Genomic DNA, 54,362 nt, shown 5'->3' on the forward strand with positions numbered 1-54,362 from the left:
GCGCTCACGCCGCCGACGCTCGCCTGGTAGCGGGACAGGTCCTCGCGGACGTGCGTCCACTGCGCCAGCTGGAGGTGGTGGCCCGGGACGCCCTCGTGGTACCAGGTCGACACCAGGTCGTAGACCGGGAAGCGCGTCTGCCCCATGGTCGGCAGCCAGGTGCAGCCGGGGCGCGAGAAGTCCTCCGACGGGGGTGTGTAGTAGGGAGCCGCGGCGCTTCCCGGCGGGGCGATACGGGACTCGACCCTCCGCACCCGCTCGGCGAGGTCGAAGTGCGTGCCGTCCAGCGTCTCGATCGCCTCGTCCATGAGGCCCTGGAGCCACCGCTGCACCTCGTCGACGCCCTCGATGTGCGTGCCGTGCTCGTCGAGATGGGCCAGCGCCACCCAGGGCGTGGCCGCGCCGGGCAGGATCTTCTCGGCCTCGGCCTTCATCTCGCCGAGGAGCCGGTGGTACTCGGACCAGCCGTACGCGTACGCCTCGTCGAGGTCGAGGTCCGTGCCGTTGTAGTAGCGGGACCAGCGGGCGTACCGCTCCCGGCCCACCGTGTTCTGCGCGCCCTCGATCGTCGGCGCGTACACGTCGCGCATCCAGTCGCGCAGGGCGGCGACGGCCGCGGTGGCCTTGCCGGCGGCCTCGTCCAGCTCCGCGCGAAGAGCCTCGGGCCCTGCGGAGGCGAAGTCCTCGAACCAGCCGCGACCGGAGCCGGTGTCCGCCCATTCGGACAGCTGCTCGACGAAGGTCGCGGTGGGGCGCGGACCCGCGTACAACTTCCGTTCCAGACCGAGGGAGAGCGACTCGCGGTAGCCCTCCAGGGCGGCCGGTACGGCACGCAGCCGCTCGGCGATAGCGGCCCAGTCCTCCTCCGTCTGCGCGGGCGTCACGGTGAACACCGTGCGTACCGAATGCGCGGGCGAGGAAAGGTTGCTGACGGCACGCAGCCCCTCGTCGGCATCGTGCACGGCCAGCTCGGCGGTGAGCCGCTCGCGCAGCAGCTTCCCGCAGCGGCGCTCGATGCCGCTGTCGGCACCGGGCCGGCGCTCCGCCTCGTCGAGCCGGGCGAGGGTGCGCCGGGCGAGCTCCGCGAGCGCCTCCTGGCCCGCGGGGGAGTAGTCGGGCAGCTTGCTGGAACTCTCCTTCACACCGAGATACGTACCGGTCACCGGGTCGAGGGCGATGAGCTCGTCGACGTACGCGTCGGCGACCTCACGGGGCAGCGGGCTCTGGCTCTGGCTCGTGGTCTGTGACATACGGCCATCCTCGTACGGGGCACCGGGGCACGTCATGGGGATTCGGGCCGCGTCATGGGGAATCGGGCGGCACGGCGGTTCGGGGTCACGCGGGTTGCGGAGGCAGCTGGGAGGGCACGCGACGTACTGGGCGGAGTCGTGGCCTGCGACGAGGAGTTCGCACGCCGCCTGCGACAGGTTCGGTTCGCCACCGTCGGCGTACTGCATCCGATGGCCGGCTGTCTGCTGCTGAGGGGGCTCGCGACCCTGCCAGTACGCGTGCGTGCGGCATCGGCGACGGCGGCGGAACTGGCGCGCAGGCTGGCCGCCGACCCACGCGTCGCCCGGGTCCGCTACCCGCGCCTCGGCAGTTCCAAACCCCTGCTGTCAGCCTCGGCTGCGTCGACACGCTCATCCAGCACCCGGCGTCCATCAGCCATGGATCGTGGCCGCCGACGACCGCCGGACGTGCGGCGCTGGCGACCGGCTGCTGCGCCCTTCGGTGGGCCTTGAGGACGTCGACGACCTGTGGCGCGATCTGGATCGTGCGCTGGGCACGGGCCGAGGTGCGTGAACGGCTGGGCGGGGCGGCCTGGTTCTGGCCGCCCCGCCCAGCCGTTCCAGTGGTGGGTCGTAGTGTCAGCGCCTCGCGAGCGCCGGTCGCGTCAGTAACGCCGGTCCCGTGCGAACTGGGGGTCCAGGCCGATGCCGTTCGCGTGGTCGTACGGCAGCCGCGAACGCACCGGTGTCGCGTCGAGGCGGGCCGTGATCACCAGCGTGCCCTCCTCGATCTGGTAGTCGAGGGGCAGGCCGAGGCCGCGCATGGCGGCGACCATCCCCGTGTTGGAGGCCTGCGTGACCGCGTAGACGCTCTCGGCGCCCGCCTCGACGGCCATGGTGACCAGGCGGCCGAGGAGTTCACTGCCGATGCCGCGGTGCTGCCACTCGTCCTCGACGAGCAGCGCGACCTCCGTCTCGTCGCCGTCCCACAGCAGATGGCCGAGGGCGACGATGCGGCCGGTGTCCGTCTGCACGGCGAGGGTGCGGCCGAAGCGGGGGCTGAGCAGGTGGCTGAGATAGCGGTCGGCGTCGCCCACAGGGCCGTGGTACCGCATGTTCAGGGTGCGCCTGGAGCACCGCTCGTGCATGGCCTTCGCGGCGTCCAGGTCCGCGGTGTCGGCCCTGCGTACCGTTATGGCGCTGCCCTGCGTCAGCCTCAGCACATCCTTGCTGCGCGGCACGCGCGGGCCGAGCCGGGTGTCCAGTTCGACGAGGGCACGGGCGCGCGCGAACTCGGTCGGGGTGAAGGGCAGATACGGCCGCTCGACGGTGATCACGCCGCCTTCGGGTGCGCGCAGCCGCATCACCGTGTCCTCGAGCGCGCCCTCGACGGGAGCGGCGCTCTCGCCCGTGCCGTCGTCGGCCGAGGCGGCGGGCAGTGAGCGGATCGTGCACCTGCCGAGCAACTGGCGCAGCGCGAGTGGCAGTTCTGCGCCGTCCAGAGCGGTACGCGTGGCCAGGCTGAGGACGCGCGTCGGGGCGTCCACCAGGTCGTGGGCGTCGGCCCGTTCGATCCAGATGTCGGTGCCGCCCGCCTGGGAGATCGCGCGGGTGACCTCGCCGGCGGCCAGTTCGGAGGGGGCACGCAGCAGGAACTCGTCGACGGTGCCCTGCGCCAGCGGGTGCGTCTGCAGGCTCAGGATGTCGACCCGGTGGTGTGCGAGCGCGGTGCACAGGGCGGCCAGCGAACCGGGCTCGTCCCGGACGGTGGTCCGCATCCGCCACAGCGTCGTCGTGTCGGCGGACGGTGCCGCGGGAGCGGCCGGTCCGGTCGCGTCAGCCGCTCCGGCTGCTGAAGGCCCGGCCTGCTCGGCGGAGAGCGGCCGGGCGCCGGTATCGCCTGTCGGGGGAGCGTGGCCGTGGCGGCGTGACCACCATGTGTGGAACGCCGCCGTGGCGATCAGCGCCGCGGCCGAGACCACCAGCAGGGCGGGGCCGTCAGGTCCGTGCCCGATCAGGTTCGCCACGCCGTCGGCCACCGCGACGGCGGTGAACAGCGCCGCCAGTTCGACTATGTCCCGCCGCCAGTGGTGGACGGGACGGCCGTGCTTGGCACGGGTTACGTCAGACATCTCTCGCTTCATGCATCCACTGTGAAGGAGAGGTGTTGCGTGATCACGAACGGATTGTGACCGAGGGGTAAAGCGCGAACTGTCCCTTTTGCAGTGTTTTCACAGTCGATGGCGTTTGCGATAAAGCCGCAGGCCAGGACAGTGCGGGGCAGCTCGGGCATGGCATGGCGCAGTCAGCGGGGACGCGGGACCTGTCAGCCGGATGGAGCAGTGGCGGCGGGCGCCCTGAGCGGACGTCCCGCCGCACATGCCGGTTCAGACGATCGCGAACCTCGTCGCCGCCGACCGGCTACTGGCCCACCCGCCCCGGCTGCAGCACCTGCGTGAACAGCACGGTGCCGTCCTGTTCGCGGAGCCGCACCGTCAGCTCGCCACTGTCGCCGTCGATGTCGACCTCGCCGAAGAACTGGTAGCCGCCGGCGGGCGAGACGTTGGACGCGGTCGGCGCCTTCACGAACACCCGCTCGGGACCGAAGGTGTTGTCGAGGGCGCTCGCGGGGAAGGCCCCGGCGTTCAGCGGGCCCGAGACGAACTCCCAGAACGGCTCGAAGTCGGTGAACGCGGCCCGCGAGGGCTGGTAGTGCTGGGCCGAGGTGTGGTGCACGTCGGCCGTCAGCCACAGCGTGCCCGTGATCCTGCTGTGCTTGATGAACCGCAGCAGCTCCGCGATCTGCAGCTCCCGCCCGAGCGGCGCGCCGGGGTCGCCCTGCGCCACGGCCTCGAAGTTGGGCTTGCTCTCCATCGGGTCCGGTACGACCAGGCCGAGCGGCATGTCCGCGGCGATCACCTTCCACACCGCGCGCGACCGTGACAGGTCCCGCTTCAGCCACTCCAGCTGCTCGGCGCCCAGGATGCCCTGCGGATCGACGGTCTGGTTGTCGGGCGAGTTGGCGTTGCGGTACGTGCGCATGTCGAGGACGAACACGTCCAGCAGGGGACCGTGCCGCATGACCCGGTACACCCGGCCGTCTGTGTCGCCCGGCTGCAGCGTCGAGATCGGGAAGTACTCGCTGAAGGCGCGGCGGGCCCGGGCGGCGAGCACGTCGATGCTCTTCTCGGTGTAGCGGGTGTCGGTGGAGGCGATCACCTCGCCCGGGTACCAGTTGTTGCGCACCTCGTGGTCGTCCCACTGGATGATCGACGGCACCTGGGCGTTGAACCGCTTGAGGTTCTCGTCCAGCAGGTTGTAGCGGAAGTTGCCGCGGTACTCGGCGAGGGTCTCGGCGACCTTGGACTTCTCCTCGGTGGTGATGTTCCGCCAGGTGCTGCCGTCGGGCAGGGCCTGGGTCGCCGAGATCGGCCCGTCGGCGTAGATGTTGTCGCCGCTGCAGAGGAAGAAGTCCGGGTCGAGCTTCGCCATCGCATCGTAGATCGTGTAGCCGCCGAAGTCGGGGTTGATGCCCCAGCCCTGACCCGCCAGGTCGCCGGACCACAGGAACTTCACCCCGCGTCGGCGCCCGGCGGGAACCGTGCGGAAGGTGCCGGTGACCGGCTCGCTGGTGCGGCGGTAGTCCTCGGGGTCCGCCAGCGTCACGCGGTAGTGGATCTGCTCGCCGGGCGGCAGGCCGCGCAGCGGAGTCGTACCCGTGAAGTCCGTGTCCGGGCCGAGGAGCGGGCCCTGCCATCTGCGCGGGTTGCGGAAGGACTCGGTGGCGGCGGTCTCCACGATCATCCGGGCCGGCTGATCGGAGCGCACCCACACCAGACCCGAGGAGCTGGTCACATCGCCCGCCTGAACTCCCCAGGCGGCACTCGGCCGGCCCGACAGCGCCTGGGCGGGGGCCGCGGCCGCCAGTGCGCCCGCGCCGGGCAGGGCCAGCGCGGCGGACGCGGCGAGGGAGCCGCGCAGCACGGAGCGCCGGCCGGGGTACGGGTTGTGGGACATGGATGGCCTCCAGTGACGGTTCTGACCAAGGTGCGATGCCACAACTACTCGTGCGCCGCAGCGCACACGCAAACCCCAAGTGAACAACCGGCCGTGGACACGGCGGAACACGGCGCGCGGCGATCGGCGCGCGCCACTGCGTAAACGCCGGACGGGCTGGGAAACCCAGCCCGTCCGGGGACACTCCCCGGGTCGGCTGGGGGAGTTCGACGCCGAACCCGAAGGGTTCAGCTGCTGGTGTCGAGGACGACCCGGGCGACGAGCGCCGGGTCGTCGTTCATCGGGACGTGTCCGCACCCGGGCAGCCGCACCAGCCGCGCACCGGGGATGACGCGCTTGGCGCGGACCCCCTGGCGGTGCAGCAGCAGGCGGTCGCGCGTGCCCCAGGCGACAGTGACCGGGAGCCCCGGAACGTCGTCCTTGAAGATCACCTGCCGGCCCGCGGTGAGCGTCTGGGCGAACCCGGTCGCATTGCGCAGCGCCAGTGTCTCGGCGACCACGGCCTCGGCCGAACGGCGGCCCGGGTGCGCGTAGATGGTGCTGGTCAGCGCGGCACGCCCGGCCGCCGTGCGTGAGAGCCGCTCGATCAGCGGCACCGGCAGCAGCCGCGCCCCCTGCCGCATCGCGTGCAGCGTGCTGAAGGCGTACCGGCGCTCGGCCTCGGTCCAGAACCCGGCGGGGGCCAGGGCCGTGACGGACCGTACGAGCTTCTCGCGGCCCAGTTCGAGGGCGAGGAGCCCGCCCAGCGAGTTCCCCGCGACATGCGGGCGCTCGATCTCCAGCGCCGCACAGAGCGAGCCGAGTGCGGGAACGACGGTGGCGAGGTCGTAGGTCAGGCCGTCGGGCAGCGCGGGGGACTCGCCGAAGCCGGGCAGGTCGACCGCGATGACGTCGCGCTCGGTCGCCAGGATGTCGATCACCGGGTCCCACGCCTGGCGGTGGTGGCCGATGCCGTGCAGGAGGAGGAGCGGTTCGCCCGCACCCACCCGCGTGTAGGCGAGGGACACCGTCCGGGGGCCGTGCGGGGATTCGACCGGGAAGGAGACCGTTTCGGCCATGCTGCTGACTCCTCGTCTGGTGACGCACCCGGATCGCGTGAGCCCAGGCTCAGTTGGCCCGTCGGCACCACTCGAAGGATCGGGTGTGTAGACAGCTTGTCAGCAAAGGCTACTGGCGGGTAGTCCTCAGTGCGAGGATTCGTGGCCGGGGTCACAGAACAGAAGGCGTTCCCGGCCCGTCGTCCGTCCGTCCGGTCGCGGAGCCCGATTTCCCCTGGACAAGGACCGAACCGCTCCGCTGGGATGGGGGTGTGGCCACCGACACCGCGACAGATGCCTTCGAAGAACACCGGCCCGTGCTGATGGGAGTCGCCTACCGCATGCTCGGCCGCGTGGCCGACGCGGAGGACGTCGTCCAGGAGGCATGGCTGCGCTGGTCGTCCGGCGACCGGGCGGACGTGCGGGAGCCGCGCGGCTATCTGGTGCGGATCACCACGCGCCTGGCCCTCGACCGGCTCCGCCAGGTGCAGTCGCGGCGCGAGACCTACGTAGGGCCCTGGCTGCCCGAGCCGCTGGTCACGGACTTCGGCCGCACCGTTTCCGACACCGAGGAACAGGCCGTACTCGCCGATTCCGTCTCGTTCGCCGTCCTGGTCGTCCTGGAGTCGCTGTCGCCCCTGGAGCGAGCGGTGTTCGTGCTGCGGGAGGCCTTCGGATTCCCGTTCGCCGAGATCGCCGCCACGCTCGACCGCAGCGAGCCCGCGGTGCGCCAGTTGGCGGCGCGGGCGCGCAAGCACGTCGACGCGCGCAGGTCGCGCTTTGCGGTGGACCCCGCCGAGCGGCGCGACGTGACCGAGAGGTTCCTGGCCGCGGCGGCGGGTGGCGACATCGAGGGGCTGATGTCCCTGCTGGCCCCCGATGTGCAGCTGGTCAGCGACAGCGGAGGCAAGTCCAAGGCGCCGCTGCGCGTCATCGAGTCGGCCGACAAGGTGGGCCGCTTCCTCGTCGCGGTGGGCCGCGAGGGGGTCCCGGCGCTGGAGGTCCGCCTCCTGGAGCTCAACGGCGGCCTGGCGGCGCTCGTCCTCTCGGGCGGCAAGCCCGACACGGTCTTCCAGCTGGAGGTCGCCGACGGGCGGATCCAGCGCATCTATTTGGTACGCAACCCGGACAAACTGGTATCTCTCGGCTCGCGCTGATCGGTCCATCGCCAACTCGTACTGATCAGCCCGCCATCGACTCGTACTGATCGGTCCACCACGCCTCACAGGCCTCTTCCGGGGCCGTCGTGCGGGGCGCCCGCCACGTGCTGCCTGGTCGCCGGCACCCCCCTGGCGAGCGCCAATGACCCGCCCGCGCCCCGTCGTCACGCGCGCGTGCCGATCACGAACAGTCCGTGAACACTCGCGTGGAGCCGGCGTGCCCCCGCTGCACCGGATCGAGGATTGGTCTTGACCAAGGGTGGGGCCGGCCTTATGGTCGCAGGGATAGTGCAGGAACCTTTAATAAACAAGGCGCTGAAACGCCGCCGGGGACACGGCGATTGCGGAGGACAGGGTGGGGACCACTCAGCTGGAAACGGTGCCGGAGCCGAAGTACTGGCACCTCAAGACCGTGCTCAGTGAGGCACTCGACGCCGAGTTCTCGGTCGGCGAGATCCTCCCCAACGAGCGCGATCTGGCCGCCCGCTTCGGAGTGGCCCGGGCCACGCTCCGGCAGGCACTCGAGCAGCTCGAGCTCGAAGGACGCCTGCAGCGCCGCCGTGGGGTCGGTACCACCGTCGCGCCGCCGCGTATGGGCGTGGCCGTGGGGGCCGCCGAGCACGTGTGGCCGGGCGCCGTCGGCGACGCCTGGAAGGCGGCGGACTGCACCCAGTCGGTGCCGCCCGCGGCCGTGGCCCGCGTCCTGGAGACCGGCGCTGACGACACGGTGCACACGGTGCGCCGGATGCGTATGACACACGGCCAGCCGGTCGCCGCCGAACTGCTCTACATCCCCGCCTCCTCGGTGCCCGAACTCTCCGCGATCGAGGCGCCCTCCGGTCCGGCACGCGCGCGTGCCGTCCTGCGCGAGCTGCAGCGCCTCGGGCTCGAAGGCCAGGACAGCGCCGTCGAACTCGGCTCGGCCCGCGCGGACGACGCCAAGGTGCTCGACCGGCTCCCCGGCGCGCCGGTGCTCGTCGTCACGACGCGATTCCTCGCCGAGGGCCGTACGGCCGCGGTCTCCGTGGCCACGTACCGCGCCGACACCTGCCGTCTCACCTTCGGTGACTCCGGCGGCGTCGAGATCCACCACGATGCGGAGCGCCGCGCCTCCTGACCAGCAGCAGAGCGACACCTCAGGCTCCCGCCGTGCCCCTTGCGGACCCGCAAGGGGCACGGCTGTGTCCGCCGCAGACCACGACCTCGCGCGGTCGGCGGCTGCGCCTCACCTGCGCGCCGTGACCGTGCCCTCCACCGCGAACAGCTGCTCCTCGACATGGTCGAGGGCAAGCCGCAACGCGCCTGTCGCCACGGCCGCCTCGCCGAGTATCGACAGGGCGACCCGCGGGGGCCGCAGGCAGTAGCGGGAAAGCTCGCGGCGCAGCGGTTCCAGTACGCCGTCCAGGCCGGCCGCCCAGCCACCGACCACGAGGACTTCGGGGTCGAGCGCCAGCACCAGCGCCGCGACATCGTGCACGAGTCGCTGGATGAAGCGTTCGACGGCCGCCAGGGCCCGCTCGTCGCCACCGCGGGCCTGCGCGAACACCTTCGCGACCGCCTGCTCGTCCAGCGGATGCAGCGGCTCGTCCGTCGTCGACAGGAGCGCTTCCGGGGTGGCCTCACGGCCCAGCAGGTGCAGCGCGCCTATCTCCCCGGCCGCCCCGCCGTACCCGCGGTGCAGCCGCCCGCCGATGAGCGAGCCGGCGCCGGGACTCAGGCCCGCCATCACGAACACGATGTCGTCGGACTCGGCCGCCGCGCCCTTCCAGTGCTCGGCGACGGCGGCCGCGTTGGCGTCGTTCTCCACGAGCACCGGGCATTTGAAGGACCGCCGGAGCCGCTCGCCCAGCTGCAGCCCCGTCCACTCGGGCAGGGCCGTGCCCAGACGTATGGTGCCGTCGGCCTCCACGATGCCGGGCGTGCCCACGCCGACGGCCCGAAGGGAGCTGCGCGCGACGCCGGCCTTGCGCAGCAGGTCGGCGACCGCCGTACGCAACCGCTCGAGCCGTTCGTCGGCCTGCGCGGTCTCGTCGACGTCCTTCGACGCCGTGCCGAGTATCCGGCCTTCCAGATCGGCGAGGACGGCGGCCACCCGGTGCGGCCCGATCTCAAGGCCGAGCAGATGACCGGCCTCTGCCCGGAACCGGAACCGGCGGGCGGGCCGCCCCTGCTTCCTGGTCGCGCCCTCCTCGGCCGCCGTCTCGACCACGAGCCCGGCTTCGACGAGGCCCTCGACGACACCCTCGACGGTCGGCCGGGACAGCCCGGTCACCCTGGTGATCTCGGTGAGCGTCGCAGGATCCGCGGCGCGCAGCGCATGCAGCACCACGGCGGAATTGATCCGCCGCAGCAGAGAGGGATCCCCGCCGGTCAGCAGCCCCAACGTCCGTCCTCCCAGCTCGTGCGCGTGTGGGGCGGATGGTACCCGCCGTATGGAACAGGGGCGAGACGGGAGGGTTGCCCCGGTTGTGCCGTGCAGGGCAGTTCGCTTCGGCGGCCGCCCGCTCGCTCACCCCGGTGAGACGAACCCCGACTCGTACGCCGCGATGACGGCCTGCGTGCGGTCCCGTGCCCCCAGTTTCGCCAGTACGGCGCTGACATGGGACTTGACCGTCTCCGTGCCGATCAGGAGGCGCTCGGCGATCTCCGCGTTGGCCAGTCCGCGTGCCATCAGGCGGAGCACGTCCGCCTCGCGGTCGGTCAGCGCGGCGCGCTCCATCGCAGCGCGCGCCGCCGCGTTGCCGCTGTCCCTGCCGTACTCGGCGGCGAGCCGCCGCACCGCCGCGGGGAACAGCAGCGAGTCGCCCTCCGCGACCAGCCGCACGGCGTGCACGATCTCGGCGGGCCGCGCGCGCTTCAGCAGAAACCCGTCCGCGCCCGCCCGCAGCGCCCCGTACACGTACTCGTCGTTCTCGAACGTGGTCACCACGAGGATCTTCGGCGGCTCCGGCACGGAGCGCAGCACCGCGCGCGTGGCCTCGATCCCGTCCATCAGCGGCATCCGCACGTCCATGGCGACGACGTCCGGCCGCAGCCGGCGCACCAGGGGGATGACGGCGGCCCCGTCGGCGGCCTCACCGACGACCTCGATGTCCGGTTGCGCCTCGAGGACGGCGCGCAGGCCCGCGCGTACGAGCGGTTCGTCGTCGACCAGCAGCACGGTGAGCGGCACGTGGTCAGCCTAGATCAGCCCAGCGGCAGCTCGACGTGCACCTGCCACTCTCCCTCCTGCTGTCCGGCGCGGGCGTGGCCGCCGAGCAGCGCGGCCCGTTCACGCATCCCGCGCAGCCCGCTCCCGCTGCCACCGCCCGTGACCGTACGCACCGATGCGGCGGGCAGTGGATTGTGCATGTCCATCAGAAGACATGTGCGCTCGACGGTGATGCGGATGCGGACCGGAACCGCTCCCGCATGCCGCAGCACATTGGTGAGGGCCTCCTGCAGCATCCGGTAGCCCTCTCGGGACACGGGCCCCGGCACCTGGTCCAGGGGGCCGGTGACCTCGGCGTCGACCTTCGCACCGGAGGCGCGCGCCGAGTCGAACAGGCGGTCAGCTTCGCCGAGTCCAGGCCGGCTGCTGACGGGCTGCTCCGCCTCGCGCAGCACGAGCAGGACACGCTCCAGGTCCTCCAGAGCGGTCCGTCCGGTCTCCTCGATGGCGTCCAGCGCACGCCCGGTGAACTCCGGGTCGGCGGCGGCGCGCGCGGCTCCCGCCTGTACGACGGCGACGGTCAGGGCATGCCCGATGGAGTCGTGCAACTCCCGGGCGATCCTGTTGCGTTCGAGGAGCTGCTCAGTGCGCTCCTCCAGCGCGGCCAGCCGCTCCTTGGGAGACGGCCCGAGCAGGCGGCGGGCGGCCGCGGCCATCATGGGCCCGACCGCGGCCACCACCAGCAGCAGGACCAGCGGGGGTACGGGGACGAGCAGTGCGTAGGACCAGTGGTGTCCGGTGACCGGAATCAGGGGATCCGCGCCGTCGTTGGACCCGGTAGCCGCCCCGACGAGCGCCAGCGAGAGCGCCATGAGCTGGCCGGTCGCAAAGGCGATGGCACAGCCGGCCTCCAGCCGGAGCACCATCCACACGGCGGTCCTGCCGCGGTCGCTCCACGAGGCGGACGGTGCCGCCGAGATGCCGGGGTCCTCGCTGCCGTCCTTCACGCGCGCGTGCGGCCCGGGAAACAGCATCAGCCGGGCCTGCAGCCCCTCGGCCAGCCGCATCGAGGGCACCATGGCCGCCGCCACGAGCAGTGGGACGGGAACGAGGGGAACCAGCGCCCACTCCGCCAACGACAGACCGACGAACCCCGGATAGACCAGGCCGCAGACGAACGCGATGAACGCGCCGACCAGCATGTGCAGCCAGCGGGTGTAGGTGACCGCACGGGTCAGCGGTCGCAGGAAGCGGGGCAGGCGGGGCATGCCGTCATCGTGCCAGGGGACTTCGCGCGACGGCTCCCCCGCGCGGGGGAGGAGGAAGCCACCCGTGGGGGAGGCCCGGCCCCCGCCCGGGCCGCGAGTGTTGATGCCATGACGAGCATCGACATCAACAACCTGACCAAGGAGTACGGAACCACCCGGGCCGTGGACGGGCTCACCTTCACCGTCGAACCGGGCCGGGTCACCGGATTCCTCGGCCCCAACGGCGCCGGCAAGTCCACCACCATGCGTCTCGCCCTCGGCCTCGACCGCCCCACGTCCGGCACGGCCACCATTGGCGGACGGCCCTACGCCGCCATCGAGGAACCGCTGCGCCGGGTGGGCGCACTGCTCGATGCCCAGGCGGCGCACGGCTCCCGCACCGCCCGGAACCATCTGCGCGCCCTCGCCGTCAGCAACCGACTCCCCGCTCGCCGCGTCGACGAGGTCCTGGAGGAGGCCGGACTCGCCTCCGTGGCCGGCCGCCGCATCAAGACCTTCTCGCTCGGCATGCGCCAGCGCCTCGGCATCGCCGCCGCCCTCCTCGGCGATCCGCAGGTGGTCCTGCTGGACGAGCCCTCCAACGGCCTCGACCCCGAAGGCATCATCTGGGTCCGCGAGTTGCTGCGCCGCCTCGCCCGCGAAGGCCGTACGGTGCTCGTCTCGAGCCACCTGATGAACGAGACCGCGACCTTCGCCGACCACCTCGTCGTCCTCGGCCGGGGCAGGCTGCTCGCGGACACTCCGATGCAGGACTTCCTCGACGCACACAGCCACGCGCGCGTGCGGGTGCGTACGATTGATCCGGTACGGCTGCGCGCCACGCTCGTACGCAAGGGATACGAGGTCGCGGAGAGCGACGACGGCCGGTGGATCGTCGACGGCGCCAAGGCCGCAGAGATCGGAGCGCTTGCCGCCCTCGAAGGCATCCCTGTCGTGGAACTCGCCGATGAACAGGCCTCATTGGAGCAGGCCTATCTCGCCCTCACCGCTGACGACACGGAGTTCACGGCCGTGTCCCCGACGACTCCTCAGGAGGTCTGACGCCATGTCGACCACGGCCGTTCTCCACTCGGAATGGATCAAGATCCGGTCGGTGCGCGCCAGTTTCGGCTCGCTCATCGCGATTTTCGCGGTCACCCTCGCCATCACCTTGCTTGTTTACCCCACCGTGGGCCAGGCGGAGGCGGACAACGCGGACGCAGAGCCCCTCTTCGGCGCCTTCTACGCGCTGAACTTCGCCCAGATCGCCGCCATCAGCTTCGGCGCGACCGCGGTCTCGTCCGAGTTCCTGAACGGCGCGCTGCGCATCTCGCTGTCCGCTGTGCCGAACCGAGGCCTGTTCTACGCCGCCAAGACGGCGATCGTGGCCGCCACGGCGCTTGTCGCCGGCCTCCTGACCAGCTTTGCGACGTTCCTCACGGGCCAGGCGTTCATGGGGAAGTACACCATCGGGCTGAGCTACCCGGGGGCTTTGCGCGCCTGCATCGGGGGCGGCATCTATCTCGCGCTCATGGCACTCCTCGCCGCCGGGCTGACCACCCTGCTGCGCAGCGCCGTCGCCGTACTGAGCATTCTCATCCCGTTCATCCTGATCGTCTCGTTCGTGGTCGGTGACGTGGCGAACGGCGTCGCCGAGTATCTGCCGGACCGGGCGGGCCAACAGGTGCTCCACCAGGACCCGGTGGGCAGCCTCGGCCCGTGGAGCGGCCTCGCCGTCACGGCGGTCTGGGCGGCGGCCGCGGTGCTGGCGGGCTGGTGGGCCGTACGCCGGAGGGACGCCTGACGTCGGACCGGCGGCCGAACCGAGCCGGCAGGCCCCGGAAGCCGGTTGTCAGTGCGTGCCGGTTTACTGGACGGCATGAGCACCGCACAGCACCTGGACACCGTCCTCCTGCTGTGCTCCCGGGAGTTCCCGGCCGAGCACGGCAGGTGGGACGGTGGTTTCTGCGGTCCCGGGTACCACACAGCCGAGTTGGCTGTGTTCGACGGACTCCGGGACGGCGACTGCTCCGAGGTGCTCGAGGCGCGGGAGCAGTACGAGGCCGAGTGCGCCGCACTGTCCGAGCGGCTGACGGAGCGCTGGGGACCACCCGAACCGGTCAGCCTGTACAGCCTCCTGCACCGCTCCATGCTCGACGGCGAGGACATACCCGAGCCGTGGCGCATGCTCAGCGCACGCGTGCAGGACGCGCAGCTGTGGCGCACCGACGAGCGCTGGGTCGTGCTCGGCGGCTCGCCATGGGGCGAGGGGTCGCCCTATCAGCTCCTCGCCACCGTGACCGAGGTCGACCCGCCGTGACGTATGCGGTCGCGGAGCAACTCCCGTGCCACCATGGGTTCTTGAAGCAACGAGCAGCCGTGCAGGGTTCGTACGGAGGAGCAGCAAACGTGAGCGACAGCACCGGGCAGGCTCCGGAGGAGCGGATCGCACGTCACATCGCACACAACGCCCGTGTGTGGAACTACTGGCTGAGCGGCAAGGACCACTATCCGGTGGACCAGCAGGTCGGCGACCAGGTGACGTCGATGTACCCCAGCATCGGCGAGGTGGCGCGCGCCGACCGGGCGTTCCTCGGCCGGGTGGTCGGCCTTCTGGCCGGGGAGGCCGAGGTCCGCCAGTTCCTCGACATCGGCACCGGGCTGCCCACCGTGGAGAACACGCACGAGGTGGCCCAGCGCATCGCCCCCGACGCCCGCATCGTCTACGTCGACAACGACCCCATCGTGCTGACGCACGCCCGCGCGCTGCTCACCAGCTCGCCCGAGGGAGCCACCGCCTACGTCGACGCGGACGCGCGCGAACCCGACGCGATCCTGCGGGCCGCAGCCGCGACCCTCGATCTCGACCGGCCCGTCGCCGTCATGATGCTGGGCATCCTGAACTTCGTCCTGGACACCGACGAGGCCCGCGCCATCGTCCGGCGCCTCATGGACGCTGTGCCCTCGGGAAGCTATCTCGCGATCACCCACCCCACCCTGGAGCTGGGCGGCGAGGGCAACGCGGAGGCGATGAAGTTCTGGAACGAGAACGCCACGCCGCCGATCACCGCCCGCAGCAGGGCTGAGGTCGAGAGCTTCCTCGAGGGTCTGGAGATCCTGGAGCCGGGCATCGTCTCGTGCGCTCGCTGGCGCCTGGACGCCGCTGCCGAGGAGACGCCGGTGGTCGCTCAGTTCGGGGTGGTCGCGCGGAAGCCCTGATTTCCCGGGGAAGCGTGGCGGTCGTCGCTCTCGGCGGCGGCGCGCAGCCGGCCGAACTCCTCGGCCATCGTCGCCGCCGTCCAGTGCGCGTTGAGCCCGCTGGGGTTGGGCAGCACCCACACCCGGCTGCCGCCGACCGTCCGCTCCTGCGGTCCGATCCCGGCCCGGCGCTCACCGAACGCCGCGCGATAGGCGGTCACGCCCACCACGGCGAGCCACCGCGGCCGCAGCCGTTCCACCTTGCCGGCCAGGATGCGGCCGCCCTCGCGGTACTCGTCCGCGGTCAGCTCGTCGGCCCGGGCGGTGGCGCGGGCCACCACGTTCGTGATGCCGAGGCCGTATGTGAGCAACTCGTCCTGCTCCGCGGGCATCAGCAGCCGGGGCGTGAACCCCGACAGATGCAGCACCGGCCAGAAACGGTTGCCCGGGCGGGCGAAGTGATGGCCGGTCGCGGCCGTCATCAGGCCGGGGTTGATGCCGCAGAAGAGGACGCGGAGGCCGTCCGCGACCACATCGGGCACGATGCGGTCACGGGCGGCCTCGAGGTCGGCGGCGGTGAGCCGCGGCATCCCCTTGGTCGTCCGCGTCAGAGGATCGCGCCCGGCGCGTAGCCGGCCGCCTCCGGACGCTCCTTCACGATCTCCTCGATCCGCGCGACCACAGTCGCCACCTGGTCGGCCGCGGCGCCGGTGAAGGACAGCTTGTCGGCCATCAGCGCGTCGAGCTGCGCCCGGTCCAGCGGGATGCGCTCGTCCGCGGCGAGCTTGTCCAGAAGTTCGTTGCGCTCGGCGCCCTGCTCACGCATCGCGAGCGCCGAGGCCACCGCGTTCTCCTTGATGGCCTCGTGCGCGAGCTCGCGGCCCACGCCCGCGCGCACCGCGCCCATCAGCACCTTCGTCGTGGCGAGGAAGGGCAGATAGCGGTCCAGCTCACGTGAGACGACCGCCGGGAACGCGCCGAACTCGTCGAGCACCGTCAGGAACGTCTCCAGGAGACCGTCGAGCGCGAAGAACGCGTCCGGCAGGGCGACCCGGCGTACCACCGAGCAGGAGACGTCGCCCTCGTTCCACTGGTCGCCCGCGAGCTCGCCGGTCATCGAGGCGTAGCCGCGGAGGATCACCATGAGGCCGTTGACGCGCTCGCACGAACGAGTGTTCATCTTGTGCGGCATCGCCGACGAGCCGACCTGGCCCGGCTTGAAGCCCTCGGTCACCAGCTCGTGGCCGGCCATCAGCCGGATGGTCTTGGCGAGCGAGGAGGGAGCGGCCGCCAGCTGCACCAGCGCCGTGACGACCTCGTAGTCGAGGGAGCGCGGGTAGACCTGGCCGACCGAGGTGAAGGCCTGCGAGAAGCCGAGGTGCTGCGCGATGCGCTGCTCCAGGTCCGCGAGCTTCCCGGCGTCGCCGCCCAGCAGGTCGAGCATGTCCTGGGCGGTGCCCACCGGGCCCTTGATGCCGCGCAGCGGGTAGCGGGTCAGCAGCTCCTCGACGCGGCCGTACGCCACCAGCAGCTCGTCGGCGGCCGTCGCGAAGCGCTTGCCGAGGGTGGTCGCCTGCGCGGCGACGTTGTGCGAGCGGCCGGCCATGACCAGCTCGCCGTACTCGCCGGCGAGCTTGCCGAGCCGCGCGAGGACGGAGACCGTGCGGTCGCGCATGAGCTCAAGGGAGAGCCGGATCTGCAGCTGCTCGACGTTCTCCGTCAGGTCGCGCGAGGTCATGCCCTTGTGGACGTGCTCGTGTCCCGCGAGGGCGTTGAACTCCTCGATCCGCGCCTTGACGTCGTGCCGCGTGACCTTCTCACGCTCCGCGATCGAGCCGAGGTCGACCTGGTCGACGACCAGCTCGTAGTCGGCGATCACGCCGTCCGGCACCTCGATCCCGAGGTCCTTCTGCGCACGCAGCACGGCGAGCCAGAGCTGACGCTCCAGCTTCACCTTCTGCTCGGGGGACCACAGAGTGGCGAGCTCGGCCGAGGCATAGCGGCCGGCGAGGACGTTCGGGATGCGGGGCTTGGCAGACGCAGTCACGTGGACGAATTCTACTGGCGATTCGTGCAGGCCAGCGCACGGCCCCGATTCGTCGGAAACTACGAAGACGTACGGGGCCGTCTTTGCGGGGCCCGATCCGGGCCCCGGCCCATCGACGGCCTAGGCGATCGGACCCTCGTACGGCAGCAGCTCGGGCCGCTTCGGCGGGAGGCCGTCGCCGGAGGAGCGGCCCGTGAGACGGCGGCCGATCCACGGCAGGAGGTGCTGCCGGGCGAACCTCACGTCGGCGATCCGCCGCGTCGCCCAGTTCGGCGGCACGGGGGCCGGCAGCGGAGCCCGCCAGTCGTCCTCGGGCTCGTACCCGAGGGTCTGCCACACCGCCTCGGCCACCCGGCGGTGTCCTTCGGGCGTCAGGTGCAGCCGGTCCACGTCCCACATCCGCTGATCGGACAGGGCGGGTACGCCGTACAGGTCGACCACGAGCGCGCCGTGTCGCGCCGCGAGTGTGTCGATGCAGTCGAACAGCTCTTCCATGCGGGGGCGGAACCGCTCCAGTACGGGGCCGGTGCGGCCCGGGCTGCGCATCAGCACGAGCTGTTCGCAGTTCGGGGCGAGGCGCTCCACGGCCTCTTCCAGCAGCCCGCGGACACGGCCCATGTCGCACTTGGGGCGGAGCGTGTCGTTGAGGCCGCCCACCAGGGTGACGACGTCCGCCTGCATCGCGGCGGCCGCGTCCACCTGCTCCTCGACGATCTGGCCGATGAGCTTGCCGCGCACGGCGAGGTTGGCGTAGCGGAAGCCGGGCGTATGGGCCGCCATCCGTGCCGCCAGGAGATCGGCCCAGCCGCGGTACGAGCCGTCCGGGAGTAGGTCCGACATGCCCTCGGTGAAGCTGTCGCCTATCGCGACGAGGCTTGTGTGTTTTGTGTTGATCTCCATGGCGGGAGCGATGCTATCGCGCTCCGCGCGGCCTGCTCGAACCTGTGCCCAGGTACTACGTGAGGGTGCTGTACGTCGTGGTGTTGTGCCCACCCGTTCCGCCCCAGCGGAACGATTGCCCACAACGGTAAAGGCGCGCCCCCGATCGTCAGACCGGCTGGCCGAACAGTTCGCGCAGTACGTCCTCCATGGTCACCAGGCCCGCGAGGCGGCCGTCGGAGCCGAGGACCGCCGCGAGGTGGGTGCGGCTGCCGCGCATCGCGGTCAGGACGTCGTCCAGCGGCGTGGTCTCGCGAACGCGGGCGATGGCCCGCATGTCGCTGATCTGGAAGGGCAGATCGCGCGGCGTCACATCGAGGGCGTCCTTCACGTGCAGGTAGCCGGCGATCCGGCGGCCTGCGTCGACGACGGGGAACCGGGAGAACCCGGACTCCGCCGCGAGCCGCTCGAGCTGCTCGGGGGTGACGCCCACGCGCGCATAGACGAGCCGCTCCAGGGGGAGCACCACGTCGCGTACGGGGCGGCGCCCCAGCTCAAGGGCGTCGTGCAGCCGTTCCCGGGCACGCTCGTCGATGAGCCCCGCCTCACCGGAGTCCTTGACCAGCCGGGCGAGCTCGTCGTCCGAGAACGTCGCCGCCACCTCGCCCTTGGGCTCCACGCGCAACAGCTTCAGCAGGGCGTTCGCGAAGGCGTTGACCGTGAAGATCACCGGGCGCAGAGCCCGGGCCAGCGTCACGAGCGGCGGACCGAGCAGCAGCGCGGTGCGTACGGGTTCGGCCAGCGCGACGTTCTTCGGGATCATCTCGCCGAGCAGCATGTGCAGGTACGTCGCGGCGACCAGTGCGATCACGAACGAGATCGGGTGGATCAGACCGTGGGGAACGCCGACCGCGTCGAACACCGGCTCGAGCAGATGCGCGATCGCGGGCTCCGCGACCACACCCAGCACCAGGGTGCACAGCGTGATGCCGAACTGCGCGGCCGCCATCAGCGCCGACACATGCTCCAGTCCCCACAGCACGCTGCGTGCGCGCAGGCTGTGCTGTTCACGGCGCGCACTCCGCTCCGCGTACTCCTCGATCTGGCTGCGCCGGACCGAGATCAGCGCGAACTCGGCGCCCACGAAGAAGGCGTTGACGACCAGCGTCGCCAGGGCGATCAGCAGCTGGACGGCGGTCATCGTCCCTCCTCCGTGTCATCGGTGTGCGCCGGCGCGTGCAGCAGCACGCGGGCGGCCCGTCGGCCCGAGGCGTCGACCACGTCGAGCCGCCACCCGTCGACCTCGACCCGGTCGCCGACCTTCGGGATCCGGCCGAGCTCGGCGGCGACCAGCCCGGCGAGCGTCTCGTACGGGCCCTCGGGCGCCCGCAGCCCGACGCGTTCGAGCTGGTCGGTACGGGTGGCGCCGTCGGCCGAGTACAGCTCGCGACCGTCCTCGTCCGTCCCGGCGGGGGCCAGGTCGGGCGTCTCGTGCGGGTCGTGCTCGTCGCGGACCTCGCCGACGACCTCCTCGACGATGTCCTCCAGCGTGGCGACGCCGGCCGTGCCGCCGTACTCGTCGATGACCACGGCCATGGTGCGCTTGCCCGAGAGCCGGTCGAGGAGCCGGTCCACGGTCAGCGACTCGGGTACGAACAGGGGCTCTCGCATCACTTCGGTGACGTGCGTGCGCGCACGGCTCTCGGCCGCCACGGCCAGCACGTCCTTGATGTGGACGATTCCGATGACCGAGTCGAGGCTGCCGCGGTAGACCGGGAAGCGGGACAGGCCGGTCGCGCGGGTCGCGTTGGCGACGTCCTCGCAGGTCGCCTGGGCCTCGAGCGCGATGACCTGCACGCGCGGCGTCATCACGTTCTCCGCGGTGAGATCGGCGAGGTTGAGCGTCCGTACGAAGAGCTCGGCGGTGTCGGCCTCCAGCGCTCCCTCCTTGGCGGAGTGCCGGGCCAGGGCGACCAGCTCCTGGGGCCCGCGGGCGGAGGCGAGCTCCTCCGCGGGCTCGATGCCGAGGCGGCGCACCGCGTGGTTCGCGGTGTTGTTCAGATGCGCGATGAACGGGCGGAACGCGGCGCTGAACCAGCGCTGCGGATTGCCCACGGCTTTGGCGACCGTGAGCGGCGAGGAGATCGCCCAGTTCTTGGGCACCAGCTCGCCGACGACCATCAGGAAGATCGTCGACAGGGCCGTGCCGAGGACCAGGGCCGCGGAGGAGGCGACGCTCCGGGAGATGCCGAGGGCCTGGAGCGGGCCTGTGATCAGCTTGGCGATGGACGGCTTGGCGAGCATACCGACGACCAGGTTGGTGACGGTGATGCCGAGCTGGGCGCCGGACAGCTGGAAGGTGAGGTTCCGCACGGCCTTCAGGGCACCGGCGGCGCCGCGCTCACCCCGCTCCACGGCGCGTTCGAGTTCGCTGCGCTCCACAGTGGTGAGCGAGAACTCCGCTGCGACGAACGCGCCGCAGGCCAAGGAGAGCAGCACGGCCACGGCGAGCAGGAGCACTTCGGTCATCGGGTCACCTCCGTCCCATGGTCAGCCAGGGCCGGGGGCAGTGCGCGATGTGTGGTACTGGGAGGCTCGCCCATGGGCGGACGCTCACACCTTTCCGAGGAGGCGAATGTTCCACCCATGGTAAAGGATCGGCAAAGTGGCGGGCGTGTGATCTTGGCGATCCTCATGGGCGGGCCTCCTGAGGGCGAGCCCGGACGAGGCTCCAGTGAGCGTCGGGCGCGCGGCGCCGCCTCAGCCGGCGAGTGGCTTGACCCAGCGCCGCCACCGCTCCTCGGGTGCGTACCCCGCCGCCCGCCAGGCATGGTGCGCCGTCTCGTTCCGCTGCAGCACCATCGCGTCGCCGCGGCGGCCTCCGAGGCGTACGAACCGCTCCTCCGCGGCGGCCAGCAGCGCCGAGCCCACGCCCCGGCGGCGCTTCTCCGGGTGCACGGCCAGCCGGTACAGATGGCATCGCCAGCCGTCGAACCCGGCGATCACCGTGCCCACCAGTGCCCCGTCCTGCTCGGCGATGATCAGGGCATCGGGATCGCGGGCGACGAGCCTCTCGACTCCGTCGCGGTCGTCGCTGATGCTCGTGCCCTCGGCCGCCATCTTCCAGAAGGCCAGCACCGCGTCGAGGTCCTCGGGCGCAGCGGCCCGGATATGAAGATCACTCATGATCGACATCCCATCACCGCGCCCGCTCCGGCGTCGAAGCATTTCCGTCATGCGGACCGGCGACCGCGATCACTCCTCACGCAACCGCTCGATCACCGCCCCGAACGCCTCCATGTTCGGCTCCAGAACGGTCAGGTAGGTAAAGCCGTACCGCTCGCGCTGTGCCCGCAGCTGGGCGGTGATCTGCTCCGGGGTGCCGACCGTCACGATCGGCAGAGCGAGCACCTGTTCCTCGGTGAGATGAGGCATGTGCGGCAGAACGTCCTGCACTGCGGCTCGCCGGTCTTCCGTGACGGCGACGACTTGAAGGAGCAGGTTCAGCTCGGCGGGCTCGGACCGTCCGGCGGCGAGGCGCCGGTACGTCGCCACGCGGTCGTCGAGCTCCTCGGCGGTGATCGCGGCGAGCGTCCCGGCGGTGCTGCCCGGTACCGAGCGCGCCCCGGTGAACGCCGCCATGTCCGCGTGTTCGGCGGCGAGCTTCAGCATCCGGTCGCCGTTGGCGCCGATCAGGATCGGCACCCGCGGCTTCTGCACCGGCTGCGGCTGGAACTCTGCGGAGCTCAGCAGTCGGTCCAGCTCCTCGACGGTGCGCCGCAGATGGTCGACGCGCTCGCCCGGCGACCCGAACGGCAGTCTCGCGGTGTCGTGCTCCGCCGGGACGTAGCCGGTACCGAGCCCCAGTTCGAGCCGACCGCCGGTCAGGGCGTCAGTCGTGGCCACCTCCCGGGCCAGCAGGGTGGGATTCCAGAAGCCCGCGTTCAGCACGAACGTGCCGACCCGCGGCCGCTCGGTGGCCTCGGCGGCGGCGACCAGCGCGGGGAACGGCGCCGGAAGGCCCAGATGGTCGGGGATCAGGATCACGTCGTATCCGAGCTCTTCGGCCCTGCGGCATTTCTTGCGCCATTCGTCCCCGGAGGGGGAACTGAGCAGGTTGACACCGAAACGGAACGGCCGCGCCATGAACTCTCCTCACTCACAGGTCACTTGACGACTCATAGGTGACTTGAGGGCTGATCGGGCGTACTGGTCGATGGGGGGCGATCGAGTACATCACTCGTGCGCGATGGCCGCCAGCACATTCATGCGCGAGGCGCGCAGCGCGGGCAGGAGGGCCGCCACGATGCCGACGACCGCCGAGCCCACCACGACGGCGACGACCGTGCCCCAGGGGATCGCGAACGCCGTCATGCCCTCGAGCGCCAGCACCTGCTGAATGGCGACGCCCCACACCAGCCCCAGACCCAGTCCCAGCACCGCGCCGAACACCGCGATCACCACCGACTCCAGCCGGATCATCCGGCGCAGCTGGCGGCGGCCGAGGCCGATGGCGCGCAGCAGCCCGATCTCACGGGTGCGCTCGACGACCGACAGCGCAAGGGTGTTGACGACCCCGAGCACCGCGATGATGATCGCCAGCCCGAGCAGCGCGTACACGAGATAGAGCATCACCGCGATCTGGTCGTGGACCAGGTCCTTGTAGTCGGCCTGGTCACGCACCTGGACCTGCGGATACGGGTCGAGTGCCGTGTCGAGCCGGGCGCGCAGGGTGCCGGGGTCCGTGCCCGCGGCTGCGTTCACGTAGAGCGCGGACTCCTGACCGCCGGGGACGTACTTCTCCAGCGTGCCGAGGCCCATGAAGAGCCCGCCCTGCATGCCGAAGCTGTCCGAGCCGCTCTGATCGGTGAGCGCCGCCACCGTCAGATCGGCCGTCCGGCCGGCCGGGAACCGCACCGGGAGTGTGGCGCCGACGCGCACGCCGTGCTCCTTGGCGAAGTCCCCGTCCATCGCGATGCTTCCGGGCGCGAGGGCGGCGGCGGTGTCCCCTTCGGCGTACGTGATGTGGGCGACGTCGTCGAGTTGCGCGTCGTAACCCGAGGCCGTGGACTCGACCCGCTTGCCGTCCGGCAGCCGCACCGCGAGCGGCGCGAAACGCTGGCGCACGACCAGGCCCGCCCCCTCGGTGGCGCGCACCTTGTCGGTGATCTCCTTCGGGAACGGCGTGAAATTGGTGTTCTGCACGATGAAGTCGGCGCCCAGCGTCTTGTCGATCTGCTGGTCGAAGGACTTGGTCATCGACGCGCTCGCCACCGACATGCCGCCCACCAGGGCGAGCCCCACCATCAGCGCCGCCGCCGTGGCGCCGGTGCGGCGCGGGTTGCGCAGCGCGTTGCGCTGGCTCATCCGGCCGACCGGCCCGAAGAGCGCGGGGAAGGCGCCGCCGAGCACGCGGATCAGCGGACGTACGAGCAGCGGGCCGGCGATCACGGTGGCGATCAGGGTGAGCACGACACCGAGCCCGAGCAGCGGTGCGGCCTGCCCGGTCTTCCCGGCCGCCGCGCATCCCACGAGGGCGGCGGCGCCGGCCGCGGCGAACACCGAACCCAGCACCGCCCGCAGCCTGAGAGGCCGCCCCACATCGGCGATCTCGGCGTCGGCCAGGGCCGCCATCGGCGACACCCGCGCGGCCCTGCGGGCCGGAAGGTACGCCGCGACGAACGTGACGCCGACCCCGACGACGTATGCGGCGACGGGTGTGCCCCAGCCGATTACCATCTCGGTGGACTTCAGGTTCATGCCGATCTGACTCATCAGCGCGATCAGCCCGAAGGCGAGCCCGATGCCGACGGCCAGGCCCACTGTCGAACTGACCAGCCCCAGCAGCAGGGCCTCGGTGAGCACGGACCGGCGCACCTGCCGCCGGTCGGCGCCCAGCGCACGCAGCAGCCCCAGCTCGCGCGTGCGCTGGGCGATCAGCATCGAGAAGGTGTTGACGATCAGGAAGACACCCACGAGCACGGCGATGCCGGCGAAGCCGAGCATGACGTACTTGATGACGTCGAGGAATCCGCCCAGCTGGGCCGCGGAGGACTCGGCCTCCTCGCCCGCGGTCTTCAGCTCGTACGCCGATCCCAGCACGCCCGCGATGCGCGCCTTGAGCTCCTTGTCACTCACGCCGGGGGCCGCGTCCACGGAGATGCTCGTGGCCGCGTCCTTGCTGCCCAGCAGCTTGGTCTGCGCGGTCGGGGTGTCGAGGAAGACCAGCGCGGCGCCCGGGTTGGTGGTGGTGAACGTGGCGATGCCGACGACCTCGACCTTGAAGGAGCCGGGCGCGGCCAGCACGGTGAGCGTGTCACCGATGCGCACGTGCTTCTTGTCGGCGGTGTCCGCGTCGAGCAGCGCCTCGCCAGGGCCTCGCGGCGCATGACCCGAGGTCAGTTCGACCGGGCTGCGCTCCGTCACGTACCAGTTGGTGGCGATGGTGGGGGCGCCCGTGGTCGGGCCCACGGGTTCGTTCCTGTCGTCGACGACCGTGATGTTCTCGACCTCGGCGTCGACATGGGCCGAGGCGACTCCGTCGACCTTCGCCACCCGGTCCACGAGGTCCGCCGGCACGGTCGGAGTGCTTCCCGAGGGCACGGCCTCGTCTAGGTCCTCCTTCGGGCCCACCTTCACATCGGCGGCGGTGGACGCGAAGAGCCGGTCGAACGTGCGCGACACCGTGTCCGAGAAGATCAGGCTGCCCGACACGAACGCCACCGACAGCACGATGGCCAGCGCCGAGAGCACCAGCCGCCCCTTGTGCGCGAGGAAACTCCTGAGCGTCGCCTTCAGCACGGATGCCCGCCTCAGTCCTTGCGCAGGGGATCGAGTTCGTCGCCGGGGCGGCCCGGCGACGGAGTGGTGTCGAGGCCGCCTGGCTGCGCGCCTCCGCCGGAGAAGAGACGCAGGCGTTCCAGTACGGCCTCCGCCGTGGGCTCCGGCATCTCGTCGACGATCCGGCCGTCCGCGAGGAACAGCACCAGATCGGAGTGGGCCGCAGCGCCGGGATCGTGGGTCACCATCACGACGGTCTGACCGAGCTGGTCCACCGCCTCGCGCAGAAAGCCCAGTACCTCCAGGCCCGCGCGTGAGTCGAGGTTGCCCGTGGGTTCGTCCGCGAAGATCAGTTCGGGCCGCGAGGCGAGCGCCCGCGCGCATGCCACGCGCTGCTGCTGTCCGCCGGACAGCTGCGCGGGCCGGTGCCCCAGGCGGTCGCGCAGCCCCAAGGTGTCGATGACCTGGTCGAGCCAGGCGCGGTCGGGGGTGCGGCCCGCGATGTCCATCGGCAGCGTGATGTTCTCGGCTGCGTTGAGGGTCGGGATGAGGTTGAACGACTGGAAGACGAAGCCGATCCGGTCCCTGCGCAGCCGCGTCAGATCGCGGTCCTTGAGGCCGGTGATCTCGGTGTCGCCGAGCCACACCTGGCCCGCGGAGACCGTGTCGAGCCCCGCCAGGCAGTGCATCAGCGTCGACTTTCCGGAGCCGGAGGGGCCCATGACCGCCGTGAAGCGTCCGCGTGCGATGTCGACGTCGACCGAGTCGAGGGCGAGCACCGTCGTCTCGCCGGATCCGTACGCCTTGGTCAGAGCTCGGGCGCGGGCGGCGACCCCGTCGGCGTCCGCGCGGTCTGGAGCCGTGTCTGCAGCCGGTGTGGACAAGGCCGCCTCCTGTCGTGGCCGTCCGTTTCTCATAGGTCCACAGAGCGTAGTGTGATGCGGTGAAGACGCGGTATCCCTCCGAGGTCGGTCTCCCGGAGGTGCATGTAAGGGGCACTGTTATCTGCCCTTGCCGGTTATCTGCCCTTGCCGGTGCTAGCAAAGGCGCGCTAGCTTCGAGGCATGGCCAAGACCCAGTTGAACGTACGCGTGGACGAGGGCACCGCACGGGCCGCACGTGAACGCGCACTCGCGCGCGGGATGAGCGTGAACCGCTACATCGAAGAACTGGTCAGACAGGACACCGGCGAGGTCGGACACACCTTCGTGGAGGCCGCCGCCGACTTCATGAAGCAGTACGAATCTGTCTTCGCGGAGGAGTTCGGCCCGGAGCGTGAAGGTCGTCGCTGAGCCGTTGAACGTGAAGATCGATCTTGCCTGGCTCCTCATGATCGCCGAACAGAAGACTCCCGGAGACCCCCAGGTCACCGACTGGGGCGCCCTCGTCGCCGCCGTCAGCCGGCACGAGGCGGAGATCTTCGGCATGCCCGTCTACGACAACCCGCACGCACGGGCCGCCTCGCTCCTCCAGCTCCTGCTGCACGTCCCGGCGCTCGAACGCTCCAACGCGCTGTTCGCGTCGGCCGTCGCGTACGCCTATCTCGTCGCGAGCGGCCTCAAGGTCGTCACATCGCCCGAGCAGGTCCGCGACCTGGCCAAGCTGGTGAAGAGCGGCGACGCGACCCTGCACGACATCGAGGCCGAACTGCGCCAGTGGAGCCTCTAGGCCCTGTCGTCAAATTCCCGCCTGCCTCGCGGCGCCTGGCACGCACGGCCTAGGCACCTGTCGTCGAACGCGCCGCCTACTCCTCGTCGTTGACGAGCGGGCGGTGTGCGCTGCCCAGGAAGCAGTACGAACTGGGCAGCCGCGGACCTTTAGCCGGCACCAGCACTCGGCGGTACGGCCCGAGTTCGAACCCGGCCGCCCGCAGTGAGCCGATGGGATCCCTCCCCACATGGCAGCCGCCGAACAGCACCGGCCACACGGTGCCGTCGAGGGCTCGCTGGACCGCCGCCATCGCCGGGCCGCCGCCCCGCCCGTGCTCGAAGAACCTCAGCTCACCCCCGGGCCGCAGCACTCTGCGGATCTCGGCGAGCGCCCGCGGCACGTCCCGCACGCTGCACAGCACGAGTGACACGACCGCAGCGTCGTACGCCTCGCTCTTGACGGGCAGCGCCTCGGCCGCGCCGGGCACCACGTCGACCGGCACGTCGGCGCGCCGGGCCGCGGTCATCGCCAACTGCCTCAGTACACGTTCCGGTTCGATGGCCACGACCTCGGACACCGCCTGCGGATACCGCGCGAAGTTGAGGCCGTTGCCCGCCCCGATCTCGATGACCCGGCCGCTCAGCCCGGCGAGCAGCTCCTCCCGGTGCGGCCCGACCGAAGCCTCGGCCGCCACGCTGAACTTCGCGTAGAAACGGGCGAAGAGGGGATGGTGTACGGCATCCTTCGACGCCCTGACGGAACGCTGCGGCATGGAGACCTCCTCGCGCGGACGGGCCGTTACGCCGATTGTGCCCCGTGGCTGCGGCCTTGGCGCCGGGCGCGCGGGTGCAACCCGCGCGCCCGGTTGCCGGACGGCCGGCCCCTGACGCCGCTCACCCGCCGAGAACGCTCAGGTCGACCCGGGCGAGGCGCTCGGGATCGGTGAGGATGTCGATGGCGGTGATCCTGGCGTCCTGGATGGTGAACGCCATGACCGACAGCGTCCGGCCCTCCGCCACCGCGACCACGCCGGGGACGCCGTTGACCAGCGCAGGAAGCGCGGTTTCGGCGTACCGGGCGAACGTGATCGCCTGAGCGGCGACCTCGGACGCCCCGCGGCGGATGAGGCTGGGGCGCAGTGCGCCGCCGTCGGAGCGTGCCACGACCTCCGGGTCGAGGACGGTGACGAGGGCGTCGAAGTCTCCGCCGCGGGAGGCCGCGAGGAAGGCGTCCACGATCGTGCGCAGACGTGCCAGGTCGGTGCCGGGAGCGGGTGCCGCGCCCTGGACGCGGCGGCGGGCACGACTGGCGAGCTGCCGGGTGGAGGCGGAGGTGCGGCCGAGGACGGGGGCGATCTCGTCGAAGGGCACGGCGAACATGTCGTGCAGCACGAAGGCGAGGCGCTCGGCGGGGGTCAGGGTGTCCAGGACGACGAGCAGGGCGATACCGACGGAGTCGGCCAGGAGTATCTGCTGCTCGGGGTCGAGGCCGTCCGGGGCACTGACGATCGGGTCGGGAAGGCGGACGACCTGTCCGTCCTGGTCGTGCAGCGCCTCCTCGCGCCGTGCGGTGCGCGAGCGCAGCATGTCCAGGCACACGCGGCCGACCACGGTGGTCAGCCAGCCACCCAGGTTCTCCACCGCGGCGACATCGGCGCGGTTCAGCTTGAGCCAGGCCTCCTGTACGGCGTCGTCCGCCTCGCTGAGCGAGCCCAGCATGCGGTAGGCCACCGCCCGTAGATGGGAGCGGTGCGCTTCGAACTGCTCCGCGAGTAATTCTTTCTCGCTCACCTGTCACATCCCCGTTTCCGGATCCGTCAGTGCAGTGAAGGACGATAACCCGCCGGGGCGACAGGCACCGGCCGCCCGAGAGATGGAGAACCACACCGTGAACGCTCGGATGAAGAACCCCGCGATGGTCCTGCCCGACGCCATGAAGGGGATCCAGAACCTCTACAAGGCCATGCACCAGGGCGGTGTCCCGCAGCAGATCCTGGAGCTGGTCCATCTGCGCGCCAGCCAGATCAACGGCTGCAGCGCGTGTGTGTACGCCGGTGTGGCGAGCGCCAGGAAGGCCGGCGAGAGCGACGAGCGCCTCCACCAGGTCGCGGCCTGGCGCGAGGCCCCCTTCTTCACGGACGCCGAGCGCGCCGCGCTGGCCCTCACCGAGGCCGCGACGCGGCTCGCCGACCGCTCAGGGCAGGCTGTGCCCGACGCCGTCTGGGACGAGGCCGCCGACCACTTCGACGAGCAGCAGCTCGCCGCCATCATCCTCATGATCGCCACGACGAACTTCTTCAACCGCCTCAACGCCACCGTCCAGGAGCCGGCCGGCACGACATGGACCTGAGCTGCCGAGACCGCCCTTCGGGCTCGTCCTCAACCGCCGGACGGGCTGGAGGATTCAGCCCTGTCGCGCCGATGCGTCCGACGGCGTGGGGCGCCCCGGTGCCTGCCCCGCCGTGAACGCCGCCGCGTCCCATGTTCCGCCCAGCCGCGGCGCCAGCCATGTCGGCGCCGCGGCGCGGAAGGCGGCGGGCGGGCGGGCCGCGGCCCCGGCCGGTACCGCACCCAGCAGCGGGGCCCCCGCCACGGCGGGCAGATCCGCGAGGTTGCAGCGGGCGGCGAGGTCCGGGCGGCTCGGCCACGAGCCCACGACCACCCCGGCGCAGGTGAGACCCCGTGCGCGCAGCGCCTCGGCCGTCAGCGCCGTCGTGTTGAGCGTGCCGAGTCCGGCGGCCGCGACCACCAGGACCGGCGCGGCCAGCAGCCGTGCCGCGCCAGCCAGCGTCGAACCCGCGTCATCGAGCCGTACGAGCAGGCCGCCCGCTCCCTCGACCAGCACCAGGTCGTGTTCGGCGGCCAGCTTCTCCGCCGCCTCGGCGATCTCGGCCACCCGGACCGGCGGGAGTCCTGACCGCCGGGCCGCCGTGTCCGGGGCCAACGGCTCGGGATACCGGGCCAGCTCGGTCGCCGTGACGTGACCCGCCAGGCGCACCACCTCGTCGACGTCGCCCGGCTCACCCGGTGCGACGCCGGTCTGGGCGGGCTTGAGCACGGCGACGGACCGCCCGGCGGCCAGCGCGGCAGCCGCCACCGCGGCCGTCGTCACCGTCTTGCCGATCTCGGTGCCCGTCCCCGTCACCACAAGAACCGTCATGTCGTTCCCACGCACCCTTCTCCCGCTCGAACGTGCCTCGCCGCCCGCTCAGCCCGTCACCGTCCTCCGGCCCTGCGGCCGGTTCGGCCTGTTCTGCCGGCCGCTCAACCCGCCGCCGCGGCCGCGCACACCGCCCGGCCGATCCGTGCGAGGTCCTCGTCGCCCGTGACGTACGGCGGCATCGTGTAGACGAGGTCCCGGAACGGCCGCAGCCAGACGCCCTCCGCCACCGCGGCACGGGTCGCCGCGTCCATGTCCACCTCGTGGTCCAGCTGTACGACGCCGATCGCCCCGAGGACGCGTACGTCCCGCACGCCCGGCAGCCCCGCGGCCGCCGACAGACCCTCGCGCAGGCCCGCCTCGATGCGCTTCACCTCGGTCGCCCAGTCCTGCCCGAGCAGTAGGTCGATCGACGCGCAGGCCACCGCGGCCGCGAGCGGGTTGCCCATGAACGTCGGCCCGTGGGCGAGCACCGGCACCTCGCCCCGCGAGATCCCGTCCGCCACGCGGGAGGTGCACAGCGTCGCCGCCATCGTCATGTATCCGCCGGTCAGCGCCTTGCCCACGCACATCACGTCCGGGGTGACCCCGGCCTGCTCCGCCGCGAACAGCGTGCCCGTGCGCCCGAAGCCGGTCGCGATCTCGTCGAACACCAGCAGCACGCCGTGCGCGTCGCACGCCTCGCGCAGCACGCGCAGATACGCGGGGGAGTGGAACCGCATCCCGCCCGCGCCCTGCACCACCGGCTCCACGATCACCGCGGCGAGTTCGTCGGCATGCCGCGCGATCAGCTCGCGGAGGTGATCGGCGTAACGATCCTCGTACGCGACAGGCGGTGCGTCGGCGAAGATCTGGCGCGGCAGCACGCCCGACCACAGCTCGTGCATGCCGCCCTCGGGGTCGCACACCGACATCGGCTGCCAGGTGTCGCCGTGGTAGCCGCCGCGCCACGTCAGCAGCCGATGCTTGTCAGGCCGGCCCAGCGAACGCCAGTACTGCAGGCACATCTTGACGGCGACCTCGACCGAGACGGAGCCGGAGTCCGCGAGGAAGACGTGCTCCAGGCCGTCCGGTGACATGTCGACAAGTCGCTTGGTCAGTCGTACGGCGGGCTCGTGGGTCAGCCCGCCGAACATCACATGGCTCATCCGGCCGAGCTGATCGCGTACGGCCTCGTTCAGCACGGGGTGGTTGTAGCCGTGGATCGCGGACCACCAGGACGACATCCCGTCGACCAGTTCACCCGAACCGTCCGCCATCGTCAGCCGGACCCCGCTCGCCGACTCCACGACGAGCGGTTCCTGGCGGCCCGGCATGGGCCCGTACGGATGCCAGACGTGCTGCCGGTCGAGTGCCAGCAGCTCGCGTACGGGCAGCTCAGGCATTGGGCGCGAGATCCGTTCCGGCGCCCCGGCGGCGGACCGCCACCAGATCCGTACGCGCCTCGGGAACGGACGCCTCCGCCTGGCCCGGCCCCTCGCACGGGGCGCACGCGCCGCCTTCGTGGGATCCGCAGCCCGCGGACTCGTGGGAACCGCACCCCGCGGCGGCCCGGTGCTCCGGCAGCGTCACCGTGTCCGCGCCCTCGACCTCGAACCCGGCGTCCGCGATCATCTCCAGGTCCGCCTTGCCCGCCTGGCCCTCGCTGGTCAGGTAGTCGCCGAGGAAGATCGAGTTGGCCAGATGCAGCGCGAGCGGCTGCATCGTGCGCAGATGGACCTCGCGGCCGCCCGCGATGCGCACCTCCACGTCGGGGCAGACGAACCGGACCATGGCGAGGATGCGCAGACAGCGCTGCGGCGTGAGGTTCCACTCCTTCGCGAGCGGCGTGCCCTCGAAGGGGATCAGGAAGTTGACCGGCACCGAGTCGGGGTCGAGTTCGCGCAGCGAGAAGACCACGTCCACCAGGTCCTCGTCCGACTCGCCCATGCCCGCGATCAGCCCCGAGCAGGCCGACAGCCCGGCCGCGTGGGCCTTCTGCACGGTGTCGACGCGGTCGGCGTAGGTGTGCGTCGTGGTGATCTCGCCGTACGTCCCCTCGGACGTGTTCAGGTTGTGGTTGTAGGCGTCGGCGCCCGCCGTCCGCAACCGCTCCGCCTGTCCGTCGGAGAGCAGCCCGAGGCAGGCGCACACCTCGACGCCCTCGTTCTGCTCCTTGATCGTCTCGATGGTCTGCGACACTCGGTCGACGTCCCGGTCCGTCGGGCCCCGGCCGCTCGCCACCAGGCAGACGCGCTTGGCGCCGCCCGCGACTCCGGCGGCCGCCGCCTGCGAGGCCTCGTCGGGCTTCAGCCAGGTGTACTTGAGGATGTCCGCCTTCGAGCCGAGCCGCTGCGAGCAGTACGAGCAGTCCTCAGGGCACAGGCCCGACTTGAGGTTGACCAGGTAGTTGAGTTTCACCCGCCGCCCGAACCAGTGCCGGCGCACCTTGCCGGCCGCGGCCACTACGTCGAGGAGTTCGTCGTCGGAGGTGGCCAGCACGGCCAGCGCCTCGTCGCGGGTCGGCAGGTCGCGCCGAAGCCCCTTGTCCACCAGCGTGTTCAGCAGGTCCATGGCGCTGATCCTGACGCACGCCGCCGCCTGGGCCAAGGAGGTTTCGTACAACAGAGGCCGTTCGAGGTGTGGGTATTGCCACACCATGACCTCGGGGCCGCACCGCTAGTGTCTGTGCACTGCCTACAAAACGACATGGCGCCGGAGGACCTCCATGGCGAGAACGCCGTTCGACTGGCTGGACGAGCAGGCGGACGTCCGCCGCCGGGCCGGGCTCGTACGCACCCTGCGGCCGCGCCCGGCCGACTCGCCACTCCTCGATCTGGCGAGCAACGACTACCTGGGCCTGGCCCGCCACCCCGAGATCACCGAGGCCGCGGCCGCCGCGGCCCGCCGCTGGGGCGGGGGCGCCACCGGTTCCCGGCTGGTCACCGGCTCCACCGAGCTCCATGCCGAACTCGAACGGGAACTGGCCGACTTCTGCGGATTCGAGTCGGCTCTGGTGCTGTCGTCCGGATACGCCGCCAATCTCGCTGCGGTCACCGCGCTCGCCCCCCACGGCTCGCTGATCGTGTCGGATGCGGGCAACCACGCCTCGCTGATCGACGGCTGCAGGCTCGCCCGAGGCGCGGTGCAGGTCGTGCCGCACGGCGACACCGAGGCCGTACGCAAGGCACTCGACGCCCATCAGGGTCCCGCGGTCGCCGTGTCCGACTCGGTGTTCTCGGTGGACGGCGACGCGGCGCCCCTCGCTCAACTCGCCGAATTCTGCCGGGAGTTCGGGTCAGGTCTGATCGTCGACGACGCGCACGGACTGGGCGTACTGGGCGACGGCGGCCGGGGCGCGCCGCATGCGGCCGGGCTCGCGGGCGCGGGCGACGTCGTCGTGACCGTCACTCTCTCCAAGTCCCTCGGCAGCCAGGGCGGCGCCGTCCTCGGGCCCGCCAGGGTGATCGACCACCTCGTCAACGCCGCCCGTACCTTCATCTTCGACACCGGCCTGGCCCCCGCGGCCGCCGGAGCCGCGCTCGCCGCGCTGCGTCTGCTGCGCCGTGAACCGGAGCGCGGCGCACGCGCCCACGAGGTCGCGTCCACCCTGCACGACTTGCTGACTGCCGAGGGCCTGCAGGCGGTACGCCCGGACGCGGCCGTCGTCTCCGTGCGTGCCCCGTCGCCCGAACTGGCCGTGCGGTGGGCCGCGGACTGCCGCGGCGCCGGGCTCGCGGTGGGCTGCTTCCGGCCCCCGTCCGTGCCCGACGGCATCTCGCGCCTGAGGCTGACCGCCCGTGCGGACCTCACCGATGAGCAGATCGCCGAAGCGGTACGGGTGATCAGCCGCACCGCGCCGCGGCAGCGGTCGGGTGAGTGACGCGGCGGTCCGGTGCCGCCACCCCGTTCGGGGCGGTGACCATGCCGTTCAGGGTCAGGCGTCCGTGGACTGAAGGGTGTCCAGGAAGTTCTTCCAGGCTGTTGCGTGGAAGAGCAGGGCCGGTCCGGCCGGGCGCTTGGAGTCGCGCACGGCGAGCAGCCCGGGCGGCCGGCCGCCGCCGATCTCGGCGGTCTCCACGCAGTTGTTCATTCCCGTGCTGAAGCTGCTGAGCCGCCATGGGCCGCTGTGCAGGGAGGTGCTGGACGGTATGTACCGAGGCAGAGCAGACATGGTGTCTCCTAAGCGCCGTCACATGTCCCGGCGATGAATTCCAATGAGTCCTCGGGCGAAAGTGCCAGTCTCTGAAGCGAGTCGAAGGCGTCGGCGTACGCCTCCAGATCTTCCTTTGCCTCGAGGTAGAGGCTACTCGTCAAGTGGTCGAGAACGACAACATCCAGATCAGAAATGTTCGAAAAAGAGAAGACAACGAAAGGGCCGGTGACCCCTATGTGCTCACCTGCGGTGAACGGCAGTACCTGAAGCCGCACATGGGGCAGCCGGGCCGCTTCCACCAACCGCTCCAACTGCCGCTGCATCACACCCGGCCCGCCCACGGCCCGCCGCAGCACCGCCTCGTCGAGGACGGCGCTCACCTGCAGCGGTGGATCCCTGCGCAGCACCTCCTGCCGGGCCAGCCGCACCTCCACGAGCGCGTCGATCTGCGCATCCGGCGGCCCGCCCAGCGCCGCCCGCGTCACGGCCCGTGCGTAGTCGGGCGTCTGCAGCAGACCCGGAACGACGGTGGTCTCCAGGGTGTGCATACGGACCGCCTGCGACTCGAGGCGGATGAAGTCCCGGTACTCGGGCGGCAGCAGCTCCCGGTAGGCCTGCCACCAGTGCGGACGCCCACCGTCGCCGTCCGAGCCCGCCAGGGCGACGAGCAGGTCACGCAGCGCGGGATCCCGGACCCCGTACGCGTCGAGCAGCAGCGTCACATCCGAGGCCTTCACGCTGCTCCGGCCCGTCTCTATACGGCTCACCTTCGACTGGTGCCAGCCGATGAGCAGGGCCGCCTCACCACTCGTGAGCCCTGCACGGGTACGCAGGGCGCGCAGCTCGGCGCCCAGTTTGCGGCGGCGGACCGCGGTACCGTACTGCATTCCTGTCTCCTCCCTTACCGGCGGTACCAGCCGGTGCATGCGCCGACGGTAGAGGAGCGCCGATGCGGGTCCCAAATACGGTCGCCTCCAGCAGAGTTCACCGCTTCGGGCGACAGATATATGCATATCCAGGTGGATCGCCACCTGTGACCCTCAGGGAGTGGCAGTCTGTCGCGCAGCACCGGACCGGAGCCGTCCCCGAACCATCCGCGACGCGTCTTCAGGCCGGTCCCGGTGGGAAAGGGACGACGCCGCCATGGCAGACCATCAGGAAGCATCCGTCACTCTGCCGAGCGATCCGGCCTCGGTTCCCGCGGCGCGCAAGTACGTCATCGAAGTCCTGGCGGGATGGGGACTGCCGGGCGATGCGGAGGTCGCCGACTCGGTCCGGCTCATCGTGTCCGAGCTCGCCACCAACGCCGTGCAGCACACCTTCGGAGAGTCACCGACGTTCACGGTCGACGTCGAGCTGGAACGCGACGAGCAGTTGCGCATCGGTGTCACCGACAGCCACCCGCGGCTCCCCAGGCGGCTGCCCGCCGCCGTCCAGCAGGACAACGGCCGGGGCCTGGTCATCATCCGCTGGCTCACGGCCGAGTGCGGCGGCCGGCTGTCGGTGCGCCGCACCGCGGAGGGCGGCAAGACCGTGTGGATCGAGCTGCCGTGGGCGACCCCGGTCCAGCAGTGACGCCGGAGCGGCCTCCGCTCACTCTCTGAGGTCTTCCGAAGGCCTGACCTCCTCGTCCTCCTCCGGCATGTCCGCCGCCGTCGCCGCTGCGTGCGCAGGGACCAGCCGGCGGCGGACCACGCGCGGCAGTACGCCCCACAGCCCCACGCACACCAGAAGCGTGCCCGCGCCCGCCAGAAAGCCGCCGACGCGGCCGAGCGTCACGTCCACCACGAGCAGGACCGACCCGGTCAGTGCGAGAGCCAGCACAGCCATGCCGGCCCGTGCCAGGTCCGACGACCACTGCACGATCTGCGGTTTGGCTCGCTGGCGGAACAGCGACCGGTGCAGCGCCGCAGGGGCCATGAACAGGGCGGCGGCCACTACGGCCAGCAGCAGCGTGGTCACGTAGGTGACGCGCTGCAGTGTGTCGAGCGACGGGAAGCGCGGCGTGAACGCGAGCGTCAGCAGGAACGCGAAGAGGAACTGCACGCCCGTCTGCGTGACCCGCAGCTCCTGCAGCAACTCGCTGAAGTTGCGGTCGGCGCGCTCGAAGCGGGTCTCGTGGCGTTCCGGCCCTCCGGAACGGTCCTCAGCCATACCGTGACGAGTGACCTCCTCGGTGCTTCTCACGCGCCCGGCGGGCGGCGGCCGAAGCCGTCCGGCCGCCGCCCGGCCGCGCGATCAGCGCACCCTGCCGTACCAGACGCTCTTCGTCCAGATCTTCTCCAGGCGTACCACGTCCCCGGTCTTGGGCGCATGCCAGATGCGGCCGTTCCCGGCGTAGATGCCGACGTGGTACACGTACCGGCCGGAGTGGAAGAAGACCAGGTCTCCGGGCTGCCGCTGTTTCGCGGACACATGTCGGGTCTTGTTGTACTGCTGGGCCGCGGTGCGCGGCAGCTTCTTGCCTGCGTGCTTGAACGAGTAGACCGTGAGCCCGGAGCAGTCGAACCGATGTGGTCCGGTGGCTCCCCACCGGTACGGCGAGCCCTTCTTGGAAGCCGCGATGTTGAGTGCCTTCGTTGCGACGGTTGCGACCGTCGCGGCATCGGCCTCGGATGCGATGCCCGGAACCACGATGGTGCCGCCCACTGCGGCGAGTGTGAGCGCCGACGCGGTGCCGGCCCGGGCCATCAGCGACGGAAATCGGTTGAGCGCAGTCATGCGCAGCCCTTCGTCAGCCGCCTGTGAAGGATGACCTGTCGGGTTCGGGCAGGCGAAGATGCCCGGCCGCGTGGTGCGGCTTCACCCCAAGGGCCTCCCGGAGTGCTCCGGGCTGCCCGCCGTGCTGGGTCCTCCACTCCTGCCGATCCACAGATGTCGACCTGACATCCGGGCGGCGGCAGGACTCGGCGTCCGCCCGGACCGCCCCGCCGCGGTGGCGGGGGCTTGTCGTCGGAAGGGATCTTCACGCACACAAGGCCCGAAATCCGAGGCGAACCGGCGATGTGTGAAGCTCCTCACCACTCATCCGATCGGGTGGACACGCTGGTGTTCGAATGGATGGCGAAGGGCCCGATGACCGTCGGACCAGCACCGAAGGGTCACATTCCGATCGCCGGGTAGGCGTGTTTCGCAAGTTTGCCGACCGTAAATGTCCACTGCTTGCTACGCCGATCGGGGGTAGCCCGACTGGGCCGTTTCAAGTCCGGTCCGGACGGTCCGGCGAGGCATCACGGTGCGGGCGATGGGAGGGTGAGGGCTCGTCGGATCCGCCGAGGCGTCTGCCGAGGTTCTCTGTCGTGCGTCGTTCAAACGGTCTCGAACCGGCTTCCGTCGCTTCTGATCCCGTATCAATCGCTCCTGGGCGGCGGCACGGTGACCCGCGCCGCGCGGCGTTCCCCGTCCAGGACCCGCAGGGCACGCGCGAGCGTCGGTGTGTGGACCTCGGTCTCTCCCCGCTGGTGCATCAGCGCCAACGCGTCCCGGAGCCCCGCTGCAGCGCCCACCAGGGCCTGGGCGGCACGCAGCCCGCCGTAGGTGTCGTGGGCGCGCGCCGGGTTGATCCTGCCCAGCAGGTCGACCACTTCCAGGTAACGGTCGATCACTTCGCCCTCGGCGCGGGTCAGTGCGGGAAGCGGCGGCAGTTCGGGTGGCAGCATCGGCGGCTCACCTCGCGCCGTACGCCGTGCCCGACGCCTTGCGGCTGGGGATGATCCGGTCCACGAGTCCGTACTCGACGGCCTCCCGCGCGTCGAGGATCTTGTCCCGCTCGATGTCCGAGCGGATGCGCTCCAGGCTCTGCCCGGTGTGGCGCTGCAGCATCTCCTCCAGTAGCTCGCGCGTGCGCATCATCTCGCGCGCCTGGATCGCCAGATCGTCGGCCTGGCCCTGGACAGGCTCGGCGAGCGACGGCTGGTGGATCAGCACGCGCGCCCCGGGCAGCGCGAACCGCTTGCCCGGCGTGCCGCCGGCCAGCAGCACTGCGGCCGCGGACGCCGCCTGGCCCAGGCAGATCGTCTCCACGTCGCAGCTGACGTACTGCATCGTGTCGTAGATCGCCGTCATCGCGCTGAACGAGCCGCCGGGCGAGTTGATGTACAGCGAGATGTCGCGGTCCGGCGCCGTGTACTCGAGGTGCATGAACTGCGCCATCACATCGTTCGCCGACGTGTCGTCGACCGGCGTCCCGAGGAAGACGATCCGCTCTTCCAGGAGCTTCGAGTACGGATCGAGGGTCCGGTGGCCCGCCGTCGTGCGTTCGGTGAACTCGGGCAGGACGTGGCGGGCCGTCGGCCCGTTTCCGGTCGGTCGGTTCATGGCAGGCGCCTCCTCGTCGAGAGACCTCGTCGGGGCGAGGCCTCGCCGCGACGTTCATGCGGTGTTCCGTCGGATTCCGTCGGCCGCCCCGTACGCAGGCGTGCGGGCGTGTGCGGCCCTGCAGGTCTGTAAAAAATGTACAGGACGTACATGACGTTATGATGGAACCATGGCCTATGAGATTCCGGTGACGCAAGCCCGGGCCGAGCTTGCCGACCTGATCAACCGCGTCGTGTACGGCGGCGAGCGCGTGGTCGTCACCCGCCACGGAAAGCCCCTCGTCGCCCTGGTCTCGGCCGCTGACCTGCAGCGTCTAGAGGAGCTCGAAGGCGCAGGCGATGAGCAGGTGATCAGCTCCGTCTCCACGGTCGGCTCCATGACGTCCGCTCCCGGCGAACGCCGGCGGTTCGGCATCGCCGCCGAGCACCGGGGACACGGCCCGACGTGACGCGCACCGGTGCGGACCGAATGCGGCACCGGTGCGGAGTGGCCGAGGTGCGGGCGACCTGGCATCGCCCGCCCGTATACGGTCCGGCGCTCACCAGGGCGACGGGGACCAGAACGGGGACGGCGGCGACCCGGCTGCCGGGTCCGGCCATGCGTCGTGAGCCAGGTCCGGCCGTGGGCCGTAAGCCGGTTAACGTCCCTGAAACTCCGTCGAACTAGCCTGCACCACCATGTCACCAGGGGTTTCGGCGGTCGCACGTGCGCGGGCACGCGCATCGCGGGCGCCTACGGCATACGGCCCCGCCGTGGTGGCGGAAGGACATCCAGCCCCGCCGTGGTGGCTGCGGCAGCCGGACCCCGCACGGTCCGGCCCGAGACTGTGAGGTGGGACGCGTGCAACTGACGCCGCACGAGCAGGAGCGACTGCTCATCCATGTGGCCGCCGACGTGGCCGAGAAGCGCCGGGCCCGCGGGCTCAAGCTGAACCATCCCGAGGCGGTCGCCCTCATCACCTCGCACATCCTCGAAGGGGCGCGCGACGGCCGTACCGTCGCGGAACTGATGGCCTCCGGACGGAAGCTGCTCACCCGCGACGACGTCATGGAGGGCATCCCCGAGATGATCCACGACGTCCAGGTGGAGGCCACCTTCCCGGACGGCACCAAGCTCGTCACCGTCCACGACCCGATCGTCTGAGGGGGCCGTGATGATTCCTGGAGAGATCCTCTTCGCGGACGAGCCCGTCGTGATCAATGAGGGCCGCGAGGTCACGCGGCTCACCGTCCTCAACGCCGCCGACCGGCCCGTCCAGGTCGGTTCCCACTACCACTTCGCCGAGGCCAACCCCGGTCTGGAGTTCGACCGTGTGGCCGCGCGCGGCAAGCGGCTCGACATCGCCGCCGGCACCGCCGTGCGCTTCGAGCCCGGAATCCCCGTCGACGTCGAACTCGTTCCGCTCGCGGGCGCCCGAGTGGTGCCCGGGCTGCGCGGCGAGACCGGAGGTGCACTCGATGCCTGAGATCTCCCGCGCCGCGTACGCCGATCTGTTCGGCCCCACGACCGGCGACCGCATCAGGCTGGCCGACACCGATCTGCTGATCGAGATCGAGGAGGACCGTTCCGGCGGTCCCGGGCTCGCCGGTGACGAGGCGGTGTTCGGCGGCGGCAAGGTCATCCGCGAGTCGATGGGCCAGTCCCGTGCTACGCGCGCAGACGGCACGCCGGACACCGTCATCACCGGTGCCGTGATCGTCGACCACTGGGGCATCGTCAAGGCGGACATCGGCATCCGCGACGGCCGGATCACCGGCATCGGCAAGGCGGGGAACCCCGACACCATGGACGGGGTGCACCCCGATCTCGTCATCGGCCCGGAGACCGAGATCATCGCGGGCAACGGCCGCATCGTGACCGCGGGCGCCATCGACGCCCACGTCCATCTGATCTGCCCTCAGATCGCCGACGAGGCGCTCGCCTCCGGCATCACCACCCTCGTCGGCGGCGGCACCGGACCCGCCGAGGGCTCCAAGGCGACCACCGTCACGCCCGGCCCCTGGCACCTCGCCCGGATGCTGGAGGCGATGGAGGCGTACCCGCTCAACTTCGGCCTGCTCGGCAAGGGCAACACCGTCTCGCACGAGGCGATGATGTCGCAGCTGCGCGGCGGGGCGCTGGGGCTGAAGCTCCACGAGGACTGGGGGTCGACCCCCGCCGTCATCGATGCCGCGCTGACCGTCGCGGACCGGACCGGCGCGCAGATCGCCATCCACACGGACACCCTCAACGAGGCCGGGTTCGTGGGTGACACCCTTGCGGCCATCGCGGGGCGGACCATCCACGCGTACCACACCGAGGGTGCGGGCGGCGGGCACGCACCCGACATCATGACGGTCGTCTCCGAGCCGTACGTGCTGCCGAGCTCCACCAACCCGACCCGGCCGTACACCGTCAACACCGCCGAGGAACACCTCGACATGCTGATGGTCTGCCACCACCTCAACGCGGCCGTGCCGGAGGACCTGGCCTTCGCCGAGTCGCGGATCCGGCCCTCGACCATCGGGGCCGAGGACATACTGCACGACCTGGGTGCGATCTCGATCATCTCTTCGGACTCGCAGGCCATGGGGCGGGTCGGTGAGGTCATCATGCGGACCTGGCAGACCGCGCACGTGATGAAGCGGCGGCGCGGTGCGCTGCCCGGGGACGGGCGCGCGGACAACCACCGGGTTCGTCGCTATGTCGCCAAATACACGATCAATCCGGCGGTCGCGCAGGGGCTTGCGCATGAGGTGGGCTCCGTCGAGACCGGTAAGCTCGCCGACCTGGTGCTGTGGGAGCCGGCGTTCTTCGGCGTCAAGCCCCATCTCGTCGTCAAGGGCGGCCAGATCGCATACGCGCAGATGGGCGACGCGAACGCGTCCATCCCGACTCCGCAGCCGATTCTGCCCCGTCCGATGTACGGCGCGATCGGGCGCGCTCCGGCCGCCAACTCGCTGAACTTCGTGGCGCCCTGCGCCATCGAGGACGGGCTGCCCGAGCGGCTCGCCCTCGGCAAGAAGTTCGTGGCCATCGAGAGCACGCGGGGTGTCACGAAGGCGGACATGCGGGAGAACGACGCCCTGCCGCGCGTGCAGGTCGACCCCGACAGCTTCGCCGTCCATATCGACGGAGAGCTCGTCGAGGCGGCTCCGGCCGCCGAACTGCCCATGGCCCAGCGCTACTTCCTGTTCTGACGGGCGTCATGTCGCGAGCTGCACTTCTTGTTCTGGCCGACGGCCGCTTCCCCGCCGGTGGGCATGCCCACTCCGGCGGGGCCGAGGCGGCCGTCAAGGCCGGGCGCATCACCGACGCTCCGAGCCTGGAGGAGTTCTGCCGCGGGCGGCTGCACACCGCCGGACTGGTGTCGGCCGCGCTGGCCGCGGCCGCCGCGCTCGGCCTCGATCCGGGGGAGCTCGACGAGGCCGCGGACGCCCGGACGCCGTCGCCCGCGCTGCGTACCGCCGCGCGGCGGCTGGGGCGTCAGATGATGCGGGCCGCGCGGGCCACGTGGCCGCATCCCGAGCTGGACGCGGTGGCGCGGTCGTTTCCCAAGGGTGCCCATCAGCCTGTTGTACTGGGGGTGGCTGCTCGTGCTGCCGGGCTCGGTCCCGTTGATGCCGCGTATTGCTCGGCGTACGAGAGTGTCAGCGGGGCGGCTACCGCGACGGTGCGGTTGCTGAGTCTTGATCCGTTCGATGCGACCGGGGTGCTGGCGCGGCTTGCGCCCGAGCTTGACCGGGTCGCGCTCGCGGCGAGTGATGCGGCGCGGCTTGCTCTTGATGAGGGGGTGGATGTGTTGCCTGCGGGGGGTGCGCCGTTGTTGGAGATCAGTGCGGAGGCGCATGCCGCTTGGGCTGTGCGGCTCTTTGCCTCGTAGGGGGTGGGTTTTTCTTCCCCCACCCCGCCCCTTCCCGCTGCATCTGATATGCGGCTCCGCCGCGTGGCAGGGCTGCGCCACTGGACCCCGCTGGGGCTTCGTCCCCAGACCCCCTGATCGCCCTTCGGGCTCGTCCTCAAACGCCGGACGGGCTGGAAAGTCGCCCTTCGGGCTCGTCCTCAAACGCCGGACGGGCTGACATTGGAGCCGCCTCATGCATCTTGACCACTCCCTCTCCTCCTCCCACTCCCACCACGGACCCTCCGCTGTCAGCGCCGACGCGCACCGGCCCGACGGGCGTCGCCGTGCTCTCCGTATCGGCCTCGGCGGGCCCGTCGGCTCCGGCAAGACCGCGACCGTCGCCGCGCTGTGCCACGCCCTGCGTGAGGAACTGTCGCTCGCTGTCGTCACCAACGACATCTACACACGCGAGGACGCCGAGTTCCTCCTGCGCGAGGCCGTGCTGCCGCCCGAGCGGATCACCGCCGTGGAGACCGGCGCCTGCCCGCACACCGCGATCCGCGACGACATCTCCGCAAACCTCGAGGCCGTCGAGGATCTCGAGGACGAGGCCGGCCCGCTGGACCTCATCCTCGTCGAGTCTGGCGGCGACAACCTCACCGCCACGTTCTCCAAGGGGCTCGTCGACGCGCAGATCTTCGTCATCGACGTGGCGGGCGGCGACGACATCCCGCGCAAGGGCGGGCCGGGGGTCACCACGGCCGACCTGCTCGTCGTCAACAAGACCGACCTCGCGCCGTACGTCGGCTCCGATCTGGGCCGGATGGCCGCGGACGCCAAGGCGCAACGGGCCGAACTGCCCGTCGTCTTCCAGTCCTTGAGGGACGACAAGGGCGTCGCGGCCGTCGCCGACTGGGTCCGTGGGCAGCTCGCCACCTGGACGGCCCGGTGATGACCTCGGCGGGCGTCCGGGCCACCGCCAGGATCGCCGCCACCGCGGACGGCCGGGGCGGCACAGCCCTGCCCGTACTCGAAGGACAGGGCCCGCTCGCCCTGCGCCGCACCCGTGCCGCCGGATCCGAGGCGCGCGTCATGCTCGTCGGTGCGATGAGCGGACCCCTCGGCGGCGACCATTTCACCGTCGAGGCGACCGCGCACGAGGGCGCGCGGCTGCACGTCGGTTCGGCCGCCGCCACCATCGCCCTGCCGGGGCAGACCAAGGGCGCGGCCCGGTACGACGTCCGGCTCGCCGTCGCGGACGACGCCGAACTGCACTGGCTGCCCGAGCAGTTGATCTCCGCAAGCGACAGCGAGTTGCACGTCAGTACGCGTGCCGAGCTTGCCGCGGGCGCGCGCTTCGTGCTGCGCGAGGAACAGGTGCTCGGTCGTGCGGGGGAGGAACCCGGCAGGCTCACCAGCCGGCTCACGGTGCGCCGTGCCGGGCGGCTGCTGCTCGACCAGGAACTGGCGTGCGGACCCGGAGCGCCCGGCGGCTGGGACGGTCCGGCCGTGCTGGCCGGGCATCGCGCGATCGGACAACTCCTCGTCGTAAGGCCAGAGTTCGAGCGGGAGATGCCTCGGGCGGCGCTGCTCGGCGAGTTCGCCGCCCTCGCTCCGCTGGCCGGCCCGGGCGTTCTCGTCACGGCCGTCGCTCCCGACGCCCGCCACCTGCGCCGCGTACTGGACGAAGCGGTACGCACCGTCGGCTGACCGGACACTCTCCGCTCAACGGGGCTTCCCTATCCGCTTATCGGATTGGCAAAGAAGACTGCTTCCACCTGTTCTCAGGGGCCTCACAGTCGAAAGGATCGGCCGAACCGATCCAATCGGCACACGGGAGGCCCCACTTGACACGGACGCCACGTCCGAGACGAATCGCCGTGCTCGGTTCCGCCGGCACACTGATAGCGGCGACCCTGATGGCCGGAGCCATCGCGGCCCCCTCCGCCAGCGCGGACACCCGCACCGGCCAGGACCGCGAGGCGCGCGGAGCGGCCATCGCCGCCGCCCGCGCGGCCGAGGCGGGCATCGACTGGGCGGACTGCCCGGCCGACTGGGGCCTGGAGAAGCCCATCCAGTGCGGCTGGGTCAGCGTCCCCCTCGACTACGCGAAGCCGTACGGAAAGCAGATCAAGCTCGCCGTCGACCGCATCGGCAACACCGGGACCAAGGAGGAGCGCCAGGGAGCGCTTGTCTACAACCCCGGCGGCCCCGGCGGCTCCGGCCTGCGCTTCCCGCGCCGCGTCGTCACCAAGAGCGCGCTGTGGGAGAAGACCGCGAAGGCGTACGACTTCGTGGGCTTCGACCCGCGGGGCGTCGGGCACTCGGCGCCGATCTCCTGCATCGACCCGCAGGAGTTCGTGAAGGCCCCCAAGCTCGACCCCGTGCCGGACAGCGAGGCCGACAAGCTCGCCCAGCGCAAGCTCGCCGCCGAGTACGCGGACGGCTGCGCCGAGCGCAGCGGCGAGATGCTGCCGCAGATGACGACGCCGAACACCGCCCGCGACCTGGACGTCATCCGGGCCGCGCTCGGCGAGAAGAAGCTCAACTATCTGGGCGTCTCCTACGGCACCTACCTCGGCGCCGTCTACGGCACGCTCTTCCCCGGGCACATCCGCCGCATGATCCTCGACAGCGTCGTCAACCCGTCGCGCGAGAAGATCTGGTACCAGGCCAACCTCGACCAGGACGTCGCCTTCGAGGGCCGGTGGAAGGACTGGGAGGACTGGGTCGCCGAGAACGACGCGACCTTCCACCTCGGCTCCACCCGCGACGAGGTGCAGGCGAAGTGGCTCGAGCTGCGCGCCACGGCGAAGAAGAGCCCGATCGGCGGCGTCGTCGGCCCCGCCGAGCTGATCTCCTTCTTCCAGAGCGCGCCGTACTACGACTCCGCGTGGGTGCCGACCGCCCAGGTGTGGAGCGAGTACGTCGCCGGTGACACGCAGGCGCTGGTCGACGCCGCGTCGCCCGATCTGTCCGACACCGCGGGCAACGCCGCGTCGGAGAACGGCAACGCCGTCTACACCGCCGTCGAGTGCACGGACGCCAAGTGGCCCACGAACTGGCAGACCTGGGACCGCGACAACACCCGGCTCCACAAGGACTATCCGTTCATGACCTGGGCCAACGCCTGGATGAACCTGCCGTGCGCCACCTGGCCCGCGAAGCAGCAGACACCGCTGAACGTCAAGGCGGGCAAGGGGCTTCCGGCCGTCCTGATCGTGCAGTCCACGCGTGACGCGGCCACCCCGTACGAGGGCGCCGTCGAGCTGCACAAGCGCTTCACGGGCTCCCGTCTGATCACCGAGAAGGACGCGGGCTCGCACGGTGTCACCAACCTGGTCAACCCCTGCATCAACGAGCGGGTCGACACCTATCTGCTCACCGGTGCGACGGACAGCAGCGACGTGACGTGCGCTCCGCACGCCACGCCCAAGCCGTAGGCCGGAGGGGCACGGAGAGATCCCGCGGGTGCGGGGGAGGGGCGGGTCGCCGCTCGTCCCCCGCACCCGCGCGTCGGCCTCGTCACATCAGATCAACTGAGCGGCATACGCGGGAACCTCCTGCCCTCAGGACCCTTCCCGTCCTCCTGGCCCTTCGCGTCCTGCTTCGCCTTCTCGGCATCCTCGGCCTTGGCCACGGCCGCGTACTTGTCGACGTACTCCTGACCGGACAGCCCGAGGATGGCGTACATGATCTCGTCCGTCACGGCACGCAGCACCGCCTTCTCGTCCTCCATGCCGATATAGCGGGAGAAGTCCAGCGGCTGACCGAAGCGGATCGTCACGGGCCGGAGGCTCGGCACCACCTGGCCGGGCGGCTGGGCCTCGAACGTGCCGATCATCGCGCACGGGATCACCGGCACCCGTGCCTTCAGCGCCATCGCGGCGACCCCGACCTTGCCCTTGTACAGCCGGCCGTCGTGCGAGCGCGTGCCCTCGGGGTAGATGCCGAGCAACTCGTTCTTGCCGAGCACCCCGAGGCCCTCGCGGATAGCGGCCTGGCCGGCCTCCCTGCCGGAGCGGTCCACCGGGATCTGCCCGGCGCTGCGGAAGAACGTCGCGGTCAAGCGCCCCTTGATGCCCGGCCCCGTGAAGTACTCGGCCTTCGCGAGGAAGGTGATGCGCCGTTTGAGGATGGCGGGCATCAGGAAGTGGTCCGAGAACGACAGATGGTTACCCGCGATGATCGCCGGGCCCGACGCCGGCACATGCTCGAGACCCTCGATCCGGGGCCGGAACAACAACCGCAACAGAGGCCCCAGAAGGACGTACTTGAGGACGTAATAGAACACGGCGCGGCTCCTCGCTCGGCGGGGTCGGCTCCCAGGACCACGACCTGCCACGTCAACCGGCATCTCAAGAGTGGTCGCTTCGCGAGCAAGTGTAGGGCGGTGCGACGCGTCTTTGATCGGAAAGTTGCGGACCCGCTCAGCGAATACGTTCGCGGGCGCGTACGTTGCCGCGGCCCGCTCACGAAAGGCTCCGCAGACACCCGGCGGAACAGCCGTTCGGCGTAAGTCGAGGCGCTCGCCCGGGCGACAGGCCCGGCGTGTTCTCTTGGCCTGGCCGGCGGTGGGCGGTGCTCTTGGCCCTTGCAGAACGCCGAATCCTGTGACGGCCCAGTGCCGTCGCAACCCCAGGAGGTCCTCATGCGCCGCCTCGCCATCGCCGCCACGGCCCTGATCGCACTCGCGACGGCCGCTCCTGCCACCGCAGCCCCCGTGCCGGGCTCCGGTACGCCGCCCAAAGCGCAGAGCCGCCTGTTCCTGAGCATCTCCGGGGACAGCGACACCTGGATCCGCGGGGTGCTGCTGCGCTGTGCGCCCAGAGTGGTGGCCGGTCATCACCCCTACGCGGCCCAGGCCTGTGCCGCCCTCGACGCCGCGCACGGCGACCTCGGTGCGCTGCCCGTCGAGCGGCGCATGTGCATGCACCGGTACTCGCCGGTCACCGTGTCGGCCACCGGCGTCTACCAGGGCCGCGTCCTGGCCTGGAAGAGGACCTTCCCGAACGCGTGCTCGATGGAGTCCGCCACCGGGTACGTCTTCCGCTTCTGAGCCCGCGGGCCCCGCGCCTTCCGCTCCTGGGGTCCGCTTCGTATGCCGCCGCGCAGTACCGGGCGTCCGTCAGGTGCTGCGCGACACCGCCATCGCCAAGGTGATCAGGCCGATCACGACCCAGCCGAACCACAGCCAGCCGCTGCTGCCCAGCGCCACCGTGTAGGCCGTCACGACGACCAGACCGCCGACGGTGAGTACCCCCATGACCTTCGTGGAACCGGGCATCGCAACACCCTCCTCGTGGCGGGCCCGCCGCGCGGGCCATGGCCTTGGGCCATCCTCACCCGGACGGGCGCTGTCCGCCAGGTGGCGTCAGCGGCCGCGCGTGTTGAGGGACGCCAGATAGGCGTTGTACTCCTCGAGCTCCTTGTCGCCGTCGCGGTCCGCGGCCCGGTCCTTGCGGCGCGCCTGCCGCTCCTCGGAGCGCTGCCACTGGAACAGCAGCGCGATCAGCACGAGCACGGACGGGATCTCACTGAACGCCCATGCGATACCGCCCGCCCATGTCTGGTCGCTGAGCGGGTCGATCCCCAGCGAGGCGGGCGGATTCTCGTACGTGGAGACCATCGGTGCGGACGCCATCATCAGCGCGATACCGAAGAACGCGTGGAACGGCATGCCCGCGAACAGCTCCAGCATGCGCATCACATAGCCGGGACGGTGCGGCCCCGGATCGACGCCCATGATCGGCCAGAAGAACACCACGCCGACCATGAGGAAGTGGACCATCATCACGATGTGCCCCGTCGTGGAGCCCATCAGGAAGTCGAAGATCGGCGTGAAGTACAGCGCGTACAGGCTCGCGATGAACAGCGGGATCGTGAACGCCGGGTGCGTGATGATCCGCATGTACCGGCTGTGCAGCAGCATCAGCAGCAGTTCGCGGGGGCCCTTGCGGTCGCGCCCCGCGACGGGCAGCGCCCGCAGCGCCAGTGTGATCGGCGCACCGAGCAGCAGCAGGATCGGTGACAGCATGCTGATCACCATGTGCTGCACCATGTGCGCGCTGAACATGACCATGCCGTAGTCATTGAGCTTGGTGCACGTCATGAGCAGCACGCTCAGCACACCGACGGTGAACGCCACGGTCCGGCCCACCGGCCAGCGGTCGCCGCGCCGCACCAGCCGCACCACACCCCAGCCGTACAGAGCCAGCGCCACGAGGCAGCCGATGAGGAAGAACGGGTCCGCGGACCATTCGAGGGCTCGCGCCAGCGTGTACGGCGGCAGATCCATCGTCATGCCGTGCCCGCTGTGATCCATCCGCCGGCTCCTGATTCGTGGGGGGCCTCCCCTTGCCCGTCGGGCACCGGCTGCCCGTCGGGCACCGGGGGAGGGTTTTGCGCTGTCTGTCCGCACCAGAGTAGAACTGCCCCCGGCCGTCTCCGCGGCCGGGGGCAGTTCTCGGGATGTATGGGGGTCCTCTACGGGACGTGACCCTGGTGTGCTACAGCACGCACTCCGCCTCGTCGTACCGGTGCGGCGGGACGGTCTTGAGCGTCTCGACCGCCTCGGCGAGGGACACCATCGTGATGTCGGTCCCGCGCAGCGCCGTCATCTTGCCGAACTCGCCGCGGTGCACCGCCTCCACCGCGTGCCAGCCGAAGCGGGTGGCCAGGACGCGGTCGTACGCGGTGGGGGTGCCGCCACGCTGGACGTGCCCCAGGATCACCGGGCGGGCCTCCTTGCCGAGGCGCTGCTCGAGCTCCACGGAGAGCTGCCGGGCGATGCCCGCGAACCGCTCGTGGCCGTAGACGTCCTTGCCGCCCTCGTCGAACTCCATGCTGCCGGGGCGCGGCTTGGCACCCTCGGCCGCGACGACGATCGCGAACCGCTTCCCCGCGGAAAACCGCTCGCCGACCTTCGCCGCCAGCTCCTCGATGTCGAAGGGCCGCTCCGGTACGACGATGGCGTGCGCACCGGCCGCCATGCCCGAGTTCAGGGCGATCCAGCCGGTGTGCCGGCCCATGACCTCGACGATCAGGACCCGCTGGTGGGACTCGGCGGTGGTCTTGAGCCGGTCGAGCGCCTCGGTGGCGACGCCCACGGCGGTGTCGAAGCCGAAGGTGACGTCCGTGACGGCGATGTCGTTGTCGATGGTCTTCGGCACGCCGACGATGGGCAGGCCGTTGTCCGACAGGAGGCGGGCCGCCTTCAGCGTGCCCTCGCCGCCGATCGGGATGATCGCGTCAAGACCCAGCTCCGCGACATGGCCCCTCGCCCGCTCCACGCCGTCGCGCAGATGCTCGGGACGCACCCGGGACGAGCCGAGGATCGTGCCGCCGCGGGCGAGGATGCCGCTGACCGCGTCCAGGTCCAGCTTGAGGTAGTCGCACTCGAGCAGGCCTTTCCAGCCGTCGCGGAAACCGATGACCTCGTCGCCGTGGTCGACGACGGCGCGGTGCACGACGGACCTGATGACGGCGTTCAGACCGGGGCAGTCGCCGCCGGAAGTGAGGACACCAATTCGCATTTGCCCGAAATACCTTTACTACGTGGGCCGAGGACCGGACCACGTTGTCCGGCTGTATCCCCGCCAGCCTACCGGCGGAGGGGGGTGCGGCAGCACTGGGCGTCCGCCTGCTGGACTCCCCTGCACAGTTGAGCGGACAGCCCGTCAAGCGGGCTGTCCGCTCAGTCGTCCGTGCGGCGCTGCCGCGGCACGGCGGACCCGTCAGGCGGGCTGCTGCGCGGCTCCGATGCGCTCGGCGCGCAGCGCCTCGTACCACCGGTCGTCGACCGGCGGCAGCGCGTTCACATCCAGTGCGAGCTTCAGCAGCAGGTCGGCGATCTGCGGGTTGCGGGCGAGCACCGGGCCGTGCATGTACGTGCCGAAGACGGTGTCGTTGTACGCGCCCTCGCTGCCGTCGCCCGAGCCGTTGCCGTTGCCGAGCCTGACCTTCGCGAACGGCCGTGCGGTCGGGCCGAGATGGGTGATGCCCTGGTGGTTCTCGAACCCGGTCAGCTGCGGCAGGCCGAGCCGCGGGTCGATGTCCCCCAGCACGTCACCGACGCACCGGGCGCCCTCACCGCGGGTCGAGACCACGTCCAGCAGGCCGAGACCGGGCTCGCGCTCCCCGAGGTCGTTGATGAACTCGTGGCCGAGGATCTGGTAGCCCGCGCACACCGAGAAGACGATCGCGCCGTTGCCGACCGCGCGGTGCAGACCGCCGTCGCGGCGCAGGCGCTCGGCCGCGAGCCGCTGCGGCCGGTCCTCGCCGCCGCCGATGAGGTAGATGTCGCCGGAGGTGGGGATCGGCTGGTCGCTGCGTACGTCGATGCGGGTCACGTCCAGGCCGCGCTGCCGTGCCCGGCGCTCCACGACCAGCGCGTTTCCCTGGTCGCCGTAGGTGCTGAGCAGGTCCGGATAGATCCACACCAGACGCAGGCTGTTGTCGCTCATGCTCAATTCGTCCTTACGGAGAGTCAGTTGCCGACGCGGCGGCGCAGGTCCTGGAACGCGGTGTAGTTCGCGATGGTCTCGATCCGGCCGGCCGGTGCCAACTGCACGGCCTCGTCGACGGACTGGCACACCTGGAACGTCTGGCCCGCGACCTCGAGGCGTACGGCGAGGTCGAGCTTGCGGTCGCCGATGACGAAGAGCGGGTGCCCGGTGAGCCGGGTGTAGTCGACGTCCCAGAGCCAGGACGTGTCGGTGCCGTCGGCGGCGCGGGCGTTGACGGCCAGGATCACCGGGGTCGGGGGCTGCTCGATCAGCGAGAACGTCTCGAGCCAGCCCGCCGGGTTCTTCGCCAGCAGCAGCCTGAGCTCGCGGCCCATGAACTGCACGACGTCGTACCGGCCGGCCACCGCCTGCACCTGGTACATGCGTTCAAGGGCGACCTGCGGCGGCACGCCGAACACCGCGGCGACCGCGGCCGACGTGGTGGCGTTCGCCTTGTTGGCGCGGCCCGGCAGCTGCAGGTGGATGGGCCACGCGGAGCCGTGCGGGTCGAGGACGTGGTCGCCCGACAGGGCCCAGCTCGGCGTGGGGCGGCGGAAACCGCACTGGCCGCAGAACCAGTCGTCGCCGGGGCGCTGCATCACACCGCCGCAGGCCGGGCAGGACCAGGCGTCGTCCATCCACATCTGCCCCGCGGCCACCCACACCACGTTGGGCGAGGAGGACGCGGCCCATACGACCAGCGGGTCGTCGGCGTTGGCGATGACGACGGCCTTCGAACCGGCCAGGCCCTCCCGCCAGTGCTCGGCGAGCATACGGGTCTCGGCGGCGCGGTCGAGCTGGTCGCGCGACAGGTTGAGCAGCGCGATGGCCTTGGGCTCCACGTCGCGGGCGACCCCGGCGAGGTACTTCTCGTCGACCTCGATCACGCCGAAGCGCGACTCCGAGCCCTCGGCGAGCGCCGAGGTGATGCCGGCCGGCATGTTCGCGCCCAGCGCGTTCGACACCACGGGACCGGCGGCGCGCAGGGACTCCGCGATGAGCCGGGTGGTGGTCGTCTTGCCGTTGGTGCCCGAGACCAGGACGACGTCCAGGTGCTGGGCGAGCTCGCCGAGCAGGTCGGGGTCGAGTTTGAGCGCCACCCGGCCGCCGATCACCGAGCCGCTGCCGCGCCCGGCGGCGCGCGATGCCGCCGCGACAGCCTTGCCCGCCGTCACGGCCAGCTTGGCCCGCGGTGACAGCGGGTCCGAGTTGCCTGCCATCGTTCTGGATCCTCCTTGGGTACTGCGCCGCGCCTGCTCCGGGCAGAGTGTGGGCCTCAGCCTATCGACCTCCGCTCACGGGCCTGAACGGCGGCATCTCCGAACCGCCGTTCCCCACGTGCCCCGCCGAACCGCCGTTCGCGTCGTCAACGGAACGTACCCGATCCGCTCCGGAGACCCGTTCGATCTCCCTGGGCCGTTCACTCCGTGCACGGAACGTACCCTTGCGGCCATGCGACACGGCAAGATCCCGGGTGCCACCGGGCGCGTACGGCCCATGACCCTGCTCGGCGATCCCGTGCTGCACGGATCCTGCGAGGAGGTCACCGATTTCGGCCCCTCGCTGGCGCGGCTCATCGAGGACATGTTCGCGACAATGTACGCGGCCCGGGGCGTGGGTCTCGCCGCGAACCAGGTCGGCGAGGCGCTGCGCGTCTTCGTGTACGACTGCCCGGACGACGACGACCTCCGGCATCTCGGGCATGTGGTGAACCCGCGCCTGGTGGAGGCGGACGGCGCCGTCATGCGCGGGCCCGAGGGGTGTCTGTCGCTGCCGGGGCTCGAGGCGGGGACGGAGCGCTTCGACCATGCCGTCGTGGAGGGCGTCGACAGGTTCGGCGAGCCGGTGCGCGTGCATGGCACGGGGTTCTTCGCCCGGTGCTTGCAGCACGAGTGCGATCACCTTGAGGGGCGGGTGTACACGGACCGGGTCACGGGGTGGCGTCGGCGCCGCGTCCTGCGGGCTGCGGCGCGGGCGCCCTGGAGCCGGTAGCTCAGAAGCCCGGGCCGCCCACGCGGTCCGCGACCGCGGCCAGCCGGCCCCACAGCAGGTCCGCCAGGCTGCGTACCAGCTCGGCGCGGGTGCAGGGGCGTTCGCCGAGCCACCAGTCGCCCGCGGCGTGCATCATGCCGACGATGCCGTGGCCCCAGACGCGTGCCAGCTGCTGGCTCTCCGGGCCGAGGTCGACGCGCTCGGCGATGACCGTGGCCAGCTCCTCGCCGAGCCGGCGCAGGAGGGGAGCGGAGTGGCGTCCCACATCGAAGCCCGGCTCGCCCGCCGAGCCGGCTTCGGCCGGGTGCATGAGGAACCGGTACACCTGGGGGCGCGCCTCGATCGCCGCGAGGTACGTGTCGAGCGTCGCCTCCACCCGCTCACGGCGCTCGGCGGGCGCGTCCAGCGCGGCACGCAGCGAGGCCAGGAGCGCGTCGGTGTGGCGCTTGGCGAGCGCCGCGTACAGGCCGCCCTTGTCGCCGAAGTGCCGGTAGAGGATCGGCTTGGTGATGCCCGCCTCCGCCGCGATGGCGTTCATCGAGGCGCCGGGGCCGTCGCGGAGCACGACGCGGTCGGCCGCCTCCAGCAGTTCGCGCCGCCGCTGCTCGGCAGAGCGCTGCTGCTCGGTCCGCTGTGTGGTCTCCATGTCGCCTCTCCCCGCCCGTGTGATCCGGTCGCGCAGGCGCAACGTAACACTCGCAGCGGTGTTCGCATCGAACGGGCTGCCGGGAGTTGACATTTGCTACCGGTCGGTAACAGACTCGAGTTACCGTAAGTAACACATGTTGAGATGGCATTGCTGGAGGGGTCATGGCCGAGTTCACCATGGAGCTCAACGACGAACAGAAGGAGGTCCGGGACTGGCTGCACGGCTTCGCGGCCGATGTGATCCGCCCCGCGGCTGCCGAATGGGACGAGCGTGAAGAGACCCCGTGGCCGGTCATCCAGGAGGCCGCGAAGGTCGGCATCTACTCCCTCGACTTCTACGCCCAGCAGTACTTCGATCCCACGGGCCTCGGCATCCCGATGGCCATGGAGGAGCTCTTCTGGGGCGATGCCGGTATCGCGCTGTCCATCGTCGGTACCGGTCTGGCCGCTGTCGGCGTCCTGGCCAACGGCACGGACGAACAGATAGGCACCTGGATCCCGCAGATGTACGGCGACGCGAACGACGTGAAGGTCGCCGCCTTCTGCTCCTCCGAGCCCGACGCCGGCTCCGACGTGGCCTCGATGCGCACCCGCGCCGTCTACGACGAGGCCAAGGACGAGTGGGTGATCAACGGCACGAAGACGTGGGCCACCAACGGCGGCATCGCCAACGTCCATGTCGTGGTCGCGGTCGTCGACCCCGAGCTCGGCTCCAAGGGCCACGCGTCCTTCATCATCCCGCCGAACACGCCCGGCCTGTCCCAGGGCCAGAAGTTCAAGAAGCACGGCATCCGCGCCTCGCACACCGCCGAGGTCGTCCTGGAGGGCGTCCGCGTCCCCGGCTCCTGCCTGTTGGGCGGCAAGGAGAAGCTGGACGAGCGCCTCGCCCGGGCCCGCGAGAAGGCGAAGGCGGGTGGCGAGCGCGTGAAGAACGCCGCCATGGCCACCTTCGAGGCGTCCCGCCCGGCCGTCGGCGCCATGGCCGTCGGCACGGCCCGCGCCGCGTACGAGGAGGCCCTCGAGTACGCCAGGACGCGCGAGCAGTTCGGCCGCCCGATCATCGACAACCAGGGCGTCGCCTTCCAGCTCGCCGACATGCGCACCCAGATCGACGCGGCCCGGCTGCTGGTGTGGCGCGCCTCGTGGATGGCGGTGAACGGCAAGCCGTTCACCGCGGCCGAGGGCTCGATGTCGAAGCTGTTCGCCAGCGAGACCGCGAAGAAGGTCACGGCGCAGGCGATCCAGATCCTCGGCGGCAACGGCTTCACCCGTGAGTACCCGGTCGAGCGCATGCACCGCGACGCGGCGATCTACACGATCTTCGAGGGCACGAGCGAGATCCAGCGCCTCGTGATCGCGCGGACGCTGGCGGGCATGCCGATCCGC

Annotated in this window: 56 protein-coding genes, 1 pseudogene and 1 riboswitch (2 of these 58 cut by a window edge); of the genes and pseudogenes, 23 read left to right on the top strand and 34 right to left on the bottom strand. The window is 71.1% G+C overall.

The features are described from left to right. Positions 1 to 1,250: the 5' portion of a DUF885 domain-containing protein gene (locus ACWD4J_RS26425; RefSeq protein WP_451397904.1), read on the bottom strand. The gene continues 451 nt to the left of window position 1, outside the view; the window shows 1,250 of its 1,701 coding nt (coding positions 1–1,250); the start codon lies at positions 1,248 to 1,250; its stop codon lies beyond the left edge, outside the window. 100 nt (positions 1,251 to 1,350) lie between these two features. Here ACWD4J_RS26425 and ACWD4J_RS26430 point away from each other — a divergent pair. Then, positions 1,351 to 1,803 (top strand): annotated as a pseudogene (locus tag ACWD4J_RS26430) (PLP-dependent transferase); the annotation flags it as partial. Positions 1,804 to 1,894: 91 nt separating this feature from the next. Here the strand turns inward: ACWD4J_RS26430 and ACWD4J_RS26435 are convergent. The 3 genes from ACWD4J_RS26435 to ACWD4J_RS26445 all read right to left on the bottom strand — a co-directional run bounded on the left by ACWD4J_RS26435 (position 1,895) and on the right by ACWD4J_RS26445 (position 6,304). Next, complete coding sequence (locus ACWD4J_RS26435) at positions 1,895 to 3,361, bottom strand: GNAT family N-acetyltransferase (RefSeq protein WP_451397905.1); 1,467 nt, start codon at positions 3,359 to 3,361, stop codon at positions 1,895 to 1,897. Positions 3,362 to 3,650: 289 nt separating this feature from the next. Beyond that, on the bottom strand, positions 3,651 to 5,246 hold the full coding sequence (locus tag ACWD4J_RS26440) for an alkaline phosphatase D family protein (RefSeq protein ID WP_451397906.1): 1,596 nt from the start codon (positions 5,244 to 5,246) through the stop codon (positions 3,651 to 3,653). 227 nt (positions 5,247 to 5,473) lie between these two features. Continuing rightward, complete coding sequence (locus tag ACWD4J_RS26445) at positions 5,474 to 6,304, bottom strand: alpha/beta fold hydrolase (protein WP_451397907.1); 831 nt, start codon at positions 6,302 to 6,304, stop codon at positions 5,474 to 5,476. Between the two features lie 251 nt (positions 6,305 to 6,555). On the opposite strand from ACWD4J_RS26445, the gene sigJ reads away from it, so the two are divergent. Both sigJ and ACWD4J_RS26455 read left to right on the top strand, forming a co-directional pair. Further along, positions 6,556 to 7,440 carry an RNA polymerase sigma factor SigJ gene (gene sigJ, locus ACWD4J_RS26450; protein WP_451397908.1) on the top strand — a complete coding sequence of 295 codons (885 nt, stop codon included), beginning with the start codon at positions 6,556 to 6,558 and terminating at the stop codon, positions 7,438 to 7,440. Between the two features lie 358 nt (positions 7,441 to 7,798). Then, positions 7,799 to 8,560, top strand: coding sequence for a GntR family transcriptional regulator (locus ACWD4J_RS26455; RefSeq protein WP_451397909.1), 762 nt, complete (start codon positions 7,799 to 7,801; stop codon positions 8,558 to 8,560). 108 nt (positions 8,561 to 8,668) lie between these two features. Here ACWD4J_RS26455 and ACWD4J_RS26460 read toward each other — a convergent pair whose 3' ends face one another. From ACWD4J_RS26460 to ACWD4J_RS26470, 3 genes are all read right to left on the bottom strand, one after another. Beyond that, positions 8,669 to 9,826 (bottom strand): ROK family transcriptional regulator, encoded by a 1,158-nt coding sequence (locus tag ACWD4J_RS26460; RefSeq protein ID WP_451397910.1) that lies wholly within the window; start codon positions 9,824 to 9,826, stop codon positions 8,669 to 8,671. Between the two features lie 126 nt (positions 9,827 to 9,952). Continuing rightward, positions 9,953 to 10,615, bottom strand: a complete 663-nt coding sequence (locus ACWD4J_RS26465) for a response regulator (RefSeq protein ID WP_451397911.1) — start codon at positions 10,613 to 10,615, stop codon at positions 9,953 to 9,955. Between the two features lie 14 nt (positions 10,616 to 10,629). Next, positions 10,630 to 11,853, bottom strand: coding sequence for a sensor histidine kinase (locus tag ACWD4J_RS26470; protein WP_451397965.1), 1,224 nt, complete (start codon positions 11,851 to 11,853; stop codon positions 10,630 to 10,632). 117 nt (positions 11,854 to 11,970) lie between these two features. Between ACWD4J_RS26470 and ACWD4J_RS26475 the strand changes: the two genes are divergently transcribed. The 4 genes from ACWD4J_RS26475 (at position 11,971) to ACWD4J_RS26490 (ending at position 15,060) form a co-directional block, all read left to right on the top strand. Next, entirely contained in the window at positions 11,971 to 12,903 is a 933-nt protein-coding gene (locus tag ACWD4J_RS26475) for an ABC transporter ATP-binding protein (protein ID WP_451397912.1), read from the top strand. Positions 12,904 to 12,907: 4 nt separating this feature from the next. After that, positions 12,908 to 13,645 carry an ABC transporter permease gene (locus ACWD4J_RS26480; protein ID WP_451397913.1) on the top strand — a complete coding sequence of 246 codons (738 nt, stop codon included), beginning with the start codon at positions 12,908 to 12,910 and terminating at the stop codon, positions 13,643 to 13,645. A 75-nt stretch (positions 13,646 to 13,720) separates the two neighbouring features. Next, a complete protein-coding gene (locus ACWD4J_RS26485) occupies positions 13,721 to 14,161 on the top strand; it encodes a hypothetical protein (protein ID WP_451397914.1) in 441 nt (146 codons plus the stop codon). 89 nt (positions 14,162 to 14,250) lie between these two features. Continuing rightward, a complete protein-coding gene (locus ACWD4J_RS26490) occupies positions 14,251 to 15,060 on the top strand; it encodes an SAM-dependent methyltransferase (RefSeq protein WP_451397915.1) in 810 nt (269 codons plus the stop codon). Here ACWD4J_RS26490 and mug read toward each other — a convergent pair. The 9 genes from mug to ACWD4J_RS26535 all read right to left on the bottom strand — a co-directional run bounded on the left by mug (position 15,030) and on the right by ACWD4J_RS26535 (position 25,629). Then, entirely contained in the window at positions 15,030 to 15,629 is a 600-nt protein-coding gene (mug, locus tag ACWD4J_RS26495; RefSeq protein WP_451397916.1) for a G/U mismatch-specific DNA glycosylase, read from the bottom strand. The genes ACWD4J_RS26490 and mug overlap by 31 nt on opposite strands. 17 nt (positions 15,630 to 15,646) lie before the next feature. Further along, positions 15,647 to 17,086, bottom strand: coding sequence for an adenylosuccinate lyase (gene purB, locus ACWD4J_RS26500; RefSeq protein ID WP_451397917.1), 1,440 nt, complete (start codon positions 17,084 to 17,086; stop codon positions 15,647 to 15,649). A gap of 120 nt (positions 17,087 to 17,206) precedes the next feature. Beyond that, positions 17,207 to 17,986 carry an SGNH/GDSL hydrolase family protein gene (locus tag ACWD4J_RS26505; RefSeq protein ID WP_451397918.1) on the bottom strand — a complete coding sequence of 260 codons (780 nt, stop codon included), beginning with the start codon at positions 17,984 to 17,986 and terminating at the stop codon, positions 17,207 to 17,209. A 148-nt stretch (positions 17,987 to 18,134) separates the two neighbouring features. Then, positions 18,135 to 19,166: a hemolysin family protein gene (locus ACWD4J_RS26510; RefSeq protein ID WP_451397919.1), complete on the bottom strand. Its 1,032-nt coding sequence runs from the start codon at positions 19,164 to 19,166 to the stop codon at positions 18,135 to 18,137. After that, positions 19,163 to 20,494 carry a hemolysin family protein gene (locus ACWD4J_RS26515; RefSeq protein ID WP_451397920.1) on the bottom strand — a complete coding sequence of 444 codons (1,332 nt, stop codon included), beginning with the start codon at positions 20,492 to 20,494 and terminating at the stop codon, positions 19,163 to 19,165. The genes ACWD4J_RS26510 and ACWD4J_RS26515 overlap by 4 nt, the downstream gene beginning before the upstream one ends. A gap of 231 nt (positions 20,495 to 20,725) precedes the next feature. After that, positions 20,726 to 21,151 carry a GNAT family N-acetyltransferase gene (locus ACWD4J_RS26520; RefSeq protein WP_451397921.1) on the bottom strand — a complete coding sequence of 142 codons (426 nt, stop codon included), beginning with the start codon at positions 21,149 to 21,151 and terminating at the stop codon, positions 20,726 to 20,728. A gap of 69 nt (positions 21,152 to 21,220) precedes the next feature. Further along, positions 21,221 to 22,111, bottom strand: coding sequence for an LLM class F420-dependent oxidoreductase (locus ACWD4J_RS26525; protein ID WP_451397922.1), 891 nt, complete (start codon positions 22,109 to 22,111; stop codon positions 21,221 to 21,223). Between the two features lie 90 nt (positions 22,112 to 22,201). Further along, on the bottom strand, positions 22,202 to 24,766 hold the full coding sequence (locus ACWD4J_RS26530; RefSeq protein WP_451397923.1) for an ABC transporter permease: 2,565 nt from the start codon (positions 24,764 to 24,766) through the stop codon (positions 22,202 to 22,204). 11 nt (positions 24,767 to 24,777) lie between these two features. Further along, positions 24,778 to 25,629 (bottom strand): ABC transporter ATP-binding protein, encoded by an 852-nt coding sequence (locus ACWD4J_RS26535; protein WP_451397924.1) that lies wholly within the window; start codon positions 25,627 to 25,629, stop codon positions 24,778 to 24,780. A gap of 180 nt (positions 25,630 to 25,809) precedes the next feature. Between ACWD4J_RS26535 and ACWD4J_RS26540 the strand changes: the two genes are divergently transcribed. Then, positions 25,810 to 26,037: a hypothetical protein gene (locus ACWD4J_RS26540; protein ID WP_033324966.1), complete on the top strand. Its 228-nt coding sequence runs from the start codon at positions 25,810 to 25,812 to the stop codon at positions 26,035 to 26,037. Between the two features lie 37 nt (positions 26,038 to 26,074). Further along, the gene (locus ACWD4J_RS26545; protein WP_451397966.1) at positions 26,075 to 26,413 is read left to right on the top strand and encodes a fic family toxin-antitoxin system, toxin component; all 339 of its coding nucleotides are present in this window, start codon (positions 26,075 to 26,077) and stop codon (positions 26,411 to 26,413) included. 76 nt (positions 26,414 to 26,489) lie between these two features. Here ACWD4J_RS26545 and ACWD4J_RS26550 read toward each other — a convergent pair whose 3' ends face one another. Further along, the gene (locus tag ACWD4J_RS26550) at positions 26,490 to 27,167 is read right to left on the bottom strand and encodes a class I SAM-dependent methyltransferase (RefSeq protein WP_451397925.1); all 678 of its coding nucleotides are present in this window, start codon (positions 27,165 to 27,167) and stop codon (positions 26,490 to 26,492) included. A gap of 121 nt (positions 27,168 to 27,288) precedes the next feature. Then, positions 27,289 to 28,185, bottom strand: coding sequence for a sigma-70 family RNA polymerase sigma factor (locus ACWD4J_RS26555; RefSeq protein WP_451397926.1), 897 nt, complete (start codon positions 28,183 to 28,185; stop codon positions 27,289 to 27,291). Between the two features lie 97 nt (positions 28,186 to 28,282). Between ACWD4J_RS26555 and ACWD4J_RS26560 the strand changes: the two genes are divergently transcribed. Beyond that, on the top strand, positions 28,283 to 28,744 hold the full coding sequence (locus tag ACWD4J_RS26560) for a carboxymuconolactone decarboxylase family protein (protein ID WP_451397927.1): 462 nt from the start codon (positions 28,283 to 28,285) through the stop codon (positions 28,742 to 28,744). 54 nt (positions 28,745 to 28,798) lie between these two features. On the opposite strand, the gene bioD is transcribed toward ACWD4J_RS26560, so the two are convergent. From bioD to bioB, 3 genes are all read right to left on the bottom strand, one after another. Next, positions 28,799 to 29,554, bottom strand: coding sequence for a dethiobiotin synthase (gene bioD, locus ACWD4J_RS26565; RefSeq protein WP_451397928.1), 756 nt, complete (start codon positions 29,552 to 29,554; stop codon positions 28,799 to 28,801). A gap of 104 nt (positions 29,555 to 29,658) precedes the next feature. Further along, positions 29,659 to 30,939, bottom strand: a complete 1,281-nt coding sequence (locus tag ACWD4J_RS26570; RefSeq protein ID WP_451397929.1) for an adenosylmethionine--8-amino-7-oxononanoate transaminase — start codon at positions 30,937 to 30,939, stop codon at positions 29,659 to 29,661. Then, on the bottom strand, positions 30,932 to 32,107 hold the full coding sequence (gene bioB / locus ACWD4J_RS26575; protein WP_451397930.1) for a biotin synthase BioB: 1,176 nt from the start codon (positions 32,105 to 32,107) through the stop codon (positions 30,932 to 30,934). Before bioB ends, ACWD4J_RS26570 begins: the two co-directional genes overlap by 8 nt. A 154-nt stretch (positions 32,108 to 32,261) precedes the next feature. On the opposite strand from bioB, the gene ACWD4J_RS26580 reads away from it, so the two are divergent. Next, complete coding sequence (locus ACWD4J_RS26580; RefSeq protein WP_451397931.1) at positions 32,262 to 33,416, top strand: 8-amino-7-oxononanoate synthase; 1,155 nt, start codon at positions 32,262 to 32,264, stop codon at positions 33,414 to 33,416. A gap of 54 nt (positions 33,417 to 33,470) precedes the next feature. Here ACWD4J_RS26580 and ACWD4J_RS26585 read toward each other — a convergent pair whose 3' ends face one another. Both ACWD4J_RS26585 and ACWD4J_RS26590 read right to left on the bottom strand, forming a co-directional pair. Then, the gene (locus ACWD4J_RS26585) at positions 33,471 to 33,707 is read right to left on the bottom strand and encodes a DUF397 domain-containing protein (RefSeq protein ID WP_451397932.1); all 237 of its coding nucleotides are present in this window, start codon (positions 33,705 to 33,707) and stop codon (positions 33,471 to 33,473) included. Positions 33,708 to 33,715: 8 nt separating this feature from the next. Beyond that, the gene (locus ACWD4J_RS26590) at positions 33,716 to 34,576 is read right to left on the bottom strand and encodes a helix-turn-helix domain-containing protein (protein WP_451397933.1); all 861 of its coding nucleotides are present in this window, start codon (positions 34,574 to 34,576) and stop codon (positions 33,716 to 33,718) included. 256 nt (positions 34,577 to 34,832) lie between these two features. Here ACWD4J_RS26590 and ACWD4J_RS26595 point away from each other — a divergent pair, with 256 nt between their 5' ends. After that, complete coding sequence (locus tag ACWD4J_RS26595) at positions 34,833 to 35,264, top strand: ATP-binding protein (protein ID WP_451397934.1); 432 nt, start codon at positions 34,833 to 34,835, stop codon at positions 35,262 to 35,264. Positions 35,265 to 35,282: 18 nt separating this feature from the next. On the opposite strand, the gene ACWD4J_RS26600 is transcribed toward ACWD4J_RS26595, so the two are convergent. From ACWD4J_RS26600 to ACWD4J_RS26615, 4 genes are all read right to left on the bottom strand, one after another. Continuing rightward, positions 35,283 to 35,843: a DUF6328 family protein gene (locus ACWD4J_RS26600; protein ID WP_451397935.1), complete on the bottom strand. Its 561-nt coding sequence runs from the start codon at positions 35,841 to 35,843 to the stop codon at positions 35,283 to 35,285. Positions 35,844 to 35,927: 84 nt separating this feature from the next. Continuing rightward, positions 35,928 to 36,410 carry a C40 family peptidase gene (locus ACWD4J_RS26605; RefSeq protein WP_451397936.1) on the bottom strand — a complete coding sequence of 161 codons (483 nt, stop codon included), beginning with the start codon at positions 36,408 to 36,410 and terminating at the stop codon, positions 35,928 to 35,930. Positions 36,411 to 36,413: 3 nt separating this feature from the next. After that, a riboswitch (cyclic di-AMP (ydaO/yuaA leader) is annotated at positions 36,414 to 36,582 on the bottom strand. A gap of 457 nt (positions 36,583 to 37,039) precedes the next feature. Continuing rightward, on the bottom strand, positions 37,040 to 37,348 hold the full coding sequence (locus ACWD4J_RS26610; protein WP_451397937.1) for a hypothetical protein: 309 nt from the start codon (positions 37,346 to 37,348) through the stop codon (positions 37,040 to 37,042). A gap of 7 nt (positions 37,349 to 37,355) precedes the next feature. Further along, positions 37,356 to 38,006, bottom strand: a complete 651-nt coding sequence (locus tag ACWD4J_RS26615; protein ID WP_451397938.1) for an ATP-dependent Clp protease proteolytic subunit — start codon at positions 38,004 to 38,006, stop codon at positions 37,356 to 37,358. A gap of 169 nt (positions 38,007 to 38,175) precedes the next feature. Between ACWD4J_RS26615 and ACWD4J_RS26620 the strand changes: the two genes are divergently transcribed. The 8 genes from ACWD4J_RS26620 (at position 38,176) to ACWD4J_RS26655 (ending at position 45,272) form a co-directional block, all read left to right on the top strand. After that, positions 38,176 to 38,454: a type II toxin-antitoxin system Phd/YefM family antitoxin gene (locus ACWD4J_RS26620; protein ID WP_451397939.1), complete on the top strand. Its 279-nt coding sequence runs from the start codon at positions 38,176 to 38,178 to the stop codon at positions 38,452 to 38,454. 392 nt (positions 38,455 to 38,846) lie between these two features. Continuing rightward, a complete protein-coding gene (locus ACWD4J_RS26625; protein WP_010355509.1) occupies positions 38,847 to 39,149 on the top strand; it encodes an urease subunit gamma in 303 nt (100 codons plus the stop codon). Between the two features lie 10 nt (positions 39,150 to 39,159). After that, positions 39,160 to 39,471 carry an urease subunit beta gene (locus ACWD4J_RS26630; protein ID WP_451397940.1) on the top strand — a complete coding sequence of 104 codons (312 nt, stop codon included), beginning with the start codon at positions 39,160 to 39,162 and terminating at the stop codon, positions 39,469 to 39,471. Further along, a complete protein-coding gene (locus ACWD4J_RS26635; protein ID WP_451397941.1) occupies positions 39,464 to 41,185 on the top strand; it encodes an urease subunit alpha in 1,722 nt (573 codons plus the stop codon). The genes ACWD4J_RS26630 and ACWD4J_RS26635 overlap by 8 nt, the downstream gene beginning before the upstream one ends. 8 nt (positions 41,186 to 41,193) lie before the next feature. Further along, positions 41,194 to 41,868: an urease accessory protein UreF gene (locus ACWD4J_RS26640; RefSeq protein WP_451397942.1), complete on the top strand. Its 675-nt coding sequence runs from the start codon at positions 41,194 to 41,196 to the stop codon at positions 41,866 to 41,868. Positions 41,869 to 42,082: 214 nt separating this feature from the next. Continuing rightward, complete coding sequence (ureG, locus tag ACWD4J_RS26645; protein WP_451397943.1) at positions 42,083 to 42,781, top strand: urease accessory protein UreG; 699 nt, start codon at positions 42,083 to 42,085, stop codon at positions 42,779 to 42,781. Continuing rightward, entirely contained in the window at positions 42,781 to 43,539 is a 759-nt protein-coding gene (locus tag ACWD4J_RS26650) for an urease accessory protein UreD (protein WP_451397944.1), read from the top strand. The genes ureG and ACWD4J_RS26650 overlap by 1 nt, the downstream gene beginning before the upstream one ends. Positions 43,540 to 43,748: 209 nt before the next feature. Next, positions 43,749 to 45,272, top strand: coding sequence for an alpha/beta hydrolase (locus ACWD4J_RS26655; RefSeq protein ID WP_451397967.1), 1,524 nt, complete (start codon positions 43,749 to 43,751; stop codon positions 45,270 to 45,272). Between the two features lie 92 nt (positions 45,273 to 45,364). On the opposite strand, the gene ACWD4J_RS26660 is transcribed toward ACWD4J_RS26655, so the two are convergent. Beyond that, complete coding sequence (locus tag ACWD4J_RS26660) at positions 45,365 to 46,123, bottom strand: lysophospholipid acyltransferase family protein (RefSeq protein ID WP_451397945.1); 759 nt, start codon at positions 46,121 to 46,123, stop codon at positions 45,365 to 45,367. Positions 46,124 to 46,480: 357 nt separating this feature from the next. Here ACWD4J_RS26660 and ACWD4J_RS26665 point away from each other — a divergent pair, with 357 nt between their 5' ends. After that, the gene (locus ACWD4J_RS26665) at positions 46,481 to 46,888 is read left to right on the top strand and encodes an SSI family serine proteinase inhibitor (protein ID WP_451397946.1); all 408 of its coding nucleotides are present in this window, start codon (positions 46,481 to 46,483) and stop codon (positions 46,886 to 46,888) included. Between the two features lie 69 nt (positions 46,889 to 46,957). Here the strand turns inward: ACWD4J_RS26665 and ACWD4J_RS26670 are convergent, their stop codons facing one another. The 5 genes from ACWD4J_RS26670 to ACWD4J_RS26690 form a co-directional block, all read right to left on the bottom strand. Then, positions 46,958 to 47,116 carry a hypothetical protein gene (locus ACWD4J_RS26670; RefSeq protein ID WP_107441415.1) on the bottom strand — a complete coding sequence of 53 codons (159 nt, stop codon included), beginning with the start codon at positions 47,114 to 47,116 and terminating at the stop codon, positions 46,958 to 46,960. A gap of 87 nt (positions 47,117 to 47,203) precedes the next feature. Further along, entirely contained in the window at positions 47,204 to 48,154 is a 951-nt protein-coding gene (locus ACWD4J_RS26675) for a cytochrome c oxidase assembly protein (protein ID WP_451397947.1), read from the bottom strand. Positions 48,155 to 48,338: 184 nt separating this feature from the next. Next, positions 48,339 to 49,364, bottom strand: a complete 1,026-nt coding sequence (locus ACWD4J_RS26680; RefSeq protein ID WP_451397948.1) for a 6-phosphofructokinase — start codon at positions 49,362 to 49,364, stop codon at positions 48,339 to 48,341. Between the two features lie 201 nt (positions 49,365 to 49,565). After that, positions 49,566 to 50,294 (bottom strand): type 1 glutamine amidotransferase, encoded by a 729-nt coding sequence (locus ACWD4J_RS26685; RefSeq protein ID WP_451397949.1) that lies wholly within the window; start codon positions 50,292 to 50,294, stop codon positions 49,566 to 49,568. A gap of 23 nt (positions 50,295 to 50,317) precedes the next feature. Further along, on the bottom strand, positions 50,318 to 51,556 hold the full coding sequence (locus ACWD4J_RS26690) for a MurT ligase domain-containing protein (RefSeq protein ID WP_451397950.1): 1,239 nt from the start codon (positions 51,554 to 51,556) through the stop codon (positions 50,318 to 50,320). Positions 51,557 to 51,788: 232 nt separating this feature from the next. On the opposite strand from ACWD4J_RS26690, the gene def reads away from it, so the two are divergent. Continuing rightward, positions 51,789 to 52,328 carry a peptide deformylase gene (gene def, locus ACWD4J_RS26695; protein WP_451397951.1) on the top strand — a complete coding sequence of 180 codons (540 nt, stop codon included), beginning with the start codon at positions 51,789 to 51,791 and terminating at the stop codon, positions 52,326 to 52,328. Between the two features lies 1 nt (position 52,329). Here def and ACWD4J_RS26700 read toward each other — a convergent pair whose 3' ends face one another. Continuing rightward, complete coding sequence (locus ACWD4J_RS26700) at positions 52,330 to 52,974, bottom strand: TetR family transcriptional regulator (RefSeq protein WP_451397952.1); 645 nt, start codon at positions 52,972 to 52,974, stop codon at positions 52,330 to 52,332. A 164-nt stretch (positions 52,975 to 53,138) separates the two neighbouring features. On the opposite strand from ACWD4J_RS26700, the gene ACWD4J_RS26705 reads away from it, so the two are divergent. Then, a protein-coding gene (locus ACWD4J_RS26705; protein WP_451397953.1) for an acyl-CoA dehydrogenase family protein crosses the window boundary here: on the top strand, positions 53,139 to 54,362 show its 5' portion. Its footprint extends 3 nt past the window's final position; the window shows 1,224 of its 1,227 coding nt (coding positions 1–1,224); it begins with the start codon at positions 53,139 to 53,141; its stop codon lies off the right edge, out of view.

It is taken from the genome of Streptomyces sp. NPDC002577 (assembly GCF_053594815.1).

Excerpts from the sequence above, each read along its gene's own strand:
- ACWD4J_RS26480 (WP_451397913.1), top strand. The coding sequence starts at position 12,908 with ATGTCGACCACGGCCGTTCTCCACTCGGAATGGATCAAGATCCGGTCG.
- ACWD4J_RS26485 (WP_451397914.1), top strand. The coding sequence starts at position 13,721 with ATGAGCACCGCACAGCACCTGGACACCGTCCTCCTGCTGTGCTCCCGG.
- bioB (WP_451397930.1), bottom strand. The coding sequence starts at position 32,107 with ATGGACCTGCTGAACACGCTGGTGGACAAGGGGCTTCGGCGCGACCTG.
- ACWD4J_RS26700 (WP_451397952.1), bottom strand. The coding sequence starts at position 52,974 with ATGGAGACCACACAGCGGACCGAGCAGCAGCGCTCTGCCGAGCAGCGG.
- ACWD4J_RS26600 (WP_451397935.1), bottom strand. The coding sequence starts at position 35,843 with ATGGCTGAGGACCGTTCCGGAGGGCCGGAACGCCACGAGACCCGCTTC.
- ACWD4J_RS26475 (WP_451397912.1), top strand. The coding sequence starts at position 11,971 with ATGACGAGCATCGACATCAACAACCTGACCAAGGAGTACGGAACCACC.
- ACWD4J_RS26615 (WP_451397938.1), bottom strand. The coding sequence starts at position 38,006 with ATGAACCGACCGACCGGAAACGGGCCGACGGCCCGCCACGTCCTGCCC.
- ACWD4J_RS26690 (WP_451397950.1), bottom strand. The coding sequence starts at position 51,556 with ATGGCAGGCAACTCGGACCCGCTGTCACCGCGGGCCAAGCTGGCCGTG.
- ACWD4J_RS26550 (WP_451397925.1), bottom strand. The coding sequence starts at position 27,167 with ATGCCGCAGCGTTCCGTCAGGGCGTCGAAGGATGCCGTACACCATCCC.
- bioD (WP_451397928.1), bottom strand. The coding sequence starts at position 29,554 with ATGACGGTTCTTGTGGTGACGGGGACGGGCACCGAGATCGGCAAGACG.
- ACWD4J_RS26655 (WP_451397967.1), top strand. The coding sequence starts at position 43,749 with ATGGCCGGAGCCATCGCGGCCCCCTCCGCCAGCGCGGACACCCGCACC.
- ACWD4J_RS26650 (WP_451397944.1), top strand. The coding sequence starts at position 42,781 with ATGACCTCGGCGGGCGTCCGGGCCACCGCCAGGATCGCCGCCACCGCG.
- ACWD4J_RS26505 (WP_451397918.1), bottom strand. The coding sequence starts at position 17,986 with ATGGAGATCAACACAAAACACACAAGCCTCGTCGCGATAGGCGACAGC.
- ureG (WP_451397943.1), top strand. The coding sequence starts at position 42,083 with ATGCATCTTGACCACTCCCTCTCCTCCTCCCACTCCCACCACGGACCC.
- ACWD4J_RS26435 (WP_451397905.1), bottom strand. The coding sequence starts at position 3,361 with ATGTCTGACGTAACCCGTGCCAAGCACGGCCGTCCCGTCCACCACTGG.
- ACWD4J_RS26685 (WP_451397949.1), bottom strand. The coding sequence starts at position 50,294 with ATGAGCGACAACAGCCTGCGTCTGGTGTGGATCTATCCGGACCTGCTC.
- ACWD4J_RS26545 (WP_451397966.1), top strand. The coding sequence starts at position 26,075 with ATGATCGCCGAACAGAAGACTCCCGGAGACCCCCAGGTCACCGACTGG.
- ACWD4J_RS26525 (WP_451397922.1), bottom strand. The coding sequence starts at position 22,111 with ATGGCGCGGCCGTTCCGTTTCGGTGTCAACCTGCTCAGTTCCCCCTCC.
- ACWD4J_RS26520 (WP_451397921.1), bottom strand. The coding sequence starts at position 21,151 with ATGAGTGATCTTCATATCCGGGCCGCTGCGCCCGAGGACCTCGACGCG.
- def (WP_451397951.1), top strand. The coding sequence starts at position 51,789 with ATGCGACACGGCAAGATCCCGGGTGCCACCGGGCGCGTACGGCCCATG.
- mug (WP_451397916.1), bottom strand. The coding sequence starts at position 15,629 with ATGCCGCGGCTCACCGCCGCCGACCTCGAGGCCGCCCGTGACCGCATC.
- ACWD4J_RS26635 (WP_451397941.1), top strand. The coding sequence starts at position 39,464 with ATGCCTGAGATCTCCCGCGCCGCGTACGCCGATCTGTTCGGCCCCACG.
- ACWD4J_RS26670 (WP_107441415.1), bottom strand. The coding sequence starts at position 47,116 with ATGCCCGGTTCCACGAAGGTCATGGGGGTACTCACCGTCGGCGGTCTG.
- ACWD4J_RS26620 (WP_451397939.1), top strand. The coding sequence starts at position 38,176 with ATGGCCTATGAGATTCCGGTGACGCAAGCCCGGGCCGAGCTTGCCGAC.
- ACWD4J_RS26440 (WP_451397906.1), bottom strand. The coding sequence starts at position 5,246 with ATGTCCCACAACCCGTACCCCGGCCGGCGCTCCGTGCTGCGCGGCTCC.
- ACWD4J_RS26675 (WP_451397947.1), bottom strand. The coding sequence starts at position 48,154 with ATGGATCACAGCGGGCACGGCATGACGATGGATCTGCCGCCGTACACG.
- ACWD4J_RS26640 (WP_451397942.1), top strand. The coding sequence starts at position 41,194 with ATGTCGCGAGCTGCACTTCTTGTTCTGGCCGACGGCCGCTTCCCCGCC.
- ACWD4J_RS26630 (WP_451397940.1), top strand. The coding sequence starts at position 39,160 with ATGATTCCTGGAGAGATCCTCTTCGCGGACGAGCCCGTCGTGATCAAT.
- ACWD4J_RS26580 (WP_451397931.1), top strand. The coding sequence starts at position 32,262 with ATGGCGAGAACGCCGTTCGACTGGCTGGACGAGCAGGCGGACGTCCGC.
- ACWD4J_RS26610 (WP_451397937.1), bottom strand. The coding sequence starts at position 37,348 with ATGCTGCCACCCGAACTGCCGCCGCTTCCCGCACTGACCCGCGCCGAG.
- ACWD4J_RS26510 (WP_451397919.1), bottom strand. The coding sequence starts at position 19,166 with ATGACCGCCGTCCAGCTGCTGATCGCCCTGGCGACGCTGGTCGTCAAC.
- ACWD4J_RS26665 (WP_451397946.1), top strand. The coding sequence starts at position 46,481 with ATGCGCCGCCTCGCCATCGCCGCCACGGCCCTGATCGCACTCGCGACG.
- ACWD4J_RS26445 (WP_451397907.1), bottom strand. The coding sequence starts at position 6,304 with ATGGCCGAAACGGTCTCCTTCCCGGTCGAATCCCCGCACGGCCCCCGG.
- ACWD4J_RS26590 (WP_451397933.1), bottom strand. The coding sequence starts at position 34,576 with ATGCAGTACGGTACCGCGGTCCGCCGCCGCAAACTGGGCGCCGAGCTG.
- ACWD4J_RS26515 (WP_451397920.1), bottom strand. The coding sequence starts at position 20,494 with ATGACCGAAGTGCTCCTGCTCGCCGTGGCCGTGCTGCTCTCCTTGGCC.
- ACWD4J_RS26585 (WP_451397932.1), bottom strand. The coding sequence starts at position 33,707 with ATGTCTGCTCTGCCTCGGTACATACCGTCCAGCACCTCCCTGCACAGC.
- ACWD4J_RS26680 (WP_451397948.1), bottom strand. The coding sequence starts at position 49,364 with ATGCGAATTGGTGTCCTCACTTCCGGCGGCGACTGCCCCGGTCTGAAC.
- ACWD4J_RS26595 (WP_451397934.1), top strand. The coding sequence starts at position 34,833 with ATGGCAGACCATCAGGAAGCATCCGTCACTCTGCCGAGCGATCCGGCC.
- ACWD4J_RS26605 (WP_451397936.1), bottom strand. The coding sequence starts at position 36,410 with ATGACTGCGCTCAACCGATTTCCGTCGCTGATGGCCCGGGCCGGCACC.
- ACWD4J_RS26540 (WP_033324966.1), top strand. The coding sequence starts at position 25,810 with ATGGCCAAGACCCAGTTGAACGTACGCGTGGACGAGGGCACCGCACGG.
- ACWD4J_RS26570 (WP_451397929.1), bottom strand. The coding sequence starts at position 30,939 with ATGCCTGAGCTGCCCGTACGCGAGCTGCTGGCACTCGACCGGCAGCAC.